Here is a 57,671-nt window from a genome sequence, read left to right as displayed (position 1 = left end):
CGGTGATTTCCTCAAGGGCCTGGGACCCGAGGCGGCAGCACCCGTGCGCGGCAACGGCGCGGCGCCGGTCCGCACTTATCTCGCGAGCCGCCGGCCGGCGTCACCCGCGGCGGCCACCGGGTCGTCGTCCGCCGCGCTGGCGGACGATCCCATCGGCCGGATCATCGCCAGCCACGCCCGCTGAACGCCGGGACCGCTGCTTGCCGGCGCCGCCCGCTTGGGTGCGAACGGCCCCTTGCAAGGTTCAGTCCGCCTTGGCGACTGGTGCGTCGGCGCCGAGATCCTCGTACCAGGCTTCGACCGGGCCGCTCAGCTTGAGTGTCAGCGGGTTGCCCTTGCGGTCCATGGTCTTGCCGGCCTGCACGCGCACCCAGCCTTCGGAAATGCAATATTCCTCGACGTTGTTGCGCACGGTGCCCTTGAAGCGGATGCCGATCCCGCGCTGCAGCTTCTCGGCGTCGAAGAACGCGCTGCGCGGGTTGATCGCGAGACGATCGGGCGGGACGTCGCTGCCGGCAGTGGTCGCGGCGGGGACGGTTTCGGGGGTTTCGACAGGTTCGGTCATGGCCTCGCGAAATATCTTCACGGGCCCACTTGTCAACGCTGCAAGAGCCGGTTAGAGGCGCCCTCCTCACCCCGGAAGCCGGCCAAGCCAGCACCGGGGACGCCAGAACTGGCGGGCGCGTAGCTCAGCGGTAGAGCACACCCTTCACACGGGTGGGGTCACAGGTTCAATCCCTGTCGCGCCCACCATAACTTCCCTCGACAGGCAGGGAATTTATGGATGGACCTTTTCTTCATTGCACATGGTCGGAAGCCTCGAACGATGGGCACAGGCGTGTTCCGACGCGGTTGCTGCATCGGCATCCCGATCGGGTCATTCGCGCCCCCGCCCTCTATCCCATGGTATCGCCTCCTCCGCAGGAACGGTCACCGCCATTCCGCATTGTTGGGTGAAATGGGACCCGCAACATGAAATCCGTACTCATCGTCGAGGATGAAATCTTCATCGCCATGGAGATCGAGCGCATCCTTCAGGACGCCGGATATACCATTGTTTCCATTGCCGCCGATCAGTCGGAGGCCCTTGCGGCGGCAGCGGATGCCAACCTCGCCTTCGTCGACCTCAATCTGCGCGATGGCCCGACCGGGCCGGGCCTTGCACGCGAGTTGGCCGAAAAGTTCGGTACGCGGATCGTCTACGTGACGGCCAACCCCAATCAGATCGAACGCCCCGCCGCGACCGCTATCGGCTATGTCCGCAAGCCGTTTTCCGAGTCCGCCATCCTGACGGCAGCCGCGATCGCAACCGACCAAACCGCAGCCCAGTCCTCGCACGAGGACCTCGTGAGATTGTGAGCGCGGACGCCGCCTGGGTCGTGACCTAGCGGTTCAACGAGGTCGTCGGAAAGCGCACGCCCAGCCGAAGACCTTCCGGCCGCCATTCGCGCTCGACCTGCCCGCCCAGTTGCCGGATCGCGCTGAGCTCGATCAAGCGGGTTCCGAAGCCTTCGTGACCGGGACGCGACACCACCGGCCCGCCGTTTTCCTGCCACTCGATCTGGACGTGCTCGTCCGACGTTGCGATCGTGATCCTGATCGCGCCCTCGCTGGTCGAAAGAGCGCCGTACTTGGCGGCGTTGGTGGCCAGTTCGTGGAACAGCAGGGCAAGGGGCGTGGCAGACCGGTCATCGATCATCGCGTCGTCGCCCACGATCTCGAACCGCCCCGAATAGGCTTCCAGCAATGCTCCCAGCATGCCGGCGAGACTATCCTGCATCGTAGCCGGTTTGGAGGCCTCGCTGTGCGGCCGTACGAAATCGTGCGCCCGGCCCAAGGCCAGGATGCGATCGCGCAGGTCGTCGGCCACGGCCTTCATCTGCGGGTGCGCCCTCGTCGAGAAGCTGATCAGACCCGTCACGACCGAGAAGATGTTCTTGATCCGGTGGCTGAGTTCGTGCGCGACGATCTCCTTCTGCACCTGGATCATCTTCTGGTCATGAATGTCCGTGCAGGTCCCGAACCACCGGGTGATCGAACCATCACGATCGCGGATCGGCATGGCGCGCCCCAGCGTCCAGCGATAGACGCCATCGGCGCGCCGGAGCCGATATTCGATTTCGTAAGGCTCGCCGGTTTCGAGGGAATGGCGCCACACCGACCAGGCATGGGCCTGGTCTTCGGGATGGAACATGCCGTTCCACGCCTCCCCATCAGTGGAGCCGGGTGGCATGCCGGTGAATTCATACCAGCGGGCGTTGTAATAGTCGTGGAAGCCGTCGGGCAGCGTCGACCAGACCATCTGCGGCATGGCATCGGCGAGGACGCGGAACTTCGTTTCCTGCTCTTCCCGTTCGCGATCGGTGCGGTGCGAGGCACGGCGAGCGCTGAGCAGCGCCATGATATTGGCGGCCAGCAGGACGAGGCCTTCGTGCTGCAAAGGCGTCAATCCGGCGCGCGGCAGGCGGTCGATGATGCACAAGGCACCGATCTGGATACCATCGTCGGCCACCAGCGGCGCCCCGGCGTAGAACCTGATGTGGGGCTCCCCGGTTACGAGAGGATTGTCGAGGAAGCGGCTGTCTTGGGTTGCATCCGGCACGATCATGATGTCCGTGCCGCCCATTGCATGGGCACAGAACGACGTCTCGCGCGGGGTCTCGGAAACGTCGAGACCGGTCCGCGCGGGGAACCACTGCCTTTGCGCCTCGACAATGCTGACGAGCGAAATCGGCGCCTCGCACAAGGCCGATGCAAAGTCGGTAATGCGGGTCAGTTCCGCACTGCCGACCAGTTCGGCCAGATCGAAACTCGACATTGACGTCGCCCTCTGGGTTTCCGACAGGGGCGGGTATTCGGCAGTTCGTTCAGTCATCGGCGCACAATTCACTTCGAATGGACAGAGGGCGAGCGCCCGATAAGAAGCGACAGCCGATTGCTTGCGAACGCGGGCCTTACCGCCGAATGCTCGCCAAGCCGATGAGCGACCAGACCCGGCCGAACGCTCGTCGATCACGGCGGTAATTGCCCAGAGACCGCCTTGCCAGAAAACCGGCTGCCTGCAGCAACGCTCGTCAACGTGCTGATCTACATCAAGTTCCGACCCCAACCCCGCCATGTGGGAACCCATGAGCCATCACCGCATCCATGACGAAAGTGATGCGTGCGGTATCGTGCGTAGTGGTGAATTATCGGCCGCTAAGACGCAGCCAGGTAAGCTCGCTGGGATCGGCCTGATACCGCCCCGGCAGGAATCCACATGTGACCCGTGCTCTGCGCATGACCATCGTCACTTTTTCCGTTCTGCTTGCGGCGGGCGAAGCGCATGCTCGGGCTGTGGACCCGTTGCCGCTGCCAGGCCAAACCGAATCATCCCAGCCCGCGGATCTCACCACGGTCCATCCGTTCTGGCGCAGGATCGGCGATCCTGTTCTCGTCGCGCTTATCGAGGAAGGCCTCGCCGCCAACGCCGACATCGCGCAGGCCGTGGCACGGCTCGACGGCGCGCGGGCGCGATCGCGGGCGGCGGGGGCGCGGCTTGCACCCAGCCTTGCCGCTGGACTGTCGTCGAGCCGTTCGGTGTGGATCAAGACGATCGAGCCCACCTCGCTCGTACCCGACGCGGCGCAGCTCAATCTGGCCTACGAGGTCGATCTGTTTGGCAGCGTCCGCAAGGGACGGCGCGCGGCGCGCGCCTCGGCACGCGCGGTCGCCTTCGATGTGGCGAGCGTGCGCCTGGCGGTCGCCTGCCAGATTCTGCGCAGCCACGCCGTGATCCACGCGCTCGATGCGCTGGGGCGCATCACCGCCGAACAGATCGACGGCACCGCGCGCACCGCCGCACTGATCGACCGGCGCGCGGCTGAGCACGAGGCCGGGCCGGTCGAGACGGCACTGGTCGCACAGCAACTCGCCGGGCTCGAGGCCTATCGCGCGCAACTGGGTGCCGTGCGCGCGGCAGAAGTCGCGGCGCTGGCGGTGGTGCTCGGCCGCGAGCCGGAATCGTTCATGGTGCCCGCAAGCGATGAAGCCGGGGATGAGAGGAAGGCGGCCGACCGCACGTTGGCATCGCTGGTCCCGTCACCGGTGCAGCCTCTTGCACTGCTCGCCGGTCGGCCGGACGTGCAGGCGGCGGGCCAGGCACTCGCTGCGGCACGCTGGAATGCCGATGCCGTGCGCGCCTCGCGCTGGCCCAATCTCACGCTCACGGCCAGCGGGATCGGTGGGCTGAGCGGCGGCCTGCCCCTGGCCTTTGCCAATCTCGGTGCGTCGCTCGGGGCCGCGCTGTTCGGCGGGGGCGCGATCGCGGCGCGTGAGGATCTGGCCCGGGCGGACACGGCGCAGATGCTGGCGTTCTACAATCGGACGCGGCTGGTGGCGGCGCAGGAGACCATCGCGGCGCTGTCGGCGATGGAGGCAGCGACGGCGCGTGTTGCCCGATGGGACCAGGCACGGGCACTGGTGGCGCGCGGGGTCGATACGGCGCAGCAGGCCTATCTCGACGGCGACGTACCAATCAACGTGCTGGTCGATACGCGCAACGACGAGATCGCCAGCCGGCGCGCGCTGATCGAGGCGCAGCGCGACCTGGCGCTGGCCCGCATCAACGTCATCCGGGCAACCGGCGGGACCCCGCAATGGGAGGGGGCGCGGGAGGAGGCCCCGGGGGTTATGGCTAACGCGCGGTAATCCGCAGTCAGGCATTGTCGGCTAGGTCCGGTTTCAACTTTCGCCAAGGCGCCGATCGATACGATGTCCCCCGGCAGGTTGCATCCAGCAGCCGACCGCCCGACGAGGATCATCGCCTTGGACAACCCCGCCGTCCCCGAAGCCAAGCTCTACGAAACGCAGGACCAGCTGAGCTTGAATGCCAGCGCCGTGGGCCAAGGGCCGTCGGCCCCGCGCGTGGAGGCGTCCGACACCGCCGGTAGCGGGCTTTCCGGCCCTGGTGGGCCGTTGGGCACGGACAGCCTCGTGCTGGGCCAGGGGGGCAGCACCACGGCTGCCGTCCGGGCCGCAGGCGTCGGCCCCGGATCGGCGGTCGCGAACGGGGTTGCGGCTGTCGACACCGCCAACCTGGCCGCGGCGTCAGGCGATACCACGTCCTTTGCCCGAACCGCGCCGGCTCCGGCCATCGGCATCGCCCAGCCGTCGACCCCGGTGACCGCGGCGACGCCCGTCACTGGCACTGCCCTCCCCGCGGGCCCGGCACCGGCCAACGCTGACGCGCCGATCGCGGCCGGCACCAGCGTTGCGGCCGCCGCCGATGCGCCGGCCCCTGCCGACGCCGCGCCCGATGCGGGCCAAACGCCACCTCCGGTCCAGACCGCACCGCAAACGGCCGATCCGGTCGCAAGCGCACCCGCGCCTACGGATCCCGCGCCGGCGGACACTGCAACGGCTGTTCCGACCTCACCACCGGCCGACGCAGTAGCCCAGCCGGTGGCTGACACGCCGCCGGAGAACGGCACGGCGGCCGAGCCTGCCCCGGCAACCGCTGATGCATCCGCTCAGGCTGCCGCGGACACGACGGCGACAGACGGCGCAGCGGGCGAGCTTGTCCCGGCAACTGCCAACGAACCCGCCCCGCCCGTGGCCGATGCAACGCCGGCAAACGGTGCAGCGACTGATGCCGGCCCGGCCGCCGTCGACGCATCCGCGCAACCAACGACAGAAACGGCGCCGGCGGAGGTCACGACCACCGATCCTGCCGCAGCTCCCTCCGACGCGTCGGCCCAGCCGGCTGCCAACCAGGTCGCTCAGCCTGCAGCTGATGCGACGCCGACAGATGTCACTGCGACTGATCCTGGCTCGGCACAAGGCGATGCGTCCGCCCAGCCCGCGACAGAAACGACGCCTGCAAACGGATCGGCGGCTGAGCCTTCAGCTGCGCCCTCCGATGTATCCGCTCAGCCTGCGCCCGATGCGACGCCAGCAAACGCCGCCGTGGCTGACGCCGGCTCGGCAACCGCCGAGGCATCCGGCCAGCCCGCGACAGAAACTACGCCTGCAAACGGGTCTGCGGCCGAGGCTGCAGCAACGCCTTCCGACGCTGCGGCTCAGCCTGCGCCCGATGCGACGACGGCAAACGGGGCCACTAACGATGCCGGCTCGGCACCAGCCGATGGGTCCGGCCAGCCTTCGACCGAACCGACGCCTCCGAACGGGTCTGCGGCCGAGTCTGCAGCCACGTCTTCCGACGCGTCGGCTCAGCCCGCGCCAGATGCGACGCCGGCAAGCGGCACCACGGCTGACGCCGGCTCGGCACCCGCCGAGGCATCCGGCCAGCCCACGACCGAACCGACGCCTCCGAACGGGTCTGCGGCCGAGTCTGCAGTCACACCTTCCGACGCGTCGGCTCAGCCCGCGCCAGATGCGACGCCGGCAAACGGGGCCACCAACGATGCCGGCTCGGCACCGGCCAATGCGTCCGGCCAGCCTGCGGCCGAACCGACGCCTGCAAATGGGTCTGCGTCCGAGCCTTCAGCGACGCCCTCCAACACATCTTCATCTCCCGCGGCCGACGCGACACAGGCAAATGAAAACGCCGCGGCGCCTGGGCCCGCGCCCTCCGGCGGATCCGACGCGCCGGCGGCTGAAGCGACGCCGACAAATGGCACCGCGACTGATTCCGCCCCCGCACCCGCCGATGCGTCTACCCAGCCGGCGGCTGAAAACACGCCCACGAGCGAATCCACCGCGGAGCCTGCATCAGCACCCGCCGACGCATCGGCCCAGCCCCCAGCCGATGCGATGCCGGCGAATGACACCGCGGCCGAACCTGCTCCGGCCCCCACCGAAGAATCCTCCCCGCCGGCGGCAGAAGCGACGCCGACAAACGGTACAGCGACCGATTCCGGTTCCGAACCGGCCGACGCGTCCGCGCAGCCGGCGGCCGAAACCACGCCAACGAACGGATCCCCCGGAGAGCCCGCACCAGCGCCTGTCGAAGCATCGGCACAGCCCACGGCCGATGCGATGCCGGCCAACGAAACGGCGGTCGAGCCTGCTCCGGCGCCCGCCGACGAACCTGCCCCTCCGGTGGCGGAAGCGACGCCGATAAACGGCACTGCCACCGATGCCGACTCCACACCGGCCGACGCATCCGCGCAGCCAGCGACTGATACGGCGCCATCGAGCGATCCCACAGCAGCATCCTCCGATGCATCGGCGCAGCCCCCCGCCGATACGACGCAAGCAAATGACGCCACGGCCGAACCTGTCCAAACGCCCGTCGATGAGCCCGCCCCTCAGGCGGCCGATGCGACGCCGGCAGCACAGACGGCCCAGCCGGATGCCAATGCATCTGCGAGCGACCCAACGGCTGCGGCATCGAGCGATAGCGGCGGTGCAGGGCCAGCCGAGTCTTCTGGAGAAGACGCAAGCGTGCCTGAATCTGCGCAGCCCGGCAGCCAGCCTGACGGCCATGATGCAAGCAGCAGCACAGGACCTGCCGACGGCAGCGAACAGCCTCCGTCGATGAACGACCCTGCACCCGAAACGCCCGGTTCCTCGCCGCCCCCATCTGCCGAGGGCAGCGGCACGACGACGCCGGATGACGCTGCGGTGGATGGTCCGACGGATGGGAGTGCCACGCCGCCAGCCGACACCTCACCGGGCAGCCAGACTCCGGATACTTCACCGAGCGAACCTGCGCCGGCCGACGGCGCGACAGCGTCCGATGCGCCTGCGTTGGTCGAGGTGACTGCAACAGTGGCGGCGCCGGGGGTCGAGGTTTCGGGAGAGGTGACGGTCGGTCCGATAACCGCCGTCAGCGACACCCTCGAGGTGACGGCGGTCGCACAGACCGGCGCCTCCGGCCTGATCGCCGATGGGGAGCACGCCGTGGCCGCAACGCCTACCATCGACGCATCGCTCGATGCCGGCGGGGCTGGTTCCGCCCCGGTTACCCAGTTCGGCATCGAGGCGGAGCTCGACCTGGCGACAGCGGCAGGCACCGACGCCGTCCTCGATCTTGCGGCCACCGTGGCCTCCCCTGCACTTGATCCTGGAGTTGAGGCGCACCTCGACGTTGATGTTGTAGCGCCGCCTGTCGAAGCATCGCTCGATCTCGCCGCTGCCATCGTGGCACCAGCTGTCGAACTCGATGCGCAAACGAACCTCGAGGTAGTTGCGGCAGCACCCGCCGCCGATGCAACGCTTGATATTGCTGCCGATGTCGCGGGCTCAGCCAACGACGGCGCCCTCGATCTTGCGGCCGCCGTTGCTGGCCCCGCCCTCGATCCGAGCGCCGCGGTGAACCTTGAAGTTGATGCAACAGCCTCGCCTGTGGAAGCATCGCTCGATCTCGCCGCTGTCGCCGTGGCACCGTCTGCCGAATTAAGTGCGCAAGCCAACCTTGCGGTAGATTCGGCAGCGCCCGCCACCGTCGTATCGCTTGATGTTACCGCCGATGCCGCGGCCCCAGCCATCGACGGGGCCCTCGATCTTGCCGCTGCCGTCGTGGCACCGGCTGTCGAGCTTGGCGCAGTAGCGAACCTCGATGTCGCAGCAGCGCCTGCTTTTGACGCGTCGCTCGATCTCACCGCCGAGGTCGTGGTTCCAGCCACCGGTCTTGGCGTCGATGCGGAGCTTGATGTCGCAGCGGCGCCCGTCATCGACGCCACCATCGACCTGGCGGCTGCCCTCGCGGTGCCGGCTGCCAGCCTTGCCCTCGATGCCGGGGTCACGGCCGCAGCGTCGGCGCCGATCTTCGATGCATCGCTCGATCTTGCGGCAGCAGCCAGTGCATCTGCGGTCGATCTTGCGTCCGATGCGTCTCTCGATGCGGCGGCAGCGGCGTCAGTCGGTGCCACGCTGGATCTTGCCGCGGCCATCGCCGCGCCGGTTGCCAGCGCTTCGGCAAGCGCAGGATTGGAGAGCACGGCCGCTGCGTCCGTTTCCGCGGCGGCGCCAGCCGTGACCGTGGCGGCCAGCGCGAGCACATCGGGCACGGCCGCCGTCACCACCGACATCTTTGCAGGCATCGGACTGATGTCGGGTGCCCAAACCGTCGCGGACGTCGCCGCCGCTGTCGCGGCCTCGGCCGTGGTCCAGACCTCGGCATTGGCCACGACCGCGACCCAGACGGACATTTTCGTCGCTGCCGACATCAGCAGCGCGGCCTTGCTCGCCTCTGCCGATGTTGGCGTAGCAGCGGTCGTGAGCGCGGGCGCGACGAGCGGGATCACATCGGTGCCGATCGCCGCCACGGTTTCGACCTTGTCGGCCACGACCATGGGCCTGCCCGCAGGGAGCGTGGCGGCCGGGAGTACCACGACGCCGGTAGCCGAGACTGCAGCGGCGACTGTCGCCCTTTCCGCCAGCATCCCCGCATCGACAACGGTGGGCGCCACGTCGCAGCTTGACGCGACTGCGCCGACCGCGCTTTCCGCCCAGCTGTCCACCTCTGCGGTCTCAGCAGTGGGGCCGAGCACGTCGATCGCCGCACCTGTCGCGGCCACGGTTGCCGTTGCGCCGGTCAGCGTTGCCGGCAGCGCGGTGGCCGCTGCGCCCTCGACGCTGTCCGATCCGTTGGCGACGGCCCCGTCGCTGACGGCAGCCATCACCAGCACAATAGGAACCGCGACAACCAGCACCGTCGCAACCAGCACCGCCGCGGTCGGCATCGCGGCGCCGGTCGCCACAGCCACCAGCCTAGCGTCCGTCGGCACGAGCAGCACGGCAGCGATTGCGCCGGTCGTGACCAGCAGCTCGATCGCCGCAACGCCCGGTGCACTCTCCACCCTGCTGTCGAACACGACGGCTGCACCGGTCGTCACCGCCACGACGAGCGCCCCACTCGTTTCCGCGCCCGCATCGATGTCGACGCAGCTGGCGACCACGTCCACGCTGACGGCGGCGCCCACCGCAACCTCAATTGCCGCGGCACCGATCACCGTTGCAAGCAGCACGGCGGTCGCTGCACCCGCGACGCTGTCCGCGCAAATGGCGACTGCCCCGTTGCTGACGGCCCCGGTCACCGGTACAACGGTCGCGACCAACACCACCGCCACCAGCCTCACGTCCGTGGGCACGAGCGCCACGGCAGCGATCGCGCCCGTCGTGACCAGCAGCTCGATCGCCGCGACGCCCGTTGCACTCTCCACCCAGCTGTCGACTACGACGACAAGCGTTCCGCTCGTGTCCGCGCCGATCACATTGTCGGCGCAACTGGCGACGGCGCCGACGCTGACGGCAACGGCCACCACCACGGCGTCCGCCACGGCCCCGGCTTCGTCCGTCGCCACATCGACCAGCATCGCCCCTGCGCCATCGGTCGTGGTGGCAGCCTCGACCCCGCTGCTATCAACTGCGACGACCAGCACGACGGCCGCCAAGCTGAGCATTCTGGGCACGAGTACGGCGACGGCCACGACGCTGTCCACTGCGGCGACCATTGCCGTCCCGACGACGTCCACCACCGCCACGGTCACCGCGCCAAGTACTTTTACGGCGCTCGCCAAGACGATTTCCCTCACCAAGAGCGTCCTATCGTTATGACATGAAGCGGCTGACCACGATCGACAGGCTGTCCAAGGGCATCGTCCTGGTCGGCTCGTTCAGCACCAACCTGGCGGCGCTGGGCATGCCGCTGGTCGCACGCCAGATCCTGACGCGCGGCGCGCAGTCGGGCAATGTCGGGACGGTGGCGGCGCTGGCGGGCATCGTCCTGTTCAGCACGCTGGTCGAGGTGGTCGGCAAGTACTGCCGCTCGATGATCTTCGCGCTGTGCGACCGCGACTTCATGACGCACCGCCTGCACTGGCTGATCGACCGCGTCGTGCGCGCCCGCACCCTGCATTTCCGCTCGAGCGCGGCGGCCAGCGTCGACTACACCGTCGCGCTGCAGCAGGTGAAGAGCATTGCCGATGGCGAGCTGGACCTGATCTGGGCCGAGCTGGCGTTCGTGCCGGTCATCGTCGCGTTCCTGTTCGTGCTCTCGCCCGCCTGTGCACTGGCCGCCATCGCGGTGCTGGCGCTGCTGGTGGTGCGCACGTGGCACGCGGCGCACCGCTTTTCCGACGTCGCGGAGCGCAGCCGTGGATCGATCGAGCGCCGTTTCGAGATGCTGTTCATCATTCTGGAGCGCATGCACGCGGTCAAGGCGCTGTCGGTCGAGCAGCGGATGACGCGGGTTTACGAGCAGGCCCATGGCGCGGCGATGCAGGACAACCTGAAGCTGGCCGAGGCCTCCACCCGGCTCACCCACACCGGCGCGATCATGGGCATGCTGCTCAATATCGTGTTGCTGCTGACCTGCGCGCTGTCGTCGGGCGCCGGGGCGATCAACGTCTCGCTGGTGGTCACCATCGTCCTGCTGGCCTCGCGGCTGATGGACCCCATCCACCGGGCGGTGTTCCTGTTCCAGCAGGGCCGCGACCGCGCCGCCGCCTTCGAGAAAATTCGCCAACTCGACGAGGACACCGTCTACGACGCGCCGCGCCAGCCCGAAGGCACGTTCGAGACACTGCACGAAGTCCGCCTCGACGGCCTGATGGTGCCGGGCGTCGCCCCGCTTCACCTGACGATCGGCCAGGGGCAATGCGTCGCGATCACCGGCAGCGACACCGCCGCGATCGCGGCGATCATGGCCGCGCTTGCGGGGCATGGCGCGCCGGACAGCGAGGGCGATGCGCCATCGGCGGCCGTGCTGGTCAACGGCGAGCCGCTAAGCGATTATGCCTGCGCCGATCGCAATCGCATCGTGGGCTACGTCGGCCCGGACATGCCGCTGTTCGACGGCAACATCGAGGACAACATCACACGCTTCGGCGAGGTCACGGTCGAACAGGCCAGCGAAGTCGCGGCCCTGCTCGACATCCAGACACGCCTCGACACCTTGCCGGGCGGCTTGCTGACGCCGGTGGGCAATGCCGATGCCGGGGCGATCCCGCCGGGGCTGGAGCGGCAGATCGCCATCCTGCGCTCGCTGTCGCACAAGCCGCGCATGATCCTGTTCGACCGGGCCGAGCTGGGCCTCGATCGCGAGGCCTATGGCAGCCTGATCCGCTTCATCGCGCGCCTTTCGGGCCAGGCCACGATCGTCATCGCCAGCGAGGATGCCAATCTCACCTCGCTCGCCGACCGGACGTTCGTGCTGTCGGCCGGTGGGCTGGCGCTGCAGCGCGCCGAGGCCGTGGCCGCCCTGCCCTATCGCACGCTGGTGATCTGATGAAGCGCACCATGACCGACACCGCCGGCAACGAGGACGCCCTGCGGCAGATCCTGACGGCGCATCCGCTCACCGCCGGTGACCGCGCCTATGCGGGCATCATCGCGGTCATCTGCGCCCGTCTGCTGCCGCGCATGCTGCTCAAAGACATGCTGGGTTGCCTGCCTGCGCATGATTACGCAGAGCCCGGCACGCGGCTGCTCGCCACCTTGCGCACCCTGGGCTTCGTCGCCCGACCGGTGCGCACGCCCATCCGGCGCCTGCGGCCGTCGCGTGCGCCAATCCTGCTGATCGCGCCACCGCTGCCTGACGGAAGCCCGCAGTTCTGGCTATTGGTGGCGGAGGCTGGCAGGCTGGTGGCGATCGCCCCAGACGGCGCACACCATGCCCCGAAAGACGTGCCCGACGGCGAACTATTCTGCCTTTCGCAGGAAGACCACGTCGATCCGCTGAGCCTGGAAAGCCGGCGCCACCGCCGCCACACCTGGCTGCGGGCGCTGCTGACGACCTTCGGCGCGCTGTTCGGCGTGGTCGCGCTGACCACGGCGATGGTCAACCTGCTGTCGCTGGCGCAGCCCTTCGCGATCGTCACGCTCTATCACGCGGTGTTTTCGCGCGGGGACATGCCGGCGCTGCCCTGGCTGGCCGGCGCGATGGTCATGGTGTTCCTGGCCAACTGGGGGATGATGACGCTGCGCGCCCATGCGCTGGCCTGGCTGGCGGCGCGGCTCAACTACCTGGTGGGGCGCGCCACGTTCGAGCGGATCATGCACCTGCCCGCCGCCGTGGCGCAGCGCCTCGACGCCAAGGACCAGTCCTCGCGCATCCGCTCGTTCGAGAACATCAGCGACTTCATTACAGGGCCACTTACCGTCACCTTGCTCGACCTGCCGGCCGGCCTCGTCGGCCTGGTCATCATCACCGTGCTGATGTGGCCGGCGGGACTGCTGCTGCTGGTTGCCACGGGGCTGTTCGCCACGATCTTCAAGCTGGCCAATCGCCGCATGCGCGTTTTGACCAGCATGTCGTCGGATCTTGCCACGCAGTTGCAGCGGACCATGGTGGCGACCTTCGAGCAGCGCGAGACGATCCGGCTCTGCGGTCTGCAGACGCGCTGGGCCGATCTGCAACAGGGCCGGATCGCGCGCGCGCAACACGTCGCACTGCTGATGCACCGGCTGATGGCGCGGGTCGAGGCCGCCTGTTCGTTCACCTTCGCCGCCAGCTTCATCGGCGTGACGGCGACGGTGGCGCTGGCGGGCCAGCGCTTCGCTCTCGGGCCCACCGAAACGTTGCTCGTCATGTTCCTCTCGCCAATGGTGCTGGCCCCGCTGCACGGCCTGTGCATGGCGCTGCCGCGCTACGAGCAGGGCCTGCGCGGGCTGGAACAGATCAACCAGTTCATGCAGGTCGGCTCGGAAATCGAGCAGGATCGCCTGCGCCGCCGGCTGCCGACGCTGACCGGCCGGCTCGACTGGCGGGGCGTGACCATGCGCGTCGATGATGGGCGCGCGCTGGTCCTGGGCCTCGACATCGCGATCGCACCGGGAGAAAGCGTGGCGCTGAGCGGGGCGGCGGGGTCGGGCAAGTCGCTGGTGCTGGCGCTCGCGCACGGCCGCGTCGCCCCCTCGTTCGGCACCATGCTGGTCGAGGGGATCGACGTGGCGCAACTGCCGCTGCGCGCCTTGCGCAGCGCGATCGGGCTGGTGCCGCAGCATCCTGTGCTGCTGCCCGGGACGCTGGCCGACAATCTGGCGATGGCCAACCCGCTGGCGAGCGAAGCCGCCGTGGCGCGCGTGCTCGCCTCGGTCGGGCTCGACGGCCTCGATCTTGCACAGGTGGTGACCGAAGCCGCCGAGGACGCGACATCGCCGTTCATCTGGCAATTCGCGCTGGCGCAGGCACTGCTTGCCAGTTCGGGCTTCCTGCTCATGGATGAAATCCCCAATGCGGTGGTTAACGGCAAATTCGGCGCAATTCTGAAGAACGTCCTGCAGTCGGCCAAAGGACGTCTCACCGTGATCTTCGTCACCAATCGCACCGATCTGCTCGAACTCGCCGACCGCGTCATCGTGCTGCGCGCCTTGCAGACGCCGCTGATCCTCGGGGCCGACCAACTGGCCGAGGTCGCCTGATGCCGCAGCGCGCGCCTCTTCTGCTCCAGACCGCCGGAACCGTGTTTCCCGCGCTCGTGCCATCGCGATCGGCCGAGACCGCGCCCGAACTGCTGATGCCCAGCGGGAGCGAGGATAGCCACTCGCGCCACATGCTGCACGTCACCCTGATCGCCTGCAGCCTCGCCGTATTCATCGCCATCGGCTGGGCCGCGCTGGCGCAGATCGGAGAGGCCGCCACGGTCGTCGGCACGCTGCAGCCCTATGCCCGCGAGCGGGTGGTCGCGCATCCCGAGGGCGGCCTCGTCGCCCGCGTCCTCGTCGCCGAGGGGCAGACGGTGCGCGCCGGCCAGCCGCTCATCGCGATGGATGCGACGCTTGCCGATGCCGATGTCGCCTTTGCGGCGCAGCGCTTGCGCCTTCTCGAGCGCGATGGCCGCGACCTTGGGGCGGTGGCCGGGAATGCAGCCCCGTCCGCAGAGGCAGCATCGCGGCTCGCGCTGCTGGCCGCCGAACGCAGCGCCGCCGCCGCGCGCAGCCGGCAGCAGGGCGCGACGCTGGCACTGCTGCAGACCCAGTTGCAGACCGCCTTGCGCGCCCAAGGCCTCGCGCTCGATGATCGCGACCGCGCCCGGCGGCTGATTCGCGCCGACGCAACCACCAAAACCGCGCTCAATCAGCGCGAACTGGCACTGAGCGAGGCGCAGGGGCGCGTGCAGCTGATCCAGCGGCAGATCGCGGTGGCGAACGGCGCCGTGGCGCAGACTGGCGCCGAAGATACCGCCATCACCGCACGCCAGCAGGTCGATCTGGCGCGCGAGAGCCAGGGCCTGGCGCTGCAACGCGCCGAGGCGGCGCTCATCCTCGATCGCACAAGGCTGCGGCAGGGCCGCCTCGTGCTGCGCAGCCCGGTTGACGGCGTGGTCAAGGCGGTCACCGTCCAGCCCGGCAGCGTGGCCGTGCCGACCGCACCGCTCGTCGTGGTCGTGCCGACCGATCGCCTCGTGGTCGAGGCCCGTGTCGCCGCGCGCGAGCGCTACGACCTGCGGCCGGGCCTGCCCGTGCGCCTGCGCATCAATGGGCTGGAATTGCCGGGCAAGGGCTGGATCGCCGGCCGCGTCGAGGAAATCGCGCCCTCGTCCGCAGCCGACGAGGCGGGCAACCTGTCCTACGGCGTGCGCCTGCGCCTCGATCCTGCGCTGACCCGCGGACGCGGCGCTGCGCGCCTGGTGCCGGGCATGGAAGTGCGCGGCGAGATCATCACCGGGCGCAAGAGCGTGCTGAGCTACATCGTCAATCCCGTGCGCCAGGGCCTGGCCGCGGCCTTGAGCGAAAAGTGAAGCGCCGATGAGCGACATGGCGCCCTTCCCGACATCCTCCGCCGCCGGCGCGGCCCCGGTGCTGCGCGTCCTGCTGGTCGAGGACGATCGCCTGGCCGCGCAAGTGCTGGGGGAACAGCTGGAAACCCTGGGCTATCTGGTCGAAACTGCCGACAACGGCGCCGAGGCCTATGCCCTGTTGCGCGCCGTGCCGGACCGCGCCGACATCGTGGTCAGCGACCGGTTCATGCCCGTGCTCGACGGCCTTGGCCTGACCCGCCGGCTGCGCCGCGAGCGGGCGACGCGCCACCTGCCGATCATCATGCTGACCGGGACCAGCGACGCTGCCAGCACCGCCGAAGGGCTCGAGGCCGGCGTCATGCAATACGTCGCCAAGCCGGTGGAGCCGGCATTGCTGCGCCAGGTGCTCGAAGTCGCCGCCCGGCAGGTGGCCGAGCGCCGGCAACTGGCCGCGGCGCTGGGTGCGCATCAGGCCGGGTTCGCCAATATCGAGCGGATCGACTTCCATTTGCGCCGGGTGGACGAGATCGGGCCCGTCGCCAGCCTGCTCGCCAGCCTGTCGCCCCATGCCGAACGCATCCTGCCGGGCCTGCGCGCGCTGCTCGCCAACGGCATCGAGCATGGGCTGCTGCGGCTGGGCGGCGCCGCGCGGCAAACGCATCTGGCACAAGGCACGCTGGCGCAGGAACTGGCCCGCCGCGCCGCCGATCCCGCCTATGAAGGCTTCGTCGAGGCCGCGGCGCAGCGCCTGCCCGAGGGCTTGCGCTATGCCGTGCGCGATCCCGGCCCCGGCTTTGCCTGGCGCCGCTTCCTCACCCCGGACGCCTCGCGCTCGTCCGTCGACGCCGCGCGCGGCATCACCGTCGCCCGCGTCGCCTTCAAGAGCCTCGAATACCACGGCACCGGCAACCTGGTGACCGCCATCATCGCCAACGAGACCCAGCGCCTATGGTAGACCAACCGAACGGCCAGGAGCGGGACGTCTACCGCCCCGGCTTCCTGCGTCGCAACCTGCAGATCATCGTCTCGGTCCTGGTCAGCCTGGGCCTCGTCGCGATGTTTTCCTACACGGCGACGGCAAGCCTGACGTTCCAGCGCCTCGAACATCGCACCGAGACCGACGCCGTCGCGGCGGCGATGAAGGCCGCGCTGCTCAAGGCGATGATCCGGCTCAACAACGCGGGCTATCTGGTCGCGGAAAACGCCGATGCCGCGGTCCCGGTCAAGCTCGGCGGGACGCTCAACGGCTCCGACTTCGTCACGCAGCTTGGCTACGTCGATCTGGCGGAGGGGCGCGCGACCACGATCATCGCCGGCCCCGACCTTCGCCCATCGGGGACGGCTGCCGTCGGGGTGGCGCGGTTGTCGGAGCGGCTCGCCGCCCTCTCGGGCCAGACACTGGTCGTCGATGCCGCGGACTTCGCCGATTTCGTCGGCCGCCGGCCCGGCCAGGCCCTGTTGCTGGCCCAGTCGCTGCGGATCGCGGACCAGCCGCAGAAGATCGTGTTCGCGACGATCGACTTCGGCGCGATGTGCCGCGAGGCGCTGCGCAGCCGGCCCTTTAGCCTGGCGCATGAACTGCAGGTCAGCGGCCGCCAGGTCCACATGGCCTGCCGCATCCCGGCACCCCCCGGTCCCTACGATCGCCTGCTGCGCGCCGCCGATGTCGCGAGCACCACCGATGTCGACCGCCATCTCGCGTTGCGGATCGTCAGCCGCCAGCAATTCCCGATCGTTGGCCAATTGCTCGGTCCGCTGTCGATGGGCCTGTTCCTGATCTCGCTGATCGTGCTGGCCGCCGCGATCTCACGCAAATGGCAGCTGCAATCGACCCGGACTTTGCTCGCCCTGATCGAGCGCGCGGAGTCGTCGGCCTCGGCCAAGGACGAATTCCTTGCCAACATGAGCCACGAGATCCGCACCCCCATGAACGGCGTGCTGGGCATGGCCGAACTGCTCGCCCGCACCCCGCTCGACGCGGACCAGTCGCGCTACCTGCGCCAGATCCGCTCGTCCGGCTCCTCGCTGCTCGCCATTCTCAACGATGTGCTCGATCTGGCCAAGATCGACCAGGGCAAGCTGTCGGTCGATCCGGTTCGCACCAACCTACACCAGTTGGTCCAGGATGTGCTGATGCTCTACACCGGCACGGCGGAGGAGAAGAACGTCAGCCTGCTGCTCGATGTCGCGCCGGGCACGCCGGTCTGGGCGCTGATCGACCCCACGCGCATGCGCCAAGTGGTGGGCAATCTCATCTCCAACGCGGTCAAGTTCACCGACGATGGCGAAGTGGTGGTGGCGATGGAATGCCAGGGCGCGGACGCCGCGCCGGTCCTGACCATCAGCATCCGCGACACCGGCATCGGCATGACCGCCGAGCAACAGGCGCGGCTGTTCGAACGCTTCGTCCAGGCCGAGGCTGGGACCTCGCGCAAGTACGGCGGCACCGGACTTGGCCTGTCGATCGTGCGGCAGCTGGTCGATCTGATGGGCGGGCACATCCGGCTCGAAAGCGAGCCGGGCAAAGGATCGGTCTTCACGGTCACGATCCCGCTGACGGTGCTGGACGCCGAAGCCGGCGAAGTGCCGAGCGGCCACCGGACCATCGCACTCCTCTCGCCCTCGGTCTTCGTGCGGCAGATCGTCACGCGCACCGCGGCCGATGGCGGATACGAGGTCGCCGCCTTCGACGATGCCGATGCGGCGCTGACCGCGCTGGCCGGTGGGCCCGCCCCAGGCTGGATCGGCGCGATCGTCGACGAGGCGCACGACATCCACCGCGCCTGGGAAGACTGGCAGAAGCTGCAGGGCCACAAGCCTTTTGCCGGCGACGGCTGGAGCCTGCTGCTCGCCGACAAGCGTGCGCATCCGCGCTATGGCCTGTTCAGCCGCACCCTGCCCAAGCCATTCATGCCGGGCGACCTCTTGCACGCGATCGCCGATCTGAAAGGCCAGGCACCGGCATCCGGCGCAGTCGGCGAACCGCAGGCGGAACCGGCGCTGGCGCATGCCGATGCGGCCCTGGCACGCTTCGAGGGCCGCGCCTGCCTGGTGGTGGACGACAATGCGATCAACCGCATGGTCATGACCGAATTGATGAGCGACATGGGCTTTGCCGTCGATTGCGCCAGTGACGGGCGCAAGGCGATCGCCATGGCGCTGGCCAAGGCTTACGACGTCATCCTGATGGATTGCCGGATGCCGAACATGGACGGCTACGAGGCGACGCGCGAATTGCGCGTGATGATGGCCGACCGCGCGATCGTGTCCGCGCCGATCATCGCATTGACCGCCAACGCGATGAAGGGCGACCGCGAGGCCTGCCTCGACGCCGGCATGGACGGTTTCCTCGCCAAGCCGGTGCAGGTGCCCGAACTAACCGACATGCTGGTCTCGCTGGTCCCGCGTGCCGAAGCCGCGGGCCTTTATGGCCGGATCGACTGGCTCGGCGGCGACGAGGATACCGAACCGGCTGGAAAGCCCGCGACGCCCGAACTGCCGGTCGCGGCAGCGGTGGTCGAGCCTATCCGCCCACGTGCCAGCGACGTCCCTCAGGTAGCCGCGCCGCCAACGTCAACACTGGCGCCAACACCGGCGCCACCGCCGGTCCCAGCGCCGGTCCCGGCGCCAACGACAGCGCCGACCAAGCCCGCAGGCCCGGTGCTCGATCGCGCCGCATTTGCGCAGTTGCGCCAGACGATGCGCTCATTCGGGGCGCTCGTCGAGCTGTACCGGGGCGACACCCGCGCCTATCTCGATGGCGTGGCCGAGGCACTGACCCTTGGCGATTGCCAGGCCGCCATCCTGCCCGCGCACACCATCAAGAGTTCCAGCCGCATCGTCGGTGCCTGCGCCATGGCGCACGAGGCCGAAGCGCTCGAAGCCGCGCTGCGCAGCGGGCTGCCCGCAGGCCACCCCGACCTCGCCCGCGCCCTCGCCACGATGCGGCCGCTGTTCGCGCAGACGTTGTCCGAGATCGACGAGGCCTTGGCCCAGGCGGCATGAGAACCGACTTCGGATTGTGCAGCGTACCTGTAGTCCCGCACAGCGAAGCAGCGTTTTGGTCAGCCTGCAGCCGGCCGCGCCGGCGGGAAGATCACCCGCGGCAGTTGCAGGGCAATGCCTGCGCAGACCAGCAGCAGCAGGCCGATGGCAATACCCGCACCGACCTGGCCATGGCCGCGCCCGCCCGGCGCCATCAGCAGGTAGGCGCTGCCCGCGATCGCCACGCCCAGCGCCGACCCCATCTGTTGCACCGTCTTGAGCGTCCCGCTGGCGCTACCCGCCTGCGTCCGCTCGATCCGCGCCACCGCCACCGAGCCGATCGGGCCCGAGATCAGCCCCATGCCGCAGCCCGCAACTGCCAGAACCGGCACCAGCACGGCGACCGGTGCGCCGGGGCCCCAGGCCGTCCACCCGAGCGCGGCCACGCTGCCCGCCGCCAGGAGCGCGGCGCCGCCGATCAGCACGATGCGGCCATGGGTGGCGATGTAGCGCCGCCCGAGCACGGCCATGCCGAACATGACGCCCGCGCTGAAGGGCATGTGCATCAAGCCGGTTCGCAGCGACGACATGCCGAGCTCGTTCTGCAGGGCATAGGCATAGACGAACAGGAAGCCGGTATTGGCCGCGGAAAAGCTCAGGCTGATAAGGAGGGCGCGCAGGAACGTGGCGTTGCCGAACACCGCCACGTCGACGAGGAAAGCCCGACCCTCGGCCTTGCGCCGGACCTGGCTGCGCCAGCCGATCACGAACAGGCCCGCCGCCAGGGCCAGCCATGCGAAGGTCGCCGGCGTCGCGCCCTGACTCTCGGCCTGCATCAATGAATAAAGCAAGGCGAACATGGCCGCGGCGAAGGTCACGGCCCCGAGCGCATCGACACGACGCTCGGTGTGCAGCGGCGTGTGCGGCAGCAGCATCGAGCCGGCGATCACCGCCATGATCCCGATCGGCACGTTCACCAGGAACACGAGCCGCCACCCCAGCCCCATCGGGTTCGCAGCGATCAGCAGGCCGCCCAGGATTGGCCCCAGGATCGCGGCGAGGCCGCCCACCACCCCGAACCAGGCCATGCGACCGATGCGCTCGACCGGGGAATAGAGGTGCTGGATCATCGTCATGACCTGCGGCGCCATCATCGCACCCGTGGCGCCTTGCAACATGCGCGCGCCGATCAACAGGCTGGGCGTCGTCGCCAGGCCACACAGCAGCGATGCGGCCGTGAATGCCCCGACGCCGCCCAGGAACATCGTGCGCCCGCCCAGCAGGTCGCCCAGCCGCCCGCCCAGCAGCAGGAACATGGCAAAGCACAGCGAATAGCCAGCGACGATCCACTGGCACTGGCTGGCCGCCGCGCCGAGATCCACGCGGATGGCACCCAGCGCGGTGTTGACGATCGTCATGTCGACGATCTCGAGCACGAGCACGACAAGCAGCGTGTGGAAGGCAAACGCGCGCTGACGCTCGGTCAGGGCTTCGACAGGGTGCATCGTTCGGAAATTCCCGGCTCGGGCAGCGGGCACACCGCCAGCGTCGCTTGTGCGACCGAGCCGTCCGCCACCCTAGGTTCGATCTGAATGGTGATTAGATCGTGAGCCGGATGATGTCAAACCGATGGTCGCAAGGGCACAAGTCATATCTGGGAATCCGGTTGCCTGCCAGGCTGCGGCGCGTTGACAATCCGCCGCCTCTGTCTAATCACTGATCAGATAGAGGCGCGTACCGTGCCGATGCGGGAGATGGGACATGCAGCCGATCAAGGTCGGGGTCATTGGCGCGGGCGACATCAGCGGCGTCTATCTCAATGCGATCGCCGGTTCGCCGATGCTCGAACTCGCAGGCGTTGCCTCGCGCACGCCCGAGCGTGCGGCCGCCGTTGCAGAACAGTTCGGGGCCGCGGGCATGAGCGTCGATGCCCTGCTCGCCGATCCGCGGGTCGAACTCGTCGTCGACCTCACGCCGGGGCGCGACCATGCCGCGCTCAATGCCCGCATCATCGCGGCGGGCAAGTCGGTCTATTCGGAAAAACCGTTCGCGCTGACCCTCGAAGACGCGCAGCAGCTGGCCGGGCAAGCCGCCACCAACGGCGTCCTGATCGGCAGCGCGCCCGACACGTTCTATGGCGCCGCGCACCAGGCAGCGCGCCGTGCGCTCGACGGGGGCGCGATCGGCAAGCCGGTCTTCGGGCAATCCTTCATGGGCCTGCCCGGCCTCGAGCTGTTCCATCCCAACCCGGCGCAGTTCTACCTGCCCGGGGGCGAGCCGCCGTATGACATCGGGCCCTACTACATTGCGATGTGGGTCAGCCTGCTGGGTCCGGTGCGCCACGTCCATGCCGCCGCCGGCACCGGCCCGGCAGAGCGCACGGTACGCCATGGCCCGCAGAAGGGATCTAGGTTTCCGGTGGAGGTGCCGACGACGTTCCTCATCACCCTGACCTTCGATGCGGCGCATGTCGCGCTGGCGATCTCGCTCGACGTGGCCATGCCGACGCAGCGGCCCGGTGATGTCTATGGCACCCAGGGCATGCTCGCGCTGGCCGATCCGATCTTCTTCAGCGGCGCGCCCGCACAGTTCGCTCCCGCGTCGGGGCGCAGCCTGCTCGACACCGCCGACATGCCCTTCGCCGCCCCCAACAGGCTCGATCACGCCGGCCAACCTGTCGCCGACTATCGCGGTGTCGGGCTCGTCGACATGGCCCTCGCACTACGGACCGGCAGGCCGCACCGCACCGGCGCGGATTTCGTCGTCCACACTGTCGAGATCATGGAGGCGATCACCCGGTCGGCACGCACCGGGCAGGCGATCGCCCTCCACAGCAGCTGTGCGCGCCCTGCCCCGCTTGATGCGGTGGACGATGCCCTGCTGATCGCCAACACCGCATCGCCTTTCGATCTCGCGGTCGAGCAGACCGCCCGCCTCGACGTCTCGCACCCCTGACGCCGAGTGCCGCGCCGGGCGGTCAGATCGCGTGCTCGTCTTCCTCGGTCAGGGTGGCGAGATCGCCCTCGATCGGCTGCTTGCCCGGCTTCGCGCGGCGATAGGCATCGAAGCTGCGGCGGTCGGCGTCGAAGGTCATGTCCCAGGGGATGTTCTCGCCACGGAAGATCGCCGGTGCATTGGCGGACCACAGCAGCGAGCCGAACTTGAAATCCCACGCCCGCGGCACCCAGCCATCGTCGAGGTAGTCGGTATCGGCGTGGTACTCCGCCTCGCCCGCGTGGCCCGGAATCTCGCAGTAGTAATAGATCGCCGAGGAGATGCGGTGCCGCGAAATGCCGCCGCTGGTGTTCATCGTCGTGTTCTTCCAGCCACGGTTCTCCATGATGTTTGCCCCGAGCATGACCTCGTCGATGTCGTCGCAGCCGAAGGCGATGTGCATAAACTTGAAGTGGTCGGGTGCGATCGGCAGGTCGCAGTTCACCCAGAAGATCGAGTGATGCTCGAACGTGCCGCCGGCGCGCGCGAAAATACCGGTGCCCTTCGAGTGGTCGACATAGCGAAAGCCCAGGTGGCGCTCGTAGAACTCGAAGCTGCCGACATAGTCGGGCGAGAAGAACACGACATGGTTGATCGTACGCGGCACCGCGCGCTTGCGCCAGATGCGGTGCTGGTTGAAGCGAGGCCAGTGCGACGGCGTGTTGACCGGGCTGGCCTCGGCCACCACCGGGCGCTTGGCCCAGACCCGCAGGGCGATGGGCTGGCCGTCGGGGCAGGTGCAGTGCACCGTGCCGTCCTCGTCACAGGTCACCGCCACCTCGCCGGCCAGGCTTGCGGCGATCCGCGCCAGGTTTTCGGCGGTATCGACACCCCAGACGGTTTCCTTGATCCCGTCCCCCGCGAAGGGATCGGGCGACGGCAGGCGCGCATCGCCATGGCGCCGCAGGATCACGCGGCTGCCGGATTGCAGGCGGAACACGCTTTCGTCCTCGCCCGCACTTTCCAGCGGCAGGCCGAAGTCGGTCCAGAAACGGGTATGCTCGCCCAGATCGGTCACGCCGAACACGACGCTTTCGACGCCGAGGACGGCGGGCGTGGACGAGAGAAGACTGGAGGCGTTGGGCATGGGATCTCCCGCGGATACGTGCCGGGGAACCATGCCCAATCGGGGGCGCGTGCGGAAATTCAAGTTTCGGGTGGCTGGGCATCCACCGCGCCGATGGATGCGGCGCCCGGCCCTTACCCCGGCGGCGTGGCGACCAAACGCATCTGTCCGTCCCGTGCGGTCAGCGTTGCGGATGGTTCATCCGGTACTGCACCTCGATCTCCTCGAGGTTGATCGCGGACGCAGGCGGAAGACGCACGATGTTGGAGGCCGCCTGCGTCTTGCCGCCTGCCGCGGCCTGCAGGCGCTCGACCACCCAGCGCAGGGCGCGGTCGTTGTTGTTGGCGATGTTCCACTGGATCGCCTCGCGGATCGGCGGAATGTCGAACGGGATCTCGCGCATGACCAGCGCCTTCGTGCCCACGACGATTTCCGCCATGCGGCGATGCATCGTGGCGATGCGGTTCGTGCCGATGATCAGGCCGGTCAGCGACAGGAAAGTGGGGGCGATGACCTCGACGCGGCGCTGCTGCTTCTGGCGCCGCATGAACCAGTCCTCGAAGGCCGATACGCGAGACTTGCCGAAGCGTGCGGTGACGTGGCCGAGTTCGAAATAGCGTTCACGCGTCATCGGCTCTGCCATCGCCGGATTGGCCGCGTCGCCCACCACCACGTAGTCGTCCTCGAACAGCACCTGGCTGGGATGATCCGACGAAATCGCAATGTCGATGGTCAGCAACAGGTCGATGTAGCCGCGTTCGATCGCCTCGATCGGCGCATCGTTCATCGGCACGATCTCGAAGCGCAGGTTGGGCGCCTCCTTCTCGAAATCGGCGAGCACTCCGGCGAGGAGCACCTCGGTCGAATAGTCCGAGGCCATCATGCGGATCGTGCGCTCGGCGGTGGCAGGATCGAACGGGGGCGCCACGGCCACGGTGGTGCGGATTTGCTCGAGCACCGCGCGAACCGGCTCGATCAGTTCTTCGGCGCGCGCGGTCAGGATCATCGCGCGGCCCTTCACCACCAGCAGTTCGTCGCCGAAATATTCCCGAAGCCGGCCGAGCGCACTGGAGGTGGCGGATTGCGACAGGCACAGGCGATCTGCGGCCAGGCTGACACTCCGCTCGGTCAGCAGCGCATCGAGGGCCACCAGCAGGTTGAGGTCCAGCCTTCCGTACCGCATCGCCATCTCCCGCCTCCCTCAGATTGTCGCGAGGGCATTGGCGACGAGTGTAGCAACATCGCCGTCATGCGCAAAACCTGCATGATCGGCCGCCGGTGTCGCCAGGGGCGGGTTCGCCGCAAAGGCCGTCTCGAGCGCGGGGTCGGGGGCGAAGCGGACGAGATCGTCGCCCACGCCGCACTGCCGGGCGATCTCGGCCGCAAGTTCGCCCATCGTCAGGCGCAGGGCCGGCAGCGTGACCGCGCGGGTCGAGGGCAGCCGCGCGCTGTCGAGCGTGAGGGCGTGGACGAGGTTGTCGACGCAGCGCAGGACCGACTGCGCCCAGATCGTCCCCCCGGCGGAAACCGGGCACGTGAACGCCTCGCCGGCGCGCAATGCGTGGAACAGGTCGGACATGAACGCCGACTTGAGTCCCGATGGTCCCTTGGGCCGCGCCAGAATGCCGGGCAGCCGCACCGTCACCCCGTCGATCAGGCCGCGGTTGGAAAACATCGCGACGGCATGCTCCATCATCGCCTTGTGCCCGCCGTAGATCATCCTGGGGCTGAGCGGCGTGGCGTCGTCGACCTGCGCGGGGAGCGGATCGCCAAAGACCGCGATCGAGCTTGCATAGACCACGCGCAGCCCCGGCGCCGCCGCGCCTGCTTCGAGCAGCAGGTCGTACATCGCGTCGACATTGATGCGCCGCGACAGCGCCGGGTCCGCCTCGGCAGCGCCGCCCGGCACGGTCGCGAGGTGGACCAGCGCGTCGCAGCCCTGCGCCAGGGCCCGCGCCCTGACCGCGGCATCGCCGATATCCCCGACCACCATCTGCGCCGGCGCGGGCAGGTCAGCCGCCATCGTGTCGAGCCCGGTGACCGCATGACCTGCACCGACCAGCCTGCCAACCAGCTCGCGTCCGACGAACCCCCCTGCCCCGGTCACCACGATGCGCATGTCGGCTGCCTCCTTCAGAAGTTGCTCGACAGACGCACACCCCAGGTGCGCGGCGCCGAATAGTGGCCGACCGCCATGCCCAGCGGCGAGGCCTGCGGCGCGAGGTTGCGGCGCTTGTCCTCGAGATTGCGCACGAAGGCGGTGAGCGCCCAGGTGCCCGCCGACGACCGCAGCGTGAGCGAGACGTCCGTGGTCCAGTAGGCGGGAATGCGCTCGAAATCGAGGTATTCGAACGCCCCCCACTGGCTGTCGCGCCAGGCGCTGGAGACTGAGCCGACCAGTTCGAGGTTACCCCCCATCGGCACGACCTGCTCGGCGCCCAGGTTCACCGTCCACTTCGGACTGAACAGCAGCGGATTGCCCGAGCAGTTGAAGTCCTTGACCGGTGCGCCACCCGCGACGGCCCCGGTATAGGTAAAGGGGCAGCCGAAGTTGTCGCGCGGCGAAGCGGTATAGAGATGCAGGTTGTCGTACCTGGTATCGAGGTACTGCACCTTGGCGCTCAGCGTGGTGCCGCGCGCCGGCTTGACCACGATGTCGGCGTCGAAGCCCTTGATCGTCGACCGGCCCGCGTTCTCGTTGGAGCTGATCAGCGTGCCGCTGGTATCGACCGTGAAATACGTGATCTGCTGGTCGCGGTACTTCCAGAGGAAGCCCTCGAGGTTGAGCTGGACATGGTTGTCGAAGAAGCGGTTCTTCGAGCCGATCGTGTATGCGGTGATGAATTCGGGCAGGTAGGAGGTCCTGCTCTCGGTCATCTGCAGGCCGCCGGCGCGATAGCCCGATTCCACCGTCGCGTAGAGCAGGCTGGCGGGTGCCACGTCGAATTCGACCGAGCCCTTCCACGTGACACGCGAATAGCTGCGGGTGTCGACCACCGGGTTGTAGGTCTTGAGGATCGCCCCGACCCCGTTGACGAGCGGGAACACCTGGTAGCCCGGCCGGTCGACGCTGTTGCCGGGGATCCAGCGGTTCGCCACCAGCCAGTTGATGGTGTCGCCGGTGTTCAGGAAGTTGGGATAGTAGGGCATGTTCCCCGGCGTGGCGCAGCCTGCGGCGAACGAGGCAGGCGGCGTCAGCAGCGCTGGGGGCGGCCCGCCGCAGAAGGTGATGAAGTTGTTGATCAGCCCGTCGATCGACTTCTTGTCGTGGGTATAGCGAGCCCCGCCGATCAGCCGGAAGCGGTCGGAGACATGCGCGGTCAATTGCCCGAACGCGGCGTAGCTGTCGGTCTTGTGCTGATAGTCGACGATCGGCAGCACGAACTCCTGATTGTACTGGTTGTTCGCCTTGATCTTCTCGTTGAAATAGTAACCGCCGACGACGTAGTCCAACATGCCGGCCTTGCCGGCGAGCCGCGCCTCGAGGCTGCCCTGCTTCACCTTCTCGTTGGTGTTGGCGATGTTGAACGCCGGACCATAGAAAAACGAGTTGTCGCGGCTTTCACGATAGGCCGGAATGACGGTCAGCTTGCCGATGCCGGTCTGCCAGTTGATCTCGGCGTTGACGCCCCAGTACGTGCTGTCCTGACGCTGGTCGCGGTTCATCGCGCCAAGGAAGGCGAAAGCCGGTGCGCCGAGGTTGTGCGCGCGGAAGGCGTTCGCGGCGGGCGTGTTGAACCCCTCGCTGGTGTCGAGCCCGGCGGGGAAGAAGGTATAGCCCGACGGCCCGGGGATGAACCCGCCGACATAGCTGCCACCGGCGCCCCGGCCGCCGAGGTGGCTATAGTCCGCACCGATGCGCACCGACAGGTCGCTGCTCGGCTCCACCAGGAACTGCGCGCGCAACGAGCCGCGCTTGAGGTCGTCAGTGCCGTCGCGGTTGTAACCGTCGTGCGCCGAATAGGCGGCGCTGACGCGCAGCGCGGAGTTGGCGCCGGTCGCGAGATTGACGTGGGCGTCGGTCTCGACCGCGTCGAAATTGCCGAAAGCGACGTTGAAGCCCATGCCGTTGCGGCCGATTTCGGGCCGGGCGGGAATGATGTTGACCGCGCCGCCGGTGGCATTGCGTCCGTAGAGGATGCCCTGCGGCCCCTTCAGCACCTCGACGCGCTGGAGATCGTAGAACGCCGCACCGAACACGCCGCCGCCGCGCCCCAGCACCACGCCATCGTAACTGGGGGTGACGGCGGGATCGTTGTAGCTGCTGGTGGTGATGTTGCCGACGCCGCGGATGAAGATCGAGGCGACGCTGCCGCCCGGCTGCGGGATCGACAGCGAGGGCACCGCCTTGGTGATGTCGGCCGCCGAGGTGATGCCGCGCTGGACGAGATCGTTGCCGGTGACCGCGTCGATCGCGAGACCGGCCTTCTGCAGCGATTCCTCGCGGCGCTGCGCGGTGACGATGATCTCGCCGATGCCGCTGGTGTCGGTGGTGGCCTCGGTCGCGACCGGCGCCGTGGTGGTCGTGCCCGACGTCGCCTGGTCCTCGGCCGGCAGTCGTGCCGCAAAGGCCGGGCTCGAGATCGCGACGAACGCACTCGTGGCGAGCAGAAGACTGCGCATGGTTAACCTCCCCATGGATTTTGGCGCTTGATTGCTTGTTTGCTGAGGGCGATGCCTAATCATCGGCGGGCCAAATATCCCGCCGATTGTATCGATAGGTGCCCATCCACAGTTCGGATTTGTGCCCCCGGCGCGGCTCGCTAGGTCTTGGCGCATGATCGGGGAGACAATCAGCAGCATCGCCACCGCGCTCGTCGTCGGCGGCGGCATCGGCGGCATGGCAACGGCGATAAGCCTTGCCGAGCGCGGGGTAAGGGTCGACTTGATCGACCTCGATCCCGAATGGCGCGTCTATGGCGCCGGGATCACCATCACCGGGCCCACGCTGCGCGCCTATCGCCAGCTCGGCCTGCTCGAGGCGATCAAGCAGCAGGGCGCGATCACCAGCCGCACGCGGGTGTTCCGCTACGACGGCACGCATATCCTCGACCTCGAGGAACCCGCGATCGAGGAAGGCCTGCCCGCAACTGGAGGCATCATGCGCCCCGTGCTGCATCACATCATGCAGCGGCGCGTCGCCGAGCTTGCCGTGCCAGTCCGGCTCGGGCTGACCGTCACCGCGCTGGAAAACCGGGACGACGGCGTCGACGTGCAGTTCTCCGATGGCACCGCGGGGCGCTACGACCTCGTCGTCGGCGCGGACAGCATCGCATCGCGCGTGCGCGCCCTCGCGTTTCCCCACATGGGCCCGGCGCAGCCGACCGGCCAGGGCTGCTGGCGCATCTCGATCGCCAAGCCGCCGGGGCTCGATGCCGGCGAATTTTTCCTCGGCCATGCCAACCCGGCGGGGATCACCGCCTGCGCGCCGGACAAGGTCTACCTGTGGATGCTGACACCACACGTCGAGCGGGAGCGGCACATGGACGAGGACGAGCTCTTCGCCGCGCTGCAGGAGCTGCTGCGGGATTTCGGCGGCAATGCCGGGTGGATCCGCGACACGATGACCCGCGACGACTGGATCAACTATCGCCCGCTGGCCGCCGTGCTGCAGCCCCGCGACTGGTTCGCGGGGCGGATCGTGCTGGTGGGCGATGCCGTCCACGCGACGACGCCGCATCTGGCCTCGGGCGCGGGAATGGCCGTGGAAAGCGGGATTGTGCTGGCCGAGGAACTGGCCCGCACCGCAGACGTGCACGAGGGACTGCGCGCCTATCAGGAGCGGCGCTACAACCGCTGCCGCGACGTGATCGAGACCAGCGTCGCCGTCGGCCGGCTCCAGCTTGCCAATGGCGATCCCAATGTCCACGCGGCGATGCTGCAGGACGCACTGCACCGCCTGAACGACCCGTTCTGATCGCGGGGGCCGTCAGCAGGCGGCGAAGGCACCGTCTGGGCGGCGGCGGCGGAAGAGCAGCAATGCCACTGCCGCGATCCCCATACAGGCCAACGCGACATAGCCGAGCAGCGCGAAGGTGGCCATCAACCCGCCGAACCGCAGGGACAGGGTCGTCACCGCCAGCGTGCTGAGCCATTGGCCGAGTGCGAACGAGGACTGCCACAATCCCGTGCCGCGGGCCCTCACCTGGTAGGGCAACAGATTGATTGCCCAAACCAGCAGCGTCGGCAACAACATCCCCCCGCCCAACTGGTTGATAAAGCTGCCCGCCAGGAACATCGACACGCCGCGGCTGTACCCCATCAGCAAGAAGCCTACCGCAAGCATGGCAAACTCAGCGCAAAGCAGGCGCGCCGGTCCCTGCCCCGCCACGCGCGCATAGACCAGCGTACCCAAGGGGACGCCAAGGCTGGCTAGCGCGGTCAGTACCCCTATACGCGCCGGGCTGGTGAGCCCCAGATGCGTGAGGCCGACCGACCCTTGGATCTGCACGGTGTAGAACAGCACGGCGGCAACCACGGTGATCGCGACGATGAAAGCGAAGCGGACTTTGGTCGGGGCGGTCATCGGCTGAGGGGCTTGGTCAGGCTGCTGACCGGACACATTCGCCGGATGTTCGCTGGTGTAACGCCACACCAGCACAAACATCACCAGCGCAGAGCCATAGACCCAGAACGGCACACGCCAGCCAAAGCCGCCCAGCAGCCCGCCTAGAGCGAAGAACAGAAGCGCAGACTGCGAGGCGAACGCCGTCTGCCAGGCAAGCCAGCGATCGCGCGCCGCGCCGGTAAAATGATCGCTGATCATGGTGGTCGACAGCACGTAGATCAGCGCTTCGGCGATACCGACCCCGACGCGCGAGACGAGTATCGCCCGAAGATCGATCAGGACCAGCGGCGCCATGCCGACGGCAGCATAGAGCAGGAAAGCGAACAGCAGCAGCCGTCGGCGTCCGAATCGATCACCCAGTAGGCCCGCCAGCGGGCACAGCAGCGCAACGCACAGTGCGGGCAGCGTCAGCACCATCGGCACGAGATAGTCGTGCCCCGGTACCTGCGCGTACTCGACCATGAGGCGGGGCAGCACCGGTGCCAGCAGCACGACAGCCATGGTCGCCAGGGTTATGGGCAGCAGCAGTGAAATGCCCGTCATCACGCCGGCTTGCAGTTCTCTCTCCATGGTCATGCGCTTTCCCGGGTTGTTGTTCCGCGACCATCCGGGCCAAGCTCCCAAGCGTCCAATTGATAGCGCGCGTAATAAGCGATCGGTGCCGTCGATAGCGGCCATGCGGTCGATCGCTTGGCATTGAAAAAGCGAAATCCCCGGCGAAGGCGCCGGCTGCCAGCCTGGATCGGTAAACGACGCGCCTGCGCACCGTGAGAGGGCGACGATCATGCCCGTGACAGAAAGCTCCCCGGCGGCCATCGCCTGGGCCGCCACGTTCGTCTGCTTTAACAAGCCCGCCTACATCACCGACGCCAATTTCAGCGTCGATGGCATCGCAACCGCCTGGGGAGGCCCGTCAACTGCCGTCGGTGACGAGCGTGCCGCCATCGACCAGCAGGTTGTGGCCGGTCACGAAGCCTGCGGCCGGGCTTGCCAGGAAGGCGACTGCGCCGCCGACCTCGGCGGGCGTGCCGGGCCGGCGCAGCGGGGTCATCGCCATGCGGCGGGCCATGAACGCCGGATCGTCGAGCAGCGGGCGCGACAGGTCGGTGGCGATGAAGCCCGGTGACACGGCGTTGACGCGCACACCCTGCGGTCCCCACTCGACCGCGAGATTGCGTGCGAGCTGGGCGACGCCGGCCTTGGCGAGGGCATAGGCGTTGATCCGCCCATTGCCGCGCAAGCCAGCGAGGCTGGCGACCAGCACGGCCGCGCCGCCCCCGCCCCCTCCGACGCCCGCCGCCGCCAGATGCGGCAGCGCCAGGTTGCAGAGCACGACCTGGCTGCGCAGGTTGATCGCCATGACGCGGGCATAGTCGTCCATGTCGATGTCGGCGAAGCGCCCGGCTTGCCCGGTGATCCCCGCATTGCACACCAGGATGTCGAGCCGGCCGAGGCTGGCCAGCGCAAAGTCCACCAGCGCGGCCTGCGCATCATCGTCGGTCACGTCGCAGGCATAGCCCGGCATGCCCAGCCGGGCCGCCACGCGCGCGGTGTCCGCCTCGCTCTCGCTGGAGATCACCACGCGCGCGCCTTGCGCAATCAACGCCTGCGCGATGGCGAGGCCGATCCCGCGGGTCGAGCCGGTGACGATCGCCCCCTTGCCGGTGAGGTCGAACATCCGTCAGTCCGGCTTGTGTTCGGCGAGCGGCTGGCCATCGTGGAGATAGGCCGGCGCCTCGATCAGGATGAAAGCGATGCGGCAGGGCTTGTCGGTCGTATTGCGCCACAGATGATTCGTCCCGCGCTGCACGATGATCCCGCCCTGCCCGATCGTCCGCTTGGCACCGTCCTCGAGTTCGAGTTCGATTTCGCCGTCGAGGACGATGCCGTAGTCGATCGAGTTGGTGCGGTGCATCGGGCTTTCCTTGCCCGGCAGCATGTCGACCACGCGGATCACCGAACCGCCCTCGAGGGTCAGCCCGGCGGGACGATGGCGCCCGTCGGTCTCGTCGTTGTTGTCGGCCGGCACGGTCGCGGTGGTCCACATCAGCAGGAACGCGGCATCGCCCGAGGGGATCATCCGCGTCGGCGTCACGTCTTCCGACTTGAACATGGCGCGGCCATTGGCGTCATGCCCCGTGACGACGCGCTGGACGGGGGGAAGGCCGGAATCGGACATGGTCATGGCAGGGTTCCTGTGGTGGACGAGTGATAGCGGAGTATGAGGTCGAGGAGGAACTCAAGCACGCACGACGGTCTGGTCGAGTACGCCGAACGGTGCGTGGCCTGCGGAATCGACCGCCTCCATGCGCACGCGATCCCCAAAGCGCATGAATTCGGTCTGTGCGGTGCCGAGGTCGAGCACTTCGATCCCCCGCCGTTCGGCTATGCAAGAAGAACCGACTGTGCGGAAGTTCGCGTTGGAGACCGTACCCGAGCCGATAATCGTGCCCGCCACGAGATCGCGCGTGCGTGCCGCGTGTGCGACGAGCTCGTGAAAACCATGGCCCATCGCCGCACCGTTCGCCGCACCGAAGCGCGCACCGTTCCAGTCGACGAGCAGATTAAGGCAGACCCGTCCATCACGCCATGCGTCGCCCAGATGGTCGGGCGTGACAGCGAAAGATGCCATGCCGCACGGTGGCTTGGCCTGAACCCAGCCGAACCCGGTCTTCATTTCCGGGCCTGCCAACGCGCGCAGGGACCAGTCGTTGATCTGCACCACCAGCCGGATGTGCCGCAGCGCCTCGGCAGCGGTGACACCCATGGGTACGGCATCGACGATGACGCCGAACTCCCCCTCGAAATCGATGCCGAGCGCCTCATCGGGGAACTTCACCTCGCTGATAGGTGGGTAGAACCGGTCCGAAGTGCCTTGGTACATCAGCGGTAGACCGGTCTTGACCGGTGTGACCCCCAGAACCGCGTCCATGAGTTCCCCGTGCGAGGGGAACGCTGATCCGTCCAGCCATTGCCAGGCACGCGGCAGCGGCGCGAGCACCTCGGCCGGATCGAGCGGCTCGGGGAAGCTGGTGATCGCGGCAAGCCGGCTTGCGATATCCTCCCATGCTTCCAACGCGGCTTGCAGGGTCGGCACGGGAGCCGAAGCGAAAGACGTGCCATCGGGAGCCACGACCACCAGCCGTCCGTCGGGCGTTCCATCGCGCAAAGTTGCAAGGCGCATCGTATTCGTCTCTCCGGGTTTTTCCAGCGGCCGGACTAGGTCCTAGCCCCCCTGCGCACAAAGGCATCTCATCGATAGCTTCGCATCCAAACTATCTGATGGTCCGCCCCCGGGCCGGCTGGCAGCAAGGCGCCTCCAGACTGACGGGAGAGCTTCATGGCCATGTATCTCAAGCGCGGCGCTACAGCGTCAGCCAAGGCGGAGGCCGATCGACAGGTACGCCAGACGGTCGAGGCGGCCCTTGCCGATATCGAGACTCGCGGTGATGCCGCCGTGCGCGACATGAGCATCCGCTTCGACAACTGGGATCGCGACGACTACAGGCTGAGCCAGGCTGAGATCGACGCCGCAGTGGATAGCCTTACGCCGCAGGAGCGCAAGGACATCGAGTTCGCGCAGGACCAGGTGCGCAACTTCGCCCGCGTGCAGCGCGCCTCGATGCAGGACGTCGAGGTGGAGACCATGCCTGGCGTCGTGCTTGGCCATCGCAATGTGCCGATCAATGCCGCCGGCTGTTACGTGCCGGGCGGCAAGTACCCGCTGCTCGCCTCGGCCCATATGAGCGTGATAACCGCCAAGGTGGCCGGCGTGAAGCGGGTGGTCACCTGCGCGCCGCCATTTCAGGGCAAGGCGGCGCGGCATATCGTCGCCGCGCAGGCCCTCGCCGGGGCCGACGCGATCTATGCGCTGGGCGGTATCCAAGCGATTGGCGCCATGGCGCTGGGCACGCAAAGCATCGACCCGGTCGACATCCTCGTCGGGCCGGGAAACGCCTACGTCGCCGAGGCCAAGCGCCAGTTGTTCGGCCGCGTCGGTATTGACCTGTTCGCTGGCCCGACCGAAACGCTCATCATCGCCGACGAGGTGGGCTGCGATGCCGAACTGGCCGCGACCGACATCCTCGGCCAAGTCGAGCATGGCCCCGACAGCCCCGGCGTGCTGCTGACCAACTCCGAGAAGCTGGCGCGTGAGACCATTGCCGAGATCGAACGGCTCTTGCGGATCCTGCCCACCGCCGACCATGCCCGCAAGGCGTGGGAGGCCTTCGGCGAAGTGATCGTCGCGGAGAGTGCGGAGGAGATGGTCCGCATCGCAGACGAGATCGCGAGCGAGCATGTCCAGGTCATGACCGCCGACCCAGACTACTTCCTCGACCACATGTCCAACTATGGTGCGCTGTTCCTCGGCCCGCGCACCAATGTCTCGTTCGGCGACAAGGTGATCGGCACCAACCACACGCTGCCGACACGCAAGGCGGCGCGCTATACCGGCGGTCTTTGGGTCGGCAAGTTCCTCAAAACCTGCACCTATCAGAAAGTTCTGACCGACGAGGCGTCGGCGCTGGTGGGTGAATACTGCAGTCGTCTCTGCGCGCTTGAAGGCTTTGCCGGCCATGGCGAGCAGGCCAATATCCGCGTGCGGCGCTATGGCCGGCGCAACGTGCCCTATGCCGGGCAAGCTTCACCCAGCGAGCTTACCCGCGCGTGACCATGCTGCAGGCCCTGCCCCGCACACCCTCATTCCGGCTCGACGGGCGGCGCGCGCTGGTCACCGGCGCTGGACGCGGCATCGGCCTTGCCATGGCGGCTGCATTGGCCGAAGCGGGCGCCATTGTTACGCTGGTCGCCCGCAGCGCGACCGAAATCGGAATTGCGGCGCAGGCGATCCGCGATGCCGGCGGCGTGGCGGAACCGGCAGTGCTCGACGTTTCGGACCGCGCCGCGGTGGAGCGTTTTTTCGCCGGCCACCCTTCGTTTCACGTACTGATCAACAATGCCGGCACCAATCGGCCGATGCCGATGTGGGACGTGACGGAGGCGGACTATGACGCGGTCATGGACCTCAACGTGAAGGCCGCGTTTTTCGTAGCGCAGGCATGCGCGAAGGCCATGATCAACGAGGGCATCCCAGGAAGCCTGATCCACGTGGGCAGCCAAATGGGCCAGGTCGGCGGCCGGAGCCGCAGCCTCTATTGTGCCAGCAAGTGGGCACTGGAGGGCATGAACAAGGCCTTCGCCCTCGATCTCGCACCGCACGGCATACGCAGCAACGTCATCGCACCAACCTTCATCGAGACGCCAATGACGCAGCCCTTCTTCGCGGATGCGAACTTTCGAGCGAGTGTCCTCGCCAAGATCAAGCTCGGGCGGCTGGGTACCGTGCAAGACCTGATGGGAGCGGTGCTGCTGCTGGCGGGCGATGCGGGAGCCCTGATGACCGGCACCAGTCTGGTGGTGGACGGCGGCTGGACCGCAGATTGACACTTCACAAGGATTTTCATCGATGTTCGAGCCGTTTCCGGGAAACTACATCTGGAACCTGGGGATCAACCTGGCGCTGATCGCCGGGGGCAATCATGGCGAGCTGGACGAAGCCTGCCGTCCCGTGCGCGAGGCGGCCAAAGCCGGAGCCGATGCCGGCTCGGCCCAGCTGTTCGACAGCTGGATCGCGGTGGCCGACCAGGTCACGCGCAATGCCGAGGCCGACGAGGCGGCGGGCTATCTGCTGTCCGCCGGCAGCAAGTACCTGCGCGCATCGGGTTACTATCTGGGTGCCGAGCGCCTGCAGAGCCGCGACCATGCGCCGCGCTGGGCCGCCTATGACAAGGGCCTCGCCCTTTATCACAAGGGTGCGGCGCTGCGCGGACAGCATGTCGAGAAGGTCGAGATCCCCTACGAAGGCACGAGCTATCCCGCATTGTTCTACCATGACGGATCGGGCACGCCCCGGCCGACGCTGGTCTCGGTCAACGGGCTCGACTCGATGAAGGAGCAGGTCGCCATGGCGGGGCATGCTGCGGTCAATCTCGAGCGGGGCATGAACACCCTGTTCGTCGACCAGCCCGGGACCGGCGAGGCGATCCGCAAGCGCGGCCTGCCGGCGGTCTACGATGCCGAGCGGTGGGGCAGCCCCGCCTTGGATTACCTGCTGACGCGCAGCGACGTGATCCATGATCGCATCGGCATCTTCGGCCTGTCGTTCGGCGGCTATCATGCGCCGCGGATCGCCGCGAACGACCCGCGCTATGCGCTCTGTGCGGTCATGGGCGCGAACCACGTCTGGGGGCAACGCCAGCGCGAGCGCGTGGCGAACGAGGGCGAGAACCCCGTGCCGCACTACTGGGACCACGTAATGTGGGTGTTCGGCATCGACGATCGCGAGGCCTTCCTCGACTACGCCGACGCCATCTCGCTGGACGGGCAGGTCGAGAAGATTCGCGCGCCCTTCCTCGTCACGCACGGCGCGAACGACCGGCAGATCCCCGCCTACAACGCCCAGATGAGCTACGACCAGGCGGTGAACAGCGCCAAGCGGACGCTGCGCATCTTTACAAAGGCCGATTTCGAGGTCGAACACTGCGGGGCGGACAACGGCACCGGGATGCGCGACTATATCGCCGACTGGTGCGCACAGACCTTTGCGGAGATGGGGTGATGGGGCGCTACCTGCAGAACACCTGGTACCAGGCCGGCTGGTCCGGGGACCTGCCGCCGCAGGGCAACCTCGCGCGCACGATCTGCGAGGTGCCGCTGGTCTTCTTCCGCACCGCCGAGGGTACGGCCACCGCGCTGCTGGACCGTTGCCCCCACCGTTTCGTCCCGCTGTCCGCCGGCAAGGTCGGGCCGGACCGGATCACCTGCGGCTATCACGGCCTGGCGTTCGGTGCCGACGGGCGCTGCGTGCACAATCCGCACGGCCCGATCCTCGGCGCGCTGGCGGTGCGGGCCTTCCCCGTGATCGAGCGGCACTTGGCGATCTGGGTCTGGCTGGGCGAGGCCGATCTGGCCGACGCCTCGCTGGTCCCCGACCTGTCCTACATCGACGAAACTCCGCCTCTGGCGCGCATCACCGGCTACATGCCCACCGCCGCCAATTACCAGCTGCTGGCCGACAACATCCTCGATCTCAGCCATGCCGATTTTCTCCACCCCGATACGCTGGGTGGGATCAACACGACCGCGAAGAGCACCCATCGCCAGGACGGCGAGCGGGTGATCGTCGACTGGCTGGCCGAGGACTGCGTCCCGCCCCCCGCCTTTCGCGCCACGCTGCACGGTGCAGAACGCGCAGACATCTGGACCGAGGTGGTCTGGCAGGCGCCCGCGGTCATGACGCTGGGGGTCGCCGCCATGGTCGCGGGCACGCCGCGCCGCGCCGAGGACGAGGGCTATACCCTCCACAACATGGTCCCCGAGACTGCGACGACGACGCATTACTTCTATTGCGCCACCCGTCGCTTCCGCATCGATGACGAAGGCTTCACCGCCTTCCTCAAGGTCGCGCTGGCGCAGGCCTTCACGCAGGAGGACAAGCCGATGCTCGAGAAGCAGCAGCAGCGGATCGGCGAGGCGGAGTTCTGGGACCTGCAACCCGTGCTGCTCAGGATCGACGGGGCCTCGACCCGCGCGCGGCGCCTGCTCGAGGCAAGGATCGCGGCCGAAACGCCCGCCGGCTGAAGCGCGTTTCGGCTTGCCGCCGGTTCGCGAGGCGGGCAAGCACCGCGCATGTCCACCCGCCCTGCCCTCTCGGCCAAGCGGATCGCCGCGCAGGCCCGTTGCGATGCCATGGTCGTCCACGCCCGCGACCAGATCCGCACGGTGGGCGTCGATCGCTTCAGCGTGAACGAGGTGGTCAAGGCATCGGGCGGGTCGAAGGCGACGCTGGCCAAGTATTTCGGCGACCGTGATGGCCTGATCGCTGCGGCCATTGCGGCCGAGGCGCACGACACGATCGCCGCTCTGGCGCTCGATACCGACCAGGCCCGCGCCCTGCCCTTGCCCGAAGCACTGCACCGGGCGCTGCGCGGCGTGCTGCACTTCTACCTCGGCGCCGGATCGCTGGCGCTCTATCGCGCGGTGATCAGCGCGGCCTCGAGCAATCCCGGCGGCGCCCGCACCTTCTACGACCAGGGGCATCGCCAGATCGTGCGTGCCGTCGCCGACCTGCTGTCCGCGCGCCAGCCGCATGACGTGCGGGCCGGGCTCGATTGCACCGACGTCGCCGACCAATTGCTCCACGCCATTCGCGCCGGGCTTTACGAGCAGCGGCTGATCGGCCTTTCCCCGGTCGTGTCCGACACGGCCATCGACGCGCGCATCAGCGCCACGCTCGCCCTCGTTCTTCCCGGCCTCGCCCCCGTCACACGGCCTTGATCGCTCTTGCTCCGAACGGTATATGTACCGTCGGTACACATAACGGGAGAGACGGGATGAAATGGCCGCGTAATGCCTGGTACATGGCGGGTTGGGCAAGCGAGGTGGGCGCCGAGGGACTGGCCCGCCGCATCATCGACAAGCCGATCTACCTGTTCCGCAAGCAGGATGGCAGCGTGGCCGCGCTGCTCGACCGCTGCCCTCACCGCTTCGCGCCCTTGTCACGCGGCACGCGCGATGGCGACGTGGTGGTCTGCGGCTATCACGGCCTCGCGTTCTCGGCCGAGGGCCGGTGCGTGCGCAACCCGTTCGGGCCGCGCATTCCCCCCGGATCAGACATCCCGCATTTCGCCACCGTGGAGCGCGACGGCATCGTGTGGCTGTGGGGCGGCGATGCGGCGCACGCCGACCCCGCCACGATCCCCGACTTCGCATTCCTGGCCGACACACCGGCCAGCAAGACCGTACGCGGCTATACGCTGATGCACGCGAACTATGCCTATGGCACTGACAACCTGCTCGACCTGTCGCATATCGAATTCGTGCACAAGGGCACGTTCGCCGGCCAGGGCGTGATCTTCGCGGGGCAGCACGCCATTCGGGTGGAGGGCGAGACGCTGCATTCGAACTGGTGGATGCCCGACATCCCGCCCCCCTCGGTGGCGCAGGGCGCGTTCCCGCCCGAGGCGCGGGTCGACCACTGGCTCGACATGCGCTGGAACGCGCCCGCCTCGATGCGGCTGCACGTCGGCGTGACCCCGCACGGCGCCCCGCGCGAGGCCGGGTTCGAGGTCCCGCAGGCCCACATCCTCACCCCGGCGGACGAGCACACCACGCATTACTTCTGGTCGTCCACCCGCACCAACGACCTCGACAATCCCGCCGTCGATGCGATGCTGCTCCAGCTGTTCGGGGAAGCTTTCGACGGCGAGGACAAGCCGATGATCGAGGCGGCCTACGGCAATGTCCGCGGCAAGGACTTCTGGCAGGAAAAGCCGCTCTCGCTCGGCATCGACCAGGGCGGCACCCGCGCCCGCCGGATGCTGGAGGCCATGCTCGCCCGCGAGGCTGCGGCGGATCGGACACCCGCCCCGGCCGCCTGACCGCGGGCGCCGCGCCTGCTCAGGCGACGATCAGCCGGACCCCGGCGGCGCGCACCATGTCGGCGTGGGCCGGGGCGATGCCCGCGTCGGTGACGAGCACGTCGACTTCGTCCAGCCCGCAGACGATCGCGCCCGAGGTCGAGGTGAACTTGCTGGAATCGACCAGCAGGATCACCTGCTCGGCCCGGTCGACGAGGCGGCGCTCGGCCGCGACGAGGATCACGTCCTGCTGCATGACCCCGCGCGGGCCGACCGCAGCGGCCCCCATGAACAGCTTGGGCGCATGGAAGCGCGGCATGGAATCCTCGCCGGCGGGGGCCAGAATGATGTTCTGTTCGCGGAACACGCTGCCCGACGGCAGCAGCAGCCGCGTCCCCGCCTGGGGCAGCAGGGCATTGACGATGTGCAGCGAGTTGGTGAGCACCTGCAGGTCGAGGCCGTCGAGGTAGGGGCACATCTGCAGCGTGGTCGATCCGCCGTCGACCATGATCCCCTCGCCCGGCTCGCACAACGCTGCCGCGGCACGCCCGATCGCCTGCTTGGCGGCGAGGTTGAGCGTGATCGACTGGTCGAACGGCGTGCCCGCGAGACCCGCGCCGGCCGCGGGGGTCTCGCCGGCCTCGGCCAGCTTGGCCCCGCCGTGCACGCGCGCTAGCAGGCCCTCGCTCTCCATCCGCGTCAGGTCGCGGCGGATTGTGGCGGGCGAGGCATCGAGCCGGCTTTCGAGGTCGCGGTAGGAGACGAAGCCGGTGGGCCCTAGCGCCTCGAGGATCAGTCTTTCGCGTTCGGTGGCATGCATGGATCCGGCAATTCCTCGATGGCCCGAAGCGGCGCAGGGATGCGGCATCCGGTGCCGCCCCATGCGCTCACTTTCGCCCAAATACCATCACAGATGCAAGGTCCCTCACGCTGCGGCGAGCATGTTGCCGCCACCGATGATCACCGTGGCACCGATGAGCAGGCCGATCCCGCCCCACACCAGCCGCCGCGTGCGCGCCGAGGTGCCCAGCCATTCGCGCAGGGCAAAGCCCCAGAGCGTCGAGAACAGGATGATGCTGGCCATGTGCAGCGTCCAGCTCGAAAAGCCGTAGCGGCCCATCTGGCTCTCGCCCATGGTGTAGAAGAAGAACTGCCCGTACCACAGCGTGCCGCCGAGCGCCGCCAGCAGCCAGTTGGCGAGCAGCGGCACCCGCACCGGGCCATCCGTGCCGCCCGCGCCGGATGCGGCTGCCGCGCCGAAGAACTGCCCGAAGCTGCGGTTGCGCACGATGAGCCAGGCGCACCACACAGCATTGGTGGTCAATCCGCCCAGCAGGACCACGCACAGCACCGGTAGCCCCTGCGATAGCGGGTCGGTCCCGGCGGCGAGTGTCAGGTCGCGGATCGGCTGCCCGGCATCCAGACCCCAGGCAAAGCAGCCCGACATCACGCCCGAGAACGCCGCGATGGCGAGGCCCTTGCGCAAGTCGAACTCAGCGACCGCTTCGCCCGAGGGCACCTCTCGCGCCTTGGCCGATCCCGCCCGCGCCACGACGACGATGCCGACCAGCGTCACCACGATGCCCAGCAGCGTTAACTGGCCGCTGGTGGAGCGCGCGATCTCGCCGATGGTGCCGTGAAAGATCGGCGGCCCGAGCGTGCCGATCGCGGTGGTCAGGCCGAGCGCCACCGCCATGCCCAGCGAAAGCCCGAGATAGCGCATGGTCAGCCCGAAGGTCAGCCCGCCGAAACCCCACATCGCGCCCCAGAACCAGCACCACAGCAAGGTGGTGCGCGGCGCGGCCGACAGCACGCCGAGCAGGTTCTCGGTGCGCAGCGAGGCGAACAGCCAAGGCGCCAGCAGCCAGCTGAACAGCCCGCCCGCCAGCCAGAACACTTCCCACGACCACAGCCGGATGCGCTTGTAGGGCACGTAGAAGCTGGCGGAGGAAAATCCGCCGATCCAGTGAAACAGCACGCCGAGCGCGGGGTTGGGGGTCATGGTCGGTCTCTCCGGTTCTCGTTGTCGTTGTTGTTGTTGGTGTTGTTGTCGGCCCGTGCGGCGATGATCAGGCGAGGCACTCGCGGGTGATCGCCGGGATCGTGGTGCACCCGGTCAGTGCCATCGCCACCCGCATTTCCGCCTCGATGATCGCCAGCATGCGGGTGACCCCGGCTTCGCCACGCGCCGCGAGGGCATAGGCCCAGGCGCGGCCAAGCAGCACGCCGCGCGCACCCAGCGCCAGCATGCGCACCACGTCGAGGCCGGAGCGCACGCCGCCATCGGCCAGCACCGTCAGCGCATCGCCCACCGCATCGACGATCGGCGGAAGCGCCCGCGCGCTCGACAGCACGCCGTCGAGCTGGCGCCCGCCGTGGTTGGAAACGACGATGCCGTCCGCGCCCAGCCGCGCCGCCTCGCGCGCGTCCTCCGGATCGAGGATGCCCTTGATGATGAGCGGGCCGTCCCACTCCGCGCGGATGAAGTCGAGGTCGCGCCAGCTGATCGCGGGATCGAAGTTGTTGCGCATCCAGGCCATGAAGTCCTCGATGCCGCTGCCGCCCTTGAGCACCGGGGCGACGTTGCCGAGGTGATGCGGCCGGCCATGGAAGCCGACGTCCCAGGCCCAGTCCGGGCGCGCCATGGCCTGCGCGGCGCGCCAGGCGGCACCTTTCCACCCGCTCGTGCCGGTAAGGCCGGAATGATAGTCGCGGTAGCGGCTGCCCGGCACCGGCATGTCGACGGTGAAGACCAGCGCGTTGCAGCCCGCCCCGCGGGCCTGTGCCAGCAGGTCGCGCATGAAGGCACGGTCGCGGATCATGTAGAGCTGGAACCAGAACGACGCGGTCGCGGCGCTGGCCACTTCGCCGATCGGGCAGGCCGAGACGGTCGACAGCGTGAACGGCACGCCCGCGCGGTTCGCCGCGCGCACCGCCTGGCATTCGCCGCGCCGGGCATTGAGCCCCGCCAGGCCCACCGGCGCCAGTGCCACCGGCAGCGCCTGTCGCATGCCGAACAGCTCGGTCGACAGGTCGATCGTGCTGACGTCGCGCAGGACCCGCTGGCGCAGCGCAAGATTGGCAAGGTCCTCCGCGTTGCGGCGCATCGTCACTTCGCCATACGAGCCGCCGTCCATGTATTCGAACAGGAAGCGCGGCAGACGGCGGCGCGCGGCCTCGCGAAAGTCGGCAACCGAGGCGATGATCATGCAGGATACTCCACGTGTTCCAGCCACGCGTTTCGATACGAAGTCAGGTCCTCGTCAAGCGGCAGGACACGGTGCAGCGCGCCGTCGGGGACCAGCGCGGGATCGATCAGGCGGATCGCGCCGAAGCTGACGTCGTTGTGCGCGCTGCCTACGAAGACTTCTATGTCGGGCCGCAAGCTGGCGAGCGCGCGCACGAAGACTTCGGCCTCGGCAAAGCGGCCCTCGACCAGCAGCCGCTCGCGCGCGCCAATCAGGCCGAGCATGCGATCGGTGACAAGAGCGGCATAGAGACAGGCCGCGGCACGGCGCTCGTACCAGTCCTCGGGCTGCGCCACCCAGCACCCTTGCCCTGTAGGATAAGGCCCGCATCCCGGTGCAAGCGTCGGCAGGTGCATCGCCCCGACCGCCAGCACCGCCGGGACCGCGGCGAGGAGGTGGGGCTGGTCGGGCTTGATGTCGACCCGCCGCGTGTCGATCTCGATCAGCGCCTCGATCTCGCGCCCACCCATGAAGCGCGCCGAAGGCACCGGCCGGCCATAGGCGTCGACGTTGACGAGGCAATCGCGCGCCTCGGGCAGGTCGGCGGTGACGACGGGCGTCGCGGGCAGGCGCATGGCGATGAACCAGGTGCCGGTCGACAGCACGGTCGCCTCGTTGCGGGCGATGGCGGCATGGCCGCGCGCGGCCATCAGCGCGGCGTTGGAATCGTGTAGCCCGGCCAAGACGCGCACGTCACGCGACAGGCCGGTCGCGGCCGCGAGGGCGGGCGTGATCGTGCCGATCACTGTACCGGCCGCGGCCAGCGGCGCAAACCGGCGATCCCAGCCCTGCGCGATGGCCAGCGAGGACCAGTCCGCCGTCTCGGGGCTCCACAAGTCGGAGTGGCAGCCGAGCGAGGTCGGCTCGCTCACCGCCACGCCCGACAGCCACCAGGCCCAGTATTGCGCCCAGGGCACCAGCGTCGCGCGGTCCATGACATCGGGATAGATGGCCTGCGCCCACCACACCTGCGCGCCCAGGTTGAGCCCCTGCGGCAGTGCCGGTGAACCGGTTTCGGCGAAGGGTGCGCGCGCCATGGCATAGTCGGCCAGGAGCGCCTGCGGCGGCACCGCCTCGTAGTCGAATGGCCCGAAAGCCAGCGCCCCGTCGACGATTGCGGCAAAGCCGGCGCCATGGCCGACCGGCACGACGTATTCGACCGGCTGGCCTGCATATCCGGCCAGCACGCCCTGCGCCCATTGCGCGATGCCGGCGGCGTCGAGGCGCGCGATGCCCGATTCTTCACTGGCCTGATTGGGCCTGACCTGGCGATCGAGCAGCGCACCCGCGCGCGACCACAGCGTGATCTTCGACATCGTCTTGCCGATGTCGATCACCACCGCAAATCCGGCCTGGCTGGTATCCTGTGTCAGTGCCTGCTCCCCCCGCCTTGTCCCGCGCCATAGCACCGCGTCGCACTGCCTGGAGGATCGAACCCCCGCGGATGCTGCATGTGCGAACATGATTGCTATTTGATCGTTTGTGATTGCTCAATATCGAATATGATTGCCAAAGGAAAGCGGTTTCGGTAGGTCGCGGACAACCTTTCCGATCGGAGTCCACGTTCGTGACCAGCCCTGCCGCCCTTCCGTTCGCTGTCCCCTCCTCGCGCTGGGACGATGCCCACGCCGCGACGCTGAGCCCCGAGGAACTGCTGCTCTATCGCTCCAACCTGCTGGGCAGCGACCTTACCGTCACCAACTTCGGCGGCGGCAATACCTCGGCCAAGCTGACCGAGACCGATCCGCTGACCGGCCAGGCGGTCGAGGTGCTGTGGGTCAAGGGTTCGGGCGGTGACATCGGCTCGATGAAGCTCGACGGCTTCGCGACGCTCTACCAGGACAAGCTGCTCGCGCTCGAGGCGCACTATGCCGGGCCCGAAGACGACGACAAGATGGTCGGCTATCTGCCGCACTGCACCTTCAACCTCAATGCCCGCGCCGCCAGCATCGACACGCCGCTGCACAGCCTGCTGCCCTTCGCGCACGTCGACCACGTCCACCCCGACGCGATCATCGCGCTCGCCGCGTCGAGCGGTGGCGAAGCCGCGACCCAGGCCATCTGGGGTGGCCGCATCGGCTGGCTGCCGTGGAAGCGCCCCGGCTATACGCTGGGGGTCATGCTGCGCGACTATGTGGCCGCGAACCCCGGTGTCGAGGGCGTGATGCTGGCCGGCCACGGCATCATCTGCTGGGCCGACAGCGCCAAGGCCTGCTACGAGCACACCGTCACGCTGATCGCCGATGCCGCCGCCTATCTCAACGGCAAGCTGGCCGACCAGCCCGCCTTCGGTGGCCAGGCCGTCGCCCCCAATCCCGATCGTGCCGCCATCGCCGCCGACCTCATGCCCCGCCTGCGCGGCCACATGACCGGCGCGCGCCGCAAGCTCGGCCATTTCTCGGACGACGCGGAATCGCTGGAATTCACCGGCAGCGTCGACTTCCTGCGGCTGGCCGGGCTGGGCACCTCGTGCCCCGACCACTTCCTGCGCACCAAGATCGCGCCGCTCACGCTCGACCCAGCGCGCCTGCAGGACGATGCCTATCTCGCCGGGCAGATCGCCGACTACCGCGCGATGTATGCGGCCTATTACGAGCGCTGCAAGCGCCCCAACAGCCCGGCGATGCGCGATGCCAACCCGGTCGTCGTGCTGGTACCCGGCGTCGGCCGCATGACGTTCGCCACCGACAAGACCACCGCGCGCCTGGCCGGTGAGTTCTATGGCAATGCCATCAACGTGATGCGCGGGGCCGAGGCGATCGGCGACTATATCGCGCTCGACGAGCAGGAAGCCTTCGACATCGAATACTGGCTGCTCGAGGAAGCCAAGCTGCAGCGCATGCCCGCACCCAAGCCGCAGGTCGGCCGCGTCGCCTTCATCACTGGCGGCGCCGGCGGCATCGGCGCCGCCACGGCGGCCCGTTTCCTGCGCGAGGGCGCCTGCGTAGTCCTCGCCGACCGCGATGCCGCCGCCGTCGAGGACGTGCGCGCCGGCTTCGCCCGCCAGTTCGGCAAGGACGTGGTTCGCGCGGTCACCTGCGACGTAACCGATGAAGACCAGGTCGAGGCTGCCTTCGCCACCGCCGCGCGCGAGTTCGGCGGCGTCGACGTCGTCGTCGCCAATGCCGGTATCGCCTCCTCCGCCGCGGTCGAGGACACGACGCTCGAGCTGTGGCACCGCAATTACGACGTGCTGGCGCAGGGCTACTTCCTGACCGCCCGCTCGGCCTGGCCACTGCTCAAGCGCATGAAGGACCAGGGCGGCACCAGCGTCGTGTTCATCGGCTCGAAGAACGGCGTCGCTGCCGCCGCGGGGGCCAGCGCCTATGCCAGCGCCAAGGCGGCCGCCAACCACCTCGCCCGCTGCCTGGCGCTCGAGGGGGCGCCCGCCGGCATCCGCGTCAACGTGGTCAACCCCGACGCGGTGATCCGCGGCAGCCGCATCTGGGACGGCGACTGGCGCAAGGAACGCGCCGGCACCCACGGCATCGATCCCGGTGCCGAGCTGGAGGAGCACTACCGCCAGCGCTCGATGCTCAAGCGCGACGTGCTGCCCGAAGACATTGCCGAGGCGGCCTATTTCCTCGGCTCGGACGCTTCGGCAAAGTCGACCGGCAACATGATCAACGTCGATGCCGGCAACGTCCAGGCGTTCACGCGCTGAGCCCGCCCGGGAGAGGATAGAACTATGACAGACCTGCCCATTTCCGCCGACCTCATCGCCGAGCACAACGACCGCCAGGTCGAGGCGCTGAACGAGGACTACGATGCGCTCGGCCGCAAGCTGGCCCGTGGCGGCATCGCGATCGATGCGGTCAAGTCGCGTGTCGCCGCATTCTCGGTCGCTGTCCCGTCATGGGGCGCCGGCCGGGGCGGCACGCGCTTCGCCAAGTTCCCGATCCCCGGCGAGCCCACCAACATCCACGAGAAGCTCGAGGATTGCGCGGTGATCAACCAGCTGTCGCGCGCCACGCCGCGGGTCAGCCCCCACTTCCCGTGGGACAAGGTCAGCGACTATGTCGCGCTGCGCGAGGAAGCCGCGGCGCTCGGCCTCGGCTGGGACGCGGTCAACAGCAACACCTTCCAGGACCAGCCCGGCGCGGCGCATACGTACGCCAACGGCTCGCTCTCCTCGCAGGATGCCGGCGCACGGGCCCAGGCGGTCGAGCACAACATCGAATGCATCGAGATCGGCCGCCAATTGGGCAGTACCGACCTTACCGTCTGGGTGGGTGACGGCACCAACTTCCCCGGGCAGCAGGACTTCACCCGCAGCCTCGATCGCTATCTCGACGCCGCGGCGCAAGTCTATGCCGCGCTGCCCGACGACTGGCGCATGCTGCTCGAGCACAAGATGTTCGAGCCGGCCTTCTACTCGACGGTGATCAGCGACTGGGGTTCGTCGATCCTGGCCGCGCAGACGCTGGGCGACAAGTGCAAGTGCCTGGTCGACCTCGGCCACCATGCGCCCAACGTCAATATCGAGCAGATCGTCGCCCGCCTCCATCGCTTCGGCAAGCTGGGCGGCTTCCACTTCAACGACAGCAAGTACGGCGACGACGACCTCGACAGCGGCTCGATCAACCCGCACCAGCTGTTCCTGGTATTCAACGAACTGGCAGAGGCCGAGGCGAACCCGCGCGACGGCTTCCGCCCCAGCTACATGATCGACCAGTCGCACAACGTCACCGACCCGATCGAATCGATGCTGTCGAGCGCCGAGGCCATCGTCCAGTGCTATGCCAAGGCCAGTCTGGTCGACCGCGCCGCGCTGCACGGCGCGCAGGAAGCCAACGACACGATGATGGCCTTCCAGGCCCTGCGCCGCGCCTATTCGATCGACGTCGCGCCGATCCTGGCGATGGCCCGGCTTGAGGCGGGCGGCGCGATCGACGTGCTCGCCGCCTACCGCGCCAGTGAATACCGCGCCCGCAAGGCGCAAGAGCGCAAGCCCGTGGGCCTGGGCGCCGGTATCGTCTGACCCGACACGCGTGACTTAGGGCCGCACACGATCGATCGAGCATTGACCCCGGGCGTCGCGAACGTCCGGGGTTTTTCGTGGCCCCGCGCCCCGAGCCCCGCCAACGCCATAAAAAGAGGGCCCCGGACGTTGCGACGTCCGGGGCCCTCGATGTCACTTCCGATAGAGAGGTATCAGAAGTTGATCCCGGCACGCACGCCGATGGTGCGGACCGAATTGTAGCCGAAGCGCTGGTTGAGCGTCAGCACCTGCGGGCTGAGCGTACCGTCGCCACCGTCCGATCCGATCGACAGCGGACGGATCTCGTTCGTGCAGTTCTTGCAGAACAGCGCCAGGTTGACGTGCGCCGCCTTGATGCCAAGGCTGGCGTCGAGCGTATCCCAGGCCGGGATCTGGAACTGCGGACCAAAGCCGGCCGACAGCGACGAGCGGTGGTAGTAGCTCACCGAAATCTGGCCGGTGAGATCATCCGACAGGCGATGCTCGTAGTCCGCACCAATCGTGCTGGTGAACTCGGCCGAGAGCGGGATGCGATAGCCGCCGGCGTCAAACGACGACTGGGTCGCCGAACAGCCGCTGGTGGTCTGCGACGGGTAGCACTGCGCGCCCGGGAAGCTGTTGTACTTCGCATCGGCATAAGTCGCCGCACCCGAGAGGGTGAAGCCGTCGAACAGCCTCGCCGAGAACGTGGCATCGATGCCCTTGGTCGTGGCCGTCGCGGCGTTGGCCAGCACGAAGGTGCGCAGGACCGCGATCCACGACTGCACCTGCAGGTCGGTGTAGCGGGTGTAGAACGCCGACAGGCTGAGCGTCAGGCGGCGATCGAACAGGCGCGTCTTGACGCCCACTTCCCCGCCCTTCGAGATTTCGGGACGGACCGCGAGGTTGGCGCCGGGCGCCGGTGCGGTGTTGGAGAAGCCCGGCCCCTTGTAGCCACGGCCATAGAAGCCATAGAGCAGCGTGTCGGGCGTGACCTGCCAGTCGAGGCCCGCCTTGTAGCTGAAATTGGTGGCGTCGGTGGTCTGGTCCGAACGGTTGTTGGGAATGCCCAGGGTGATGAAGTACTGGCCGGTGTTCTCGAGCAGGTCGATGCTGGCGCGGTCATAGGTCACGCGGCCGCCAACGGTCGCCTTGAGCGTGTCGGTCAGGTGATAGCTGACCTGGCCGAAGCCGGCATAGCTGTTCTGCTTGAGCGTGAAGCGCGAATCCTGGCCCAGGAACGTGCGATTGCTGACCGGGCAGGCAGCCGGCGGCGCGCCCAGCTGGGTTGCGCCGACGCAGAACGGGAACGTGGGCAGCAGGAAGGCCGGGAAGCCGTTGTTGCCGCCCAGCAGGTTCTGCTGGTCGAGCTGCGAGTGGTAGAAATAGAGGCCGACCTGGCCGGTGATCTTGCCGTTGTCGGGCACGGCGAGGCGCAGCTCTTCGGAGAACTGGTTGTAGTTCTGATGGGACGAGTTGGTGTTGAAGAAGTTGAACTTCGTCTCGTCGGAGTCGAATGAGAAGTTGTTCGACAGGTGCTTCCACGCCGCGATGTTGACCAGCTGCACGCCGCTGTCGAAGGTGTAGCTGATGTTGGCCTGCGCGCCGCCGGTCTCGGTGTCGCGGAAGTTGGGCGCATCGGCCTGGAACGTCAGATTGTTCGTACCCGACGGAACGCCGAGGCCGGTATAGGCGCTGCCGGTGCCGAGCTGGCGGTAGGTGATGTCGTAACGGCCCGAGATGCCGCGCTGGCGGTTGTAGTCGCCCAGCACATAGACGCTGAGCGCATTGTCCGGCTGCCACAGGTACTTGGCGCGCAGGCCCAGGTTGCGCACGCCCATGTCGTTGCGCACCTTGGGGTTCACGTCGGGATACGTGATCGAGTCCTGGCCGCTGTAGATGGCGTTGATGCGCAGCGCGCTGTTTTCGCTGACCGGCAGGTTGAGCGTGGTGCGCGCCTGGACGCCGTGGCCGTTCTTGACCGGGCGGTCGCGGGTCACGAGTTCGAGGTCGGCATTGCCTTCCAGCTTGCCGATCTTGGGCTTGGCGGTGGTGATGTTGACGAGACCGGCCGATGCGTTCTTGCCGAACAGCAGGCCCTGCGGCCCGTTGAGCACTTCGACCCGCTCGAGGTCGTAGAACGCGTTGGTGGCGAATTCGCCGTTACCCAGGACGACTTCGTCGACCATCTGCGACACGCTCGATTCCACCGTGGTGGCGAAGGTTGCCGTGCCGACGCCGCGGATCGAGTAGGTGTTGTCCTGCGCGACCTGAAGGCTCGGGGTCAGCTTGGTGACCGAGCTGAGGTCGTTGACGCCGCGCTTCACCAGCGTGTCGGCGGTGACGACGGAGACGCTGAGCGGCACCTTCATCACGCTTTCCGAGCGGCGCTGCGCGGTGACGATGATTTCGCCCGAGTTATCGGCCGTGGTCGTGGCCGGCTGCGCTGCTTCTGCGGGGGCAGCGGGCGCCGCATCCTGAGCCGCAGCGGATGCCAGCGGGAACAGCGAAGCGCTGATCAGCAGCGCGGCCTGCAAACTTGTTCTGGTCACGTCTAGTCCTCCCTCTCCGATCCATGGTCTCGCCTGCAGGGAGGGGCGTCAAAACGCCGATGGCATGGCCGATTCGTGCGGCCTGCGGTCCTCTCCGTGCGGCGCCAGCGGTCGGACTCGCTGGATTTAAACACCGTTTAGATGCCCGCCGTGTATTTTCGCTCGGCACCCTTGTCAAGCGTGAGCCGTGCGCGCTACCCGCTGAGTCATCCGGAGGGAGAACCATGGCCAGCGCGAAACCGACCTATCACCGCGAAAATCTCAAGGAGGAGCTGCTCGCGGCTGCGGTCATCTACATCGCCGAGCACGGCCACCAGGACCTGTCGGTGCGCAAGTTGTCGCAGATCGTCGGGGTCTCGCCGGGCGCGCCGTACCATCACTTTCCCGACCGCCGCAGCCTGCTGATCGCCGTGGCCCTGCAAGGTTACGAGCAGTTGGTCGGCAGTGCCATGGCCGATGCGGGCCTGCACCTCGACGGGCCCGACATCCTCTACAACGTCTGCTCCTCATTCCTGCGATTTGCCCGTGATAACAGGCGGATGATGGAGCTGATGTACGATTCCGAGCTGGCCCGCCCGGCGCTCGAACCGGCAATCCTCGCGGCGCAGCAGCGTGGCTACCAGATGTTTCGCAATGCCGTGAAGCTGGCCGGCCCCGCCCTGCCCGCCGACAGCGTCAGCGCCTGCGTCGCCACGATCTGGTCGGCGATGTTCGGCTATGCCCTGATGCGCTACCGCGACATGATCCATGCCGAGGAAGAGATCGGCGAAAAGGGCCTCGACGCCGCAGCCGATGCCGTGGTGCGCCAGGCGATCCGGCTGGCCACCGGCTGAAGCCGCCCGTCGGCCGCCCGTCCATCATTGGTCGGATGACCGGCTTGCGGGCCCGATTCTTAAATGGTATGATTATTCCAATACGCATTTGCGGATCAGCTTGACTCTGCGGGCGCCAAGAATCTAATCAACGCTTAGATGCAGTGCTGCGAGCGCTGCCGTATGCAAGGTGAGAGATGCCGAACGCCGCAGTTTCCGGCCGCGATGCGCGCCACCCGACCGGCCGCAAGCCCGGTGTTGCCCAGGGAATCACCGTCGTTGCCGCGGGTTTCCTTCCCATTCTTGCGATCGTGTCGCTGTTCCCGGCCGTGCCGGCGATCATCGCCCACTTCGCAGCCCGCGACCCTTCGGCGATCATCAAGGTGCCCTCCGCGGTCGCCGCCCCCGGCCTGACGATCGCGCTGCTGGCGATCTTCGCCGGCATGGCAACCGACCGTTTCGGCCGCCGCACCATGCTGCTGTGGGCGACCGCCTTCTATGCGCTGCTCGGCTCGGCCCCGTTCTTCCTCGACAGCCTCGACGGGCTCTATGTCTCGCGCCTGCTGCTGGGCGTGACCGAGGCGGCGGTGCTCACCACGATGAACACGCTGATCGGCGACTACTGGGACGAAAAGGGGCGTCGCACCTGGCTGTCGCTGCAGGGCATGGCCGGCCCGCTGCTCGCCAGCGTGGTCATCGCAAGCTCGGGTGCCGCCACCGCCTGGCGCTGGAACGCCTCGTTCCTGATCTACCTTGTCGCGGTGCCGATCTTCTTCGCGACATGGGCCTTCCTCTACGAGCCCACGCCGCAACCGCACGAGCAGCCGCAGGACGCAGCCACCCCCGTCGCCACGCCCTTCCCGTGGCGCGACGTGGCACTGTTCGCCCCCGTCACGCTCTTCGCGGCGATGCTCTACTACGTCTTCATCATCAATGGCGGCTCGGTCTGGCAGGAAGTGGGCGTCCAGAGCTCGGCCGACATCGGCCGCCTCAGCGCGCTGCCCAGCCTGTTCACGGTGGTCGGCGCGGGCATCTACTGGCTCGTCGGCAAGCGTTCGGCGCGGCTCCAGCTCAGCCTGTTCCTCACCCTCATCGGGGGCGGCCTCATCATCATGGGCCTGATCCACGACTGGCGCGGCATGATCGCGGGGATGATCGTGCAGCAGACCGGCGTCGGCATGGCCGTGCCCGTGCTGATCGGCTGGGTCCAGAACTACCTGCCGTTCGCGCACCGCGGCCGCGGCATGGGCATCTGGACCGCCTGCTTCTTCTTCGGCCAGTTCCTCTCGCCCGTCGTTGTCGGCCTGGTGCGCATGGGCGCGGGCACGATGCAGGGCGCCTTCGTCATCACCGGCGCGATCGGCCTTGTCGGCGCGCTTATCGTCAATCTCGTGCTGGCTGCCCGCCGCACGCCTTCCGCTTCTTGACCAAGGGTTTGCCAACATGTCGAAAATTACGCGCGGCGTAAGCCTCTACAGCTTCCAGGAAGAGATGTTCCTCGGCCAGATGAACGTCGAGGACTGCGTGGCCTTCGCCTCCTCGATCGGCGCCAATGCCATCGAGCTCCTGCCCGAACAGAACATGCCCAGCTTCCCCAACATCACCGATGCCCAGATCGGCGAATGGCAGGACATGCTGGCCCGCCACGGCGCGCATTTCAGCGCCTACGACATGTTCCTCGACACCAAGCTGCGCAAAGATCGCGAGATGACCGACGAAGAGCAGGTCGAGAGCGTCCACCGCGACCTGATCCTGTGCAACCGGCTCGGCATCAAGAACATGCGCATCGTCATCTTCGTGCGCCCCGACATCCTCGAGAAGTGCGTGCCGATGGCCGAAAAGCTCGACGTGCACATGGGCGTCGAAGTCCACGCGCCGTGGTACCTCGACCACGCCTGGATCCTGCGCACGATCGAGGTCGCCGATCGCCTGAACACCAAGCACCTCGGCATCCTGCCCGACATGGGCATCTTCATGAAGCACTACCCGCCCGTCATGCGGGCCCGCTTCGAGCGCCAGGGCGCGCGTCCGGAAGTGACCCAGTTCATCGTCGACCAGCATGAACAGAAGGTCATGGCCGAGTACACGATCTACGAAGTCGCGGTGAAGATGCAGGGCAACAAGGCCGAGGTCGCAATGGCCGAGACGCTGCGCCACGCCCCCTTCGCCAACCCCAAGCGCATCGGCGACTTCGCGCCCTACTTCCATCACATCCAGGCCAAGTTTTACGAAATGAACGAGGACTGCACCGACCCCGCGCTCGCTTACGACGACGTCATCCCCGAACTGGTCAAGGCCGGCTGGGTGGGTACGCTCTCGTCGGAATACGAGGGCAACCGCTGGGTCCAGGACGTGAGCGCCGTCGACAGCCGCGAGCAGGTTCGCCGCCAGCACGTGATGTTCGAGCGCCTGATCGCCGAAGCCGAAGCCAAGTACGGCACGGCGGCGGTGAGCGCCTGATGCGCAAGGCCCGCGCCTCGGCCATCGCCCTCGCGCTGCTCGGCTCGGTCGCATTCGCCGCAGCGGGTGCCGGGGCGCAGGGCATGCCCGAAGTGGGCCGGGTGGCGCTGCCCACGCCCGCCCAGCCCAACACGATCGACCTGCCTGCCCCTGCCGGCAAGCAGACCGAAATCTGGCATGACGATGCCGGGAAGCTGTCGGTGCGCAATGTCACCCGGGCGACGCTGACCGCGTTCCGTCCGGTCGGCACACCGGCCGACGCCGCGGTGATCATCGCGCCGGGCGGCGGCTTTCTCGGTCTCGCCATCGAGAAGGAAGGCTGGCAGGTCGCCCGCTGGTACGCCAACCACGGCGTGACGGCGTTCGTGCTCAAGTACCACACGCTGCCGACGCCGGTGGACCAGGCCGTCTTCGCCGACGAACTGGGCAAGGTCATCCACGGCGGCAAGGCGAGTTTCGCCCCGCCCGAAGACACCCCGCCCGAGGCTCTGGCCGATGGCCTGGCCGCCTTGCGCTGGGTGCGTGGCCATGCCACCGAGTTCGGCATCGATCCCAGGAAGGTCGGCTTCATGGGCTTCTCGGCCGGCGGGTTCCTGACCCGCAGCCTGGTGGAGAAGGGCGGCGCCGACCGCCCCGACTTCGCCCTGCCGATCTATCCCAACATGGCCGCGATGCAGGTGCCGGCCGACGCTCCGCCGATGTTCGTCGCGGTAGCAGCGGACGACTTCCTGCTCGCCCGCGTCAAGGGGCTCCCGCTCGTCGAAAGCTATCGCAATGCGGGCAAGTCCATCGAATTCCACCTGTTCTCCGCCGGCGGCCATGGCTTTGCCGCTGGTCAGCCCGGCTCGCCCGAAGAGGGCTGGCTCGATCTAACACTCCGCTGGATGCGCACCCGCGGTCTGCTCAAAGGAATGAACTGATGTTCGACAAGTACATCATCGACGCCGCCACGGTGACCGACACCGGCCCGGCCGATGCCCCCACGGGCTTCTCCTTCACCACCAAGCTCGGCTACTATCGTGGCCTCGTGCTCTCGATGCTCGAGGACCTCAAGGTGTCGATCGACGGTGAGGCCCTGCCGCGCGAGGCCGTGAGCTTCGACGACGGCAAGGGCGCGATCACGCTCGACGAGATGGAAACCGCCTACGACCGCAGCTGGGCCTTCGGCACGCCGGCAACGCTGACCGTGGCCTACCCCGGCGGCTTCCCCAAGGGCGAGCACAAGCTGGCGCTGCAGCAGAAGCTGCGCATCTCCTACCTGCCCTTCCCGGCGTTCAACAACGACGAGAAGGTGATCACGCGATGAGCCGGCGTCTGCGCATGGGCCTGATCGGTGGCGGTCCGGGCTCGTTCATCGGCCCCGTCCACCGCATCGCCGCCGAACTCGATCGCGAGATCGAGCTGGTTGCGGGTGCATTCAGTTCCAGCGCAGACAAATCGCGCGCCGCGGGCGAGAGCTATCGCATCGACCCGGCGCGCGCCTATCCCGACATCGCGACGATGCTTGCCGCCGAAACCGCGCGCGAGGACGGGATCGACTTCGTGGCGGTGACCACGCCCAATCACATGCACCTGCCCGCCGCGCGCGCCGCGCTCGAGGCCGGCATCGCGGTGATCTGCGACAAGCCCGCGACCGCCACGCTGGCACAGGCGCACGAGCTGGCCGCGGTCGTCGCCGCGGCCGACAAGCCCTTTGCGCTGACCTATACCTATTCGGGCTACCCGCTGGTGCGCGAGGCGCGCCACCTCGTGGCCCAGGGCGCGCTTGGCAAGGTGCGCAAGATCGTCGTCGAATATCCGCAAGGCTGGCTGGCGGGCGAAGCCGCAGGCAAGCAGGCCGAATGGCGTGTCGATCCGGCGCGTAGCGGCCTTGGCGGCTGCATCGGCGACATCGGCGTCCATGCCTTCCACCTCGCCGAATTCATCAGCGGCCTGCGCGTCGTGCAGATCCTCGCGGACCTCGGCACCGTGGTACCCGGCCGCCAGGTCGACGACGACTGCCAGATGTTCCTGCGCTTCGACAACGGCGCGCGCGGCGCGCTGCTCGCCAGCCAGATCAGCGTGGGCGAGCGCAATGGCCTGGCGATCCGCATCTACGGCGAAAAGGCGGGGCTTCGCTGGAAGCAGGAGGAGCCCAACCAGCTCTGGCTGTTCCACGACAGCGGCCGCAGCGAGTTGATCCAGGCGGGCGACGCCGGCCTCGGCCCCGACGCGGTGGCCGCCTCGCGCACCCCGGGCGGGCATCCCGAGGGCTACCTGGAGGCCTTCGCCAACCTCTATCGCGACTTTGCCAAGCTGCTGCGCGGCGAACCCGGTTCGCTGGTACCGGGCATCGAGGAAGGCCTGCGCGGCATGGCGCTGATCGAAACCGCCGTCCACGCCAGCGCCGCCGGCGCGGGCTGGACCGATCTTACCGTTTGAACAGCCAATCCGTTTGAAAAGGACGCAACGGCCATGAAGACCATCAAGGGCCCCGGCATCTTCCTCGCGCAGTTCGCGGGCGACGATGCCCCGTTCAACAGCCTCGACGCGATCGGCACCTACATGGCCGGTCTCGGCTACAAGGGCGTACAGATCCCCAGCTGGGACGGACGCCTGTTCGACCTCAAGCGCGCGGCCGAGAGCCAGGACTATTGCGACGAGGTCAAGGGCCTGCTCGCCGACAAGGGCCTCGCCATCACCGAGCTGTCCACGCACCTGCAGGGCCAGCTGGTTGCGGTGCACCCGGCCTATGACGCGCAGTTCGATGCCTTTGCGGCGCCCGAAGTGCGCGGCAATCCCTCGGCCCGGCAGGCCTGGGCGGTCGAGCAGATGACGCTTGCGGCCAAGGCCTCGCAGCGCCTCGGCCTCACCACGCACGCCTCGTTCTCGGGTGCGCTCGCCTGGCCCTACATCTATCCCTGGCCGCAGCGCCCGGCCGGCCTCGTCGAGGATGCCTTCGACGAACTCGCCCGCCGCTGGAAGCCGATCCTCGATGTCTTCGACGAGCACGGCGTCGACATCGGTTACGAGATCCACCCCGGCGAGGACCTTCACGACGGGATCACCTTCGAAATGTTCCTCGAACGGGTCGGCAACCACCCGCGCGCGAACATTCTCTACGATCCCAGCCACTTCGTGCTGCAGTGCCTCGACTACCTGCAGTTCATCGACATCTACCACGAGCGCATCAAGTGCTTCCACGTCAAGGATGCCGAGTTCCGCCCCACCGGGCGCAGCGGCGTCTATGGCGGCTATCAGGGCTGGGTCGATCGTCCCGGCCGATTCCGCTCGCTCGGTGATGGCCAGGTCGATTTCTCGCAGATCTTCAGCAAGATGGCGCAATACGACTTTGCCGGCTGGGCCGTGCTCGAATGGGAATGCGCGCTCAAGCATCCCGAGGCCGGTGCGGCCGAAGGCGCGCCGTTCATCGATCGCCACATCATCCGCGTCACCGAAAAGGCGTTCGACGACTTCGCCGCCGGCGGCGCCGACCGCGAACTCAATCGGCGCCTGATGGGCATCACGGACTGATCGGCATGGTAGCCCCCGACCCTGCCCAGATTCGCCCTTCCGCTCCCCTGTCCGCCAACCGCCGCGACGTGCTGGCCGGCGCGGCGCTCTTCGCGCTGGCGATCGGCCTGCCGACGCTCGCCGCGCACCAGATCGCCCTGCCGGCGGACGAGACCCCGACGCCGACCGAGGAGGCCGTGCTGCGCCGGGTCTGCGACATCGTCGTTCCCGCCACCGACACGCCGGGCGCGCTGGCGGTCGGTGTGCCGGCCTTCGTCGCACTGGCGCTCGCCCACGGCCTCGAGGGCAGCCGCGCGCCCATGGCCGATGCACCGGCCGGCGCACCGCTGCGGGCCGATGGCTCGCTGCGCCACATGACATGGCTGGTCCAGGCGCTGATGCAGGCCGGTGGCGGCGCGTTCCTGACGCTGCCGCCGGCACGCCAGGTGGCGCTGGTCACCGCGCTCGACGCGGCCGCCTTCCCGCC

44 protein-coding genes and 1 tRNA gene (1 of these 45 running past the window's edge) are annotated in these 57,671 nt (G+C 68.1%); 28 read left to right on the top strand and 17 right to left on the bottom strand.

All coding sequences use genetic code 11. The features are described 5' to 3' along the window. Positions 1–184: the 3' end of a CHAP domain-containing protein gene (locus V7Q48_RS03675; RefSeq protein ID WP_442947085.1), read on the top strand. 779 nt of this gene lie to the left of the window's left edge; only the last 184 of its 963 coding nucleotides appear in the window; its start codon lies beyond the left edge, outside the window; it ends in the stop codon at positions 182–184. Between the two features lie 60 nt (positions 185–244). Here V7Q48_RS03675 and V7Q48_RS03670 read toward each other — a convergent pair whose 3' ends face one another. Further along, entirely contained in the window at positions 245–565 is a 321-nt protein-coding gene (locus V7Q48_RS03670) for a DUF3297 family protein (protein ID WP_333836338.1), read from the bottom strand. Between the two features lie 113 nt (positions 566–678). Between V7Q48_RS03670 and V7Q48_RS03665 the strand changes: the two genes are divergently transcribed. After that, positions 679–753: transfer RNA gene (locus V7Q48_RS03665), tRNA-Val, on the top strand. A gap of 219 nt (positions 754–972) precedes the next feature. Further along, on the top strand, positions 973–1,359 hold the full coding sequence (locus V7Q48_RS03660) for a response regulator (RefSeq protein ID WP_333836337.1): 387 nt from the start codon (positions 973–975) through the stop codon (positions 1,357–1,359). 25 nt (positions 1,360–1,384) lie between these two features. Here V7Q48_RS03660 and V7Q48_RS03655 read toward each other — a convergent pair whose 3' ends face one another. Beyond that, the gene (locus V7Q48_RS03655) at positions 1,385–2,875 is read right to left on the bottom strand and encodes a sensor histidine kinase (protein WP_333836336.1); all 1,491 of its coding nucleotides are present in this window, start codon (positions 2,873–2,875) and stop codon (positions 1,385–1,387) included. A gap of 386 nt (positions 2,876–3,261) precedes the next feature. Between V7Q48_RS03655 and V7Q48_RS03650 the strand changes: the two genes are divergently transcribed. Beyond that, a complete protein-coding gene (locus tag V7Q48_RS03650) occupies positions 3,262–4,689 on the top strand; it encodes a TolC family protein (protein WP_333836335.1) in 1,428 nt (475 codons plus the stop codon). A 1,520-nt stretch (positions 4,690–6,209) separates the two neighbouring features. On the opposite strand, the gene V7Q48_RS03645 is transcribed toward V7Q48_RS03650, so the two are convergent. Next, entirely contained in the window at positions 6,210–6,341 is a 132-nt protein-coding gene (locus V7Q48_RS03645) for a hypothetical protein (RefSeq protein WP_333836334.1), read from the bottom strand. Between the two features lie 1,138 nt (positions 6,342–7,479). Here V7Q48_RS03645 and V7Q48_RS03640 point away from each other — a divergent pair. The 6 genes from V7Q48_RS03640 to V7Q48_RS03615 are packed head-to-tail and all read left to right on the top strand — an operon-like array spanning position 7,480 to position 19,634. Further along, positions 7,480–10,503, top strand: coding sequence for a hypothetical protein (locus V7Q48_RS03640; RefSeq protein WP_333836332.1), 3,024 nt, complete (start codon positions 7,480–7,482; stop codon positions 10,501–10,503). A gap of 1 nt (position 10,504) precedes the next feature. After that, positions 10,505–12,175 carry an ABC transporter ATP-binding protein gene (locus V7Q48_RS03635; RefSeq protein ID WP_333836331.1) on the top strand — a complete coding sequence of 557 codons (1,671 nt, stop codon included), beginning with the start codon at positions 10,505–10,507 and terminating at the stop codon, positions 12,173–12,175. 11 nt (positions 12,176–12,186) lie between these two features. Further along, complete coding sequence (locus tag V7Q48_RS03630) at positions 12,187–14,310, top strand: ATP-binding cassette domain-containing protein (RefSeq protein ID WP_333836330.1); 2,124 nt, start codon at positions 12,187–12,189, stop codon at positions 14,308–14,310. After that, a complete protein-coding gene (locus tag V7Q48_RS03625; RefSeq protein ID WP_333836329.1) occupies positions 14,310–15,629 on the top strand; it encodes an HlyD family efflux transporter periplasmic adaptor subunit in 1,320 nt (439 codons plus the stop codon). Before V7Q48_RS03630 ends, V7Q48_RS03625 begins: the two co-directional genes overlap by 1 nt. A 7-nt stretch (positions 15,630–15,636) precedes the next feature. After that, positions 15,637–16,584 carry a response regulator gene (locus V7Q48_RS03620; RefSeq protein WP_333836328.1) on the top strand — a complete coding sequence of 316 codons (948 nt, stop codon included), beginning with the start codon at positions 15,637–15,639 and terminating at the stop codon, positions 16,582–16,584. Further along, a complete protein-coding gene (locus tag V7Q48_RS03615) occupies positions 16,578–19,634 on the top strand; it encodes a hybrid sensor histidine kinase/response regulator (RefSeq protein WP_333836327.1) in 3,057 nt (1,018 codons plus the stop codon). Before V7Q48_RS03620 ends, V7Q48_RS03615 begins: the two co-directional genes overlap by 7 nt. A gap of 59 nt (positions 19,635–19,693) precedes the next feature. Here the strand turns inward: V7Q48_RS03615 and V7Q48_RS03610 are convergent, their stop codons facing one another. Then, positions 19,694–21,118, bottom strand: a complete 1,425-nt coding sequence (locus tag V7Q48_RS03610) for an MFS transporter (RefSeq protein ID WP_333836326.1) — start codon at positions 21,116–21,118, stop codon at positions 19,694–19,696. A 256-nt stretch (positions 21,119–21,374) separates the two neighbouring features. Between V7Q48_RS03610 and V7Q48_RS03605 the strand changes: the two genes are divergently transcribed. After that, a complete protein-coding gene (locus tag V7Q48_RS03605) occupies positions 21,375–22,568 on the top strand; it encodes a Gfo/Idh/MocA family protein (RefSeq protein WP_333836324.1) in 1,194 nt (397 codons plus the stop codon). A gap of 22 nt (positions 22,569–22,590) precedes the next feature. Here V7Q48_RS03605 and V7Q48_RS03600 read toward each other — a convergent pair whose 3' ends face one another. The 4 genes from V7Q48_RS03600 to V7Q48_RS03585 all read right to left on the bottom strand — a co-directional run bounded on the left by V7Q48_RS03600 (position 22,591) and on the right by V7Q48_RS03585 (position 28,296). Next, positions 22,591–23,694 carry a VOC family protein gene (locus V7Q48_RS03600; RefSeq protein ID WP_333836323.1) on the bottom strand — a complete coding sequence of 368 codons (1,104 nt, stop codon included), beginning with the start codon at positions 23,692–23,694 and terminating at the stop codon, positions 22,591–22,593. A gap of 160 nt (positions 23,695–23,854) precedes the next feature. Then, positions 23,855–24,862: a LysR family transcriptional regulator gene (locus V7Q48_RS03595; protein ID WP_333836322.1), complete on the bottom strand. Its 1,008-nt coding sequence runs from the start codon at positions 24,860–24,862 to the stop codon at positions 23,855–23,857. A gap of 12 nt (positions 24,863–24,874) precedes the next feature. Further along, the gene (locus V7Q48_RS03590) at positions 24,875–25,792 is read right to left on the bottom strand and encodes an NAD-dependent epimerase/dehydratase family protein (RefSeq protein ID WP_333836320.1); all 918 of its coding nucleotides are present in this window, start codon (positions 25,790–25,792) and stop codon (positions 24,875–24,877) included. A gap of 14 nt (positions 25,793–25,806) precedes the next feature. Then, positions 25,807–28,296, bottom strand: coding sequence for a TonB-dependent receptor (locus tag V7Q48_RS03585; protein ID WP_333836318.1), 2,490 nt, complete (start codon positions 28,294–28,296; stop codon positions 25,807–25,809). A 154-nt stretch (positions 28,297–28,450) separates the two neighbouring features. On the opposite strand from V7Q48_RS03585, the gene V7Q48_RS03580 reads away from it, so the two are divergent. Then, entirely contained in the window at positions 28,451–29,590 is a 1,140-nt protein-coding gene (locus V7Q48_RS03580) for an FAD-dependent monooxygenase (protein WP_333836317.1), read from the top strand. Between the two features lie 12 nt (positions 29,591–29,602). Here V7Q48_RS03580 and V7Q48_RS03575 read toward each other — a convergent pair whose 3' ends face one another. From V7Q48_RS03575 to V7Q48_RS03560, 4 genes are all read right to left on the bottom strand, one after another. Further along, on the bottom strand, positions 29,603–31,027 hold the full coding sequence (locus V7Q48_RS03575; RefSeq protein ID WP_333836316.1) for an MFS transporter: 1,425 nt from the start codon (positions 31,025–31,027) through the stop codon (positions 29,603–29,605). Positions 31,028–31,154: 127 nt separating this feature from the next. Then, positions 31,155–31,919, bottom strand: a complete 765-nt coding sequence (locus tag V7Q48_RS03570) for an SDR family NAD(P)-dependent oxidoreductase (RefSeq protein ID WP_333836315.1) — start codon at positions 31,917–31,919, stop codon at positions 31,155–31,157. Between the two features lie 3 nt (positions 31,920–31,922). Next, on the bottom strand, positions 31,923–32,426 hold the full coding sequence (locus V7Q48_RS03565; protein WP_333836314.1) for a cupin domain-containing protein: 504 nt from the start codon (positions 32,424–32,426) through the stop codon (positions 31,923–31,925). Between the two features lie 54 nt (positions 32,427–32,480). Continuing rightward, entirely contained in the window at positions 32,481–33,425 is a 945-nt protein-coding gene (locus V7Q48_RS03560; RefSeq protein WP_333836313.1) for a fumarylacetoacetate hydrolase family protein, read from the bottom strand. Between the two features lie 156 nt (positions 33,426–33,581). Here V7Q48_RS03560 and hisD point away from each other — a divergent pair, with 156 nt between their 5' ends. From hisD to V7Q48_RS03530, 6 genes are read left to right on the top strand one after another with little or no spacing between them, the layout of a single operon-like run. Next, complete coding sequence (gene hisD, locus V7Q48_RS03555) at positions 33,582–34,913, top strand: histidinol dehydrogenase (RefSeq protein ID WP_333836312.1); 1,332 nt, start codon at positions 33,582–33,584, stop codon at positions 34,911–34,913. A gap of 2 nt (positions 34,914–34,915) precedes the next feature. After that, positions 34,916–35,686: an SDR family NAD(P)-dependent oxidoreductase gene (locus V7Q48_RS03550; RefSeq protein ID WP_333836510.1), complete on the top strand. Its 771-nt coding sequence runs from the start codon at positions 34,916–34,918 to the stop codon at positions 35,684–35,686. A gap of 22 nt (positions 35,687–35,708) precedes the next feature. Beyond that, positions 35,709–36,860, top strand: a complete 1,152-nt coding sequence (locus V7Q48_RS03545) for an alpha/beta hydrolase family protein (protein WP_333836311.1) — start codon at positions 35,709–35,711, stop codon at positions 36,858–36,860. Next, positions 36,860–37,882: an aromatic ring-hydroxylating dioxygenase subunit alpha gene (locus V7Q48_RS03540; protein WP_333836310.1), complete on the top strand. Its 1,023-nt coding sequence runs from the start codon at positions 36,860–36,862 to the stop codon at positions 37,880–37,882. The genes V7Q48_RS03545 and V7Q48_RS03540 overlap by 1 nt, the downstream gene beginning before the upstream one ends. 48 nt (positions 37,883–37,930) lie before the next feature. Then, positions 37,931–38,578: a TetR/AcrR family transcriptional regulator C-terminal domain-containing protein gene (locus V7Q48_RS03535; RefSeq protein ID WP_333836309.1), complete on the top strand. Its 648-nt coding sequence runs from the start codon at positions 37,931–37,933 to the stop codon at positions 38,576–38,578. A gap of 56 nt (positions 38,579–38,634) precedes the next feature. Beyond that, positions 38,635–39,681 (top strand): aromatic ring-hydroxylating dioxygenase subunit alpha, encoded by a 1,047-nt coding sequence (locus V7Q48_RS03530; RefSeq protein ID WP_333836308.1) that lies wholly within the window; start codon positions 38,635–38,637, stop codon positions 39,679–39,681. Between the two features lie 19 nt (positions 39,682–39,700). On the opposite strand, the gene V7Q48_RS03525 is transcribed toward V7Q48_RS03530, so the two are convergent. The 4 genes from V7Q48_RS03525 to V7Q48_RS03510 form a co-directional block, all read right to left on the bottom strand. After that, complete coding sequence (locus tag V7Q48_RS03525; RefSeq protein ID WP_333836307.1) at positions 39,701–40,480, bottom strand: DeoR/GlpR family DNA-binding transcription regulator; 780 nt, start codon at positions 40,478–40,480, stop codon at positions 39,701–39,703. Between the two features lie 105 nt (positions 40,481–40,585). After that, on the bottom strand, positions 40,586–41,662 hold the full coding sequence (gene rhaT, locus V7Q48_RS03520) for an L-rhamnose/proton symporter RhaT (protein WP_333836306.1): 1,077 nt from the start codon (positions 41,660–41,662) through the stop codon (positions 40,586–40,588). Positions 41,663–41,729: 67 nt separating this feature from the next. Next, positions 41,730–42,869 carry an FMN-dependent L-lactate dehydrogenase LldD gene (lldD, locus tag V7Q48_RS03515; protein WP_333836305.1) on the bottom strand — a complete coding sequence of 380 codons (1,140 nt, stop codon included), beginning with the start codon at positions 42,867–42,869 and terminating at the stop codon, positions 41,730–41,732. Continuing rightward, on the bottom strand, positions 42,866–44,245 hold the full coding sequence (locus V7Q48_RS03510) for an FGGY-family carbohydrate kinase (RefSeq protein ID WP_333836304.1): 1,380 nt from the start codon (positions 44,243–44,245) through the stop codon (positions 42,866–42,868). The genes lldD and V7Q48_RS03510 overlap by 4 nt, the downstream gene beginning before the upstream one ends. Positions 44,246–44,475: 230 nt before the next feature. Between V7Q48_RS03510 and V7Q48_RS03505 the strand changes: the two genes are divergently transcribed. Further along, positions 44,476–46,572 carry a bifunctional rhamnulose-1-phosphate aldolase/short-chain dehydrogenase gene (locus V7Q48_RS03505; protein ID WP_333836302.1) on the top strand — a complete coding sequence of 699 codons (2,097 nt, stop codon included), beginning with the start codon at positions 44,476–44,478 and terminating at the stop codon, positions 46,570–46,572. Between the two features lie 24 nt (positions 46,573–46,596). Continuing rightward, positions 46,597–47,889: an L-rhamnose catabolism isomerase gene (rhaI, locus tag V7Q48_RS03500; protein ID WP_333836301.1), complete on the top strand. Its 1,293-nt coding sequence runs from the start codon at positions 46,597–46,599 to the stop codon at positions 47,887–47,889. A gap of 173 nt (positions 47,890–48,062) precedes the next feature. On the opposite strand, the gene V7Q48_RS03495 is transcribed toward rhaI, so the two are convergent. After that, on the bottom strand, positions 48,063–50,420 hold the full coding sequence (locus tag V7Q48_RS03495) for a TonB-dependent receptor (protein ID WP_333836300.1): 2,358 nt from the start codon (positions 50,418–50,420) through the stop codon (positions 48,063–48,065). Positions 50,421–50,644: 224 nt separating this feature from the next. Between V7Q48_RS03495 and V7Q48_RS03490 the strand changes: the two genes are divergently transcribed. The 8 genes from V7Q48_RS03490 to V7Q48_RS03455 form a co-directional block, all read left to right on the top strand. Further along, a complete protein-coding gene (locus V7Q48_RS03490; RefSeq protein WP_333836299.1) occupies positions 50,645–51,253 on the top strand; it encodes a TetR/AcrR family transcriptional regulator in 609 nt (202 codons plus the stop codon). A gap of 176 nt (positions 51,254–51,429) precedes the next feature. Next, the gene (locus V7Q48_RS03485) at positions 51,430–52,659 is read left to right on the top strand and encodes an MFS transporter (RefSeq protein ID WP_333836298.1); all 1,230 of its coding nucleotides are present in this window, start codon (positions 51,430–51,432) and stop codon (positions 52,657–52,659) included. Positions 52,660–52,675: 16 nt separating this feature from the next. After that, complete coding sequence (locus V7Q48_RS03480; protein WP_333836297.1) at positions 52,676–53,692, top strand: sugar phosphate isomerase/epimerase family protein; 1,017 nt, start codon at positions 52,676–52,678, stop codon at positions 53,690–53,692. Then, complete coding sequence (locus V7Q48_RS03475; protein ID WP_333836296.1) at positions 53,692–54,612, top strand: alpha/beta hydrolase; 921 nt, start codon at positions 53,692–53,694, stop codon at positions 54,610–54,612. The genes V7Q48_RS03480 and V7Q48_RS03475 overlap by 1 nt, the downstream gene beginning before the upstream one ends. Continuing rightward, positions 54,612–54,998: a C-glycoside deglycosidase beta subunit domain-containing protein gene (locus tag V7Q48_RS03470; RefSeq protein WP_333836294.1), complete on the top strand. Its 387-nt coding sequence runs from the start codon at positions 54,612–54,614 to the stop codon at positions 54,996–54,998. Before V7Q48_RS03475 ends, V7Q48_RS03470 begins: the two co-directional genes overlap by 1 nt. Beyond that, on the top strand, positions 54,995–56,113 hold the full coding sequence (locus V7Q48_RS03465) for a Gfo/Idh/MocA family protein (protein ID WP_333836293.1): 1,119 nt from the start codon (positions 54,995–54,997) through the stop codon (positions 56,111–56,113). The genes V7Q48_RS03470 and V7Q48_RS03465 overlap by 4 nt, the downstream gene beginning before the upstream one ends. Before the next feature lie 33 nt (positions 56,114–56,146). Then, positions 56,147–57,205, top strand: a complete 1,059-nt coding sequence (locus V7Q48_RS03460) for a sugar phosphate isomerase/epimerase family protein (RefSeq protein ID WP_333836291.1) — start codon at positions 56,147–56,149, stop codon at positions 57,203–57,205. 5 nt (positions 57,206–57,210) lie between these two features. After that, on the top strand, positions 57,211–57,671 hold a 461-nt coding region (locus V7Q48_RS03455), incomplete at its 3' end, for a gluconate 2-dehydrogenase subunit 3 family protein (RefSeq protein ID WP_333836290.1).

Source organism: Novosphingobium sp. (genome assembly GCF_036803765.1).
GTDB lineage: Bacteria > Pseudomonadota > Alphaproteobacteria > Sphingomonadales > Sphingomonadaceae > Novosphingobium.
This window is presented reverse-complemented; position numbering and strand designations above follow the sequence as displayed.

Bases quoted from the DNA above. Each gene is read 5' to 3' on its own strand.
- V7Q48_RS03670 (WP_333836338.1), bottom strand. From the start codon at position 565: ATGACCGAACCTGTCGAAACCCCCGAAACCGTCCCCGCCGCGACCACT.
- V7Q48_RS03660 (WP_333836337.1), top strand. From the start codon at position 973: ATGAAATCCGTACTCATCGTCGAGGATGAAATCTTCATCGCCATGGAG.
- V7Q48_RS03655 (WP_333836336.1), bottom strand. From the start codon at position 2,875: ATGACTGAACGAACTGCCGAATACCCGCCCCTGTCGGAAACCCAGAGG.
- V7Q48_RS03640 (WP_333836332.1), top strand. From the start codon at position 7,480: ATGAACGACCCTGCACCCGAAACGCCCGGTTCCTCGCCGCCCCCATCT.
- V7Q48_RS03635 (WP_333836331.1), top strand. From the start codon at position 10,505: ATGAAGCGGCTGACCACGATCGACAGGCTGTCCAAGGGCATCGTCCTG.
- V7Q48_RS03630 (WP_333836330.1), top strand. From the start codon at position 12,187: ATGACCGACACCGCCGGCAACGAGGACGCCCTGCGGCAGATCCTGACG.
- V7Q48_RS03625 (WP_333836329.1), top strand. From the start codon at position 14,310: ATGCCGCAGCGCGCGCCTCTTCTGCTCCAGACCGCCGGAACCGTGTTT.
- V7Q48_RS03620 (WP_333836328.1), top strand. From the start codon at position 15,637: ATGAGCGACATGGCGCCCTTCCCGACATCCTCCGCCGCCGGCGCGGCC.
- V7Q48_RS03615 (WP_333836327.1), top strand. From the start codon at position 16,578: ATGGTAGACCAACCGAACGGCCAGGAGCGGGACGTCTACCGCCCCGGC.
- V7Q48_RS03610 (WP_333836326.1), bottom strand. From the start codon at position 21,118: ATGCACCCTGTCGAAGCCCTGACCGAGCGTCAGCGCGCGTTTGCCTTC.
- V7Q48_RS03605 (WP_333836324.1), top strand. From the start codon at position 21,375: ATGCAGCCGATCAAGGTCGGGGTCATTGGCGCGGGCGACATCAGCGGC.
- V7Q48_RS03600 (WP_333836323.1), bottom strand. From the start codon at position 23,694: ATGCCCAACGCCTCCAGTCTTCTCTCGTCCACGCCCGCCGTCCTCGGC.
- V7Q48_RS03595 (WP_333836322.1), bottom strand. From the start codon at position 24,862: ATGGCGATGCGGTACGGAAGGCTGGACCTCAACCTGCTGGTGGCCCTC.
- V7Q48_RS03590 (WP_333836320.1), bottom strand. From the start codon at position 25,792: ATGCGCATCGTGGTGACCGGGGCAGGGGGGTTCGTCGGACGCGAGCTG.
- V7Q48_RS03585 (WP_333836318.1), bottom strand. From the start codon at position 28,296: ATGCGCAGTCTTCTGCTCGCCACGAGTGCGTTCGTCGCGATCTCGAGC.
- V7Q48_RS03580 (WP_333836317.1), top strand. From the start codon at position 28,451: ATGATCGGGGAGACAATCAGCAGCATCGCCACCGCGCTCGTCGTCGGC.
- V7Q48_RS03575 (WP_333836316.1), bottom strand. From the start codon at position 31,027: ATGATCGTCGCCCTCTCACGGTGCGCAGGCGCGTCGTTTACCGATCCA.
- V7Q48_RS03570 (WP_333836315.1), bottom strand. From the start codon at position 31,919: ATGTTCGACCTCACCGGCAAGGGGGCGATCGTCACCGGCTCGACCCGC.
- V7Q48_RS03565 (WP_333836314.1), bottom strand. From the start codon at position 32,426: ATGACCATGTCCGATTCCGGCCTTCCCCCCGTCCAGCGCGTCGTCACG.
- V7Q48_RS03560 (WP_333836313.1), bottom strand. From the start codon at position 33,425: ATGCGCCTTGCAACTTTGCGCGATGGAACGCCCGACGGACGGCTGGTG.
- hisD (WP_333836312.1), top strand. From the start codon at position 33,582: ATGGCCATGTATCTCAAGCGCGGCGCTACAGCGTCAGCCAAGGCGGAG.
- V7Q48_RS03550 (WP_333836510.1), top strand. From the start codon at position 34,916: ATGCTGCAGGCCCTGCCCCGCACACCCTCATTCCGGCTCGACGGGCGG.
- V7Q48_RS03545 (WP_333836311.1), top strand. From the start codon at position 35,709: ATGTTCGAGCCGTTTCCGGGAAACTACATCTGGAACCTGGGGATCAAC.
- V7Q48_RS03540 (WP_333836310.1), top strand. From the start codon at position 36,860: ATGGGGCGCTACCTGCAGAACACCTGGTACCAGGCCGGCTGGTCCGGG.
- V7Q48_RS03535 (WP_333836309.1), top strand. From the start codon at position 37,931: ATGTCCACCCGCCCTGCCCTCTCGGCCAAGCGGATCGCCGCGCAGGCC.
- V7Q48_RS03530 (WP_333836308.1), top strand. From the start codon at position 38,635: ATGAAATGGCCGCGTAATGCCTGGTACATGGCGGGTTGGGCAAGCGAG.
- V7Q48_RS03525 (WP_333836307.1), bottom strand. From the start codon at position 40,480: ATGCATGCCACCGAACGCGAAAGACTGATCCTCGAGGCGCTAGGGCCC.
- rhaT (WP_333836306.1), bottom strand. From the start codon at position 41,662: ATGACCCCCAACCCCGCGCTCGGCGTGCTGTTTCACTGGATCGGCGGA.
- lldD (WP_333836305.1), bottom strand. From the start codon at position 42,869: ATGATCATCGCCTCGGTTGCCGACTTTCGCGAGGCCGCGCGCCGCCGT.
- rhaI (WP_333836301.1), top strand. From the start codon at position 46,597: ATGACAGACCTGCCCATTTCCGCCGACCTCATCGCCGAGCACAACGAC.
- V7Q48_RS03490 (WP_333836299.1), top strand. From the start codon at position 50,645: ATGGCCAGCGCGAAACCGACCTATCACCGCGAAAATCTCAAGGAGGAG.
- V7Q48_RS03485 (WP_333836298.1), top strand. From the start codon at position 51,430: ATGCCGAACGCCGCAGTTTCCGGCCGCGATGCGCGCCACCCGACCGGC.
- V7Q48_RS03480 (WP_333836297.1), top strand. From the start codon at position 52,676: ATGTCGAAAATTACGCGCGGCGTAAGCCTCTACAGCTTCCAGGAAGAG.
- V7Q48_RS03475 (WP_333836296.1), top strand. From the start codon at position 53,692: ATGCGCAAGGCCCGCGCCTCGGCCATCGCCCTCGCGCTGCTCGGCTCG.
- V7Q48_RS03470 (WP_333836294.1), top strand. From the start codon at position 54,612: ATGTTCGACAAGTACATCATCGACGCCGCCACGGTGACCGACACCGGC.
- V7Q48_RS03465 (WP_333836293.1), top strand. From the start codon at position 54,995: ATGAGCCGGCGTCTGCGCATGGGCCTGATCGGTGGCGGTCCGGGCTCG.
- V7Q48_RS03460 (WP_333836291.1), top strand. From the start codon at position 56,147: ATGAAGACCATCAAGGGCCCCGGCATCTTCCTCGCGCAGTTCGCGGGC.